The sequence below is a fragment of the Salinisphaera sp. T31B1 genome (assembly GCF_040361275.1).
Classification (GTDB): Bacteria; Pseudomonadota; Gammaproteobacteria; order Nevskiales; family Salinisphaeraceae; genus Salinisphaera.
Genome location: NZ_APNH01000002.1, coordinates 803,627 through 861,297 on the forward strand (window position 1 = coordinate 803,627; position 57,671 = coordinate 861,297).

Genomic DNA, 57,671 nt, shown 5'->3' on the forward strand with positions numbered 1-57,671 from the left:
CCATACCAGGAGCCGTTCGGCATCCTGGTCGCCGTTCTGATGTACCAGAATCGGAAACTCGGCATATACGCGGCTGGCCACGCGTGCCAGTTCCGCACTGGCACGCATCAACTGAAATCCGGTCGACGAACCGTAGGCTTTTGCAAACAACGGGCGCTTGCCGGCGACACGCAGCGAACGGAAATCCGGCATCGCCGCTACGAAATCTCGGAGATTGCCCGCGAACTCGGCCCGGCAAACCTGATCCCCCAATGCGGGTAGCGGTCGCCAGGTGTCCGGCTCGTGTCGATAGAGCACATGGGGGTGGCTGTCGAACAGCTTGCCCAGCCAGGTGGTGCCCGAACGCGGCATACCGAACAGCAGTAGAAGTTGACGGCCGTCGACAGGAGATGGGGCGTATTCAGGCATGAACGACTCTCGGCGCATTGCCAGTATCGGTGAACGTCGGGGATTGCCTGCCCATTTCCCTTTCCATGAAACGAGACAGCATAAGCAGAACCCAGAGACTCGCACCGTGGTCGCGTTGGCCCTGGGTGTGCTGTTCCCACAGTCGCGCAAGTGCCGCGGGCTTGAACAGCCCGGATTCGACCAGCGCCCCTTCGGTCAATGCGTGCCGTGCCGTCTCGCGCAGGGGGCCTCTGAACCAATTTGCCAGCGGCACGGAAAACCCCTGCTTCGAGCGATACAGAATGTCGTGCGGCAGGTCCCGCTCGAACGCCTTCTTCAAAACGTACTTGCCCTGGCCTTTGTTGAGTTTATGGCCCGGCGCCAGCGAAGCCGCCCATTCCACGAACTCGTGATCGAGCAGCGGCACGCGTACTTCCAGACCGTGGGCCATGCTCGCGCGATCAACCTTCGTGAGAATACCGCCCGGCAACCAGGTCTTGAAATCGAGATATTGCGCCACGGACAGCGGATGATCGCTGCCTGCAGCCTGCCCATGATGCACAAACAGATCGCGGACGCGGTAGCCACCGAGCTCCTGTTTGAACGCGTCCGAGTACAGCTGTTCGCGTAAATCCTGCGGAATCACCGATACGCTATGGCAGTAGGCTTCGGCGGTATCCATCGCCAGCGACTGAAACGTCGTCTTGGCACGCAGTAGGCGTGGCGCGCGGTCGAGCTTAGGGTACACGCGGCCCAACAGACCAAACAGTGGTTGGCGGATCGCGCTCGGAATCCGCGCCCGAGCGCGCGATTCGTTCAGGTGTAGTCGATAGCGGCGGTAGCCGGCAAAATTTTCGTCTCCACCATCGCCGGACAGAGCCACCTTGACCTGACGTCGTGCAAGCTCGCAGACGCGATACGTAGGCAGCGCCGAACTATCGGCAAACGGCTCGTCGTAGACATCCACGAGCGTGTCGATCAAGCCGAACTCCTGGCTTGCGATCCGGTGCTCGCGATGATCGGTCGCGAATCGGCGTGCCACGGTTCGAGCATGATCGGATTCATCGAACGCCTGATTGTCGAACCCGATCGCACAGGTCTTGACGGGATCGCTCGACGCGCCGGCCATGAGGGAGACCACGGCACTCGAGTCGACGCCTCCGGACAGGAATGCGCCGAGCGGCACGTCGGCCACCAGCCGCATGCGGACAGACTCATCGAGACGGCTGTGAAGCTCTTCGGCCAGCGTCTCCGTGCCGGCGCCCGAGTCATCCGACGGTGGGAATTGCACGTCCCAATACGCCCGCTCTGCAGGACGGCCCTGGCCGGCCTGCCAGGCCAGCGTATGGCCGGCACTGAGCTTGAACGCATTGCGAAAGATCGCATAAGGCTCGGGCACGTAGCCCAGCCCCAGAAACCCTTCAAGCGCGCGTGGCTCGATTTCACGCGTCATTCGGGGATGGGCCATCAACGTCTTGAGCTCGGAACCGAACAGCAGGTCGCCGTCCGGCGTCAGCGCGTAGTAGAGCGGCTTGATGCCCAGGCGATCGCGTGCCAGAAACAGTCGCTGCTCACGGGCATCCCATACGGCAAAGGCAAACATCCCGCGCAGATGCCCGACACAGTCGGGCCCCCAGTGCTGCCAGGCGGCGAGCAACGTGTCCGTATCACAGTGGCCGGGGAAACGGTAGCCGGCCGCTTCGAGTTCGATATTCAGCTGTCGATAATTATAGATCTCACCGTTGTAGACCAGCGTAAAGCGCCCATCGGCACTTCGCATCGGCTGTTCGCCGCTGGTCGGGTCGAGAATCGTCAGCCGGCGATGCGCCAGACCCGCGCCCTCGACCAGGACCAGATCGTGCTGGTCCGGGCCTCGATGCGCCTGAGCGGTGTTCATCGCATCCAGCACGGCGCGATCCGGAATCCGCCCGTCGCCGGTCACGATGCCGGTCAATCCACACATACTGTCTTCCTGTGGCCCTGAATGAGCCGGTCGTAGAGCGTGCAGTAACCGTCGATCATCGCCTCGACGCTGAACCGGGCACAGACATCCTCGCGCGCGGCGTCGCCGAGTTTCACCGCCAGGGTCCGATCGTCGAGCAACCGTCCGACCGCCTTCGCGAGCGCGCCGGCGTCCCGGCTCGGTACCAGCAGGCCGTTACGCTCATGATCGATGAGCTCGGGATTGCCACCGACTGCGGTCGCCACGATGGGGCGCGAGGCGGCCATGGCCTCGAGTACGGTCAACGCGACCCCCTCGGCGATCGATGAACAGACATAGACGTCGAGATCCGCAAGAAAAGCCGGCACGTCGTCGCGACTGCCGTGCAGGAAAACGCGCTCGGAAAGACCCTCGTCGACGATCTTTTGCTCAAGACTCGTACGGGCCGGCCCATCCCCAACAATATGGAGCGTGGCCAGCCGAGCGTTTCGATCGTTCAGCCGAGCGATCGCCTCGATCAGCCGGTCGAAGCCCTTGACCGGATCGAGCCGACCGACGCTACCGATCCGCAGCGCCTCCGACCGCGTGCCGGCACCGCTGGCCACGGCATAGCGCGCTGTATCGATGCCGTTGTAAATGAGTTGTATACGCGAGGCAGGCAGCTTCACATCGTTACGCAACCAGCGAGCCAGATCCTGGGAAACTGGTACGTAGACACTGATCAACGGTGCCATCACGCGGCGCAGCCAACGGTACTTGGCACTGCGGCCTTCGGGGTCCGACACGTCGCGACCGTGTTCGGCGTGCACCACACGCGGCACGCCTGCCAGACGTGCCCAGAACGCCACATCCAGCGCGCCGATATTGTATGTATGAACGACCGCCGGCCGTAATTGCCGCAGCCGTTTACAAAGACGCGCGTAAGCGCGCGGATCCTTGCCGGGCTTCTTGTCGATACTCTCGACGACCACGCCCAACGCCTCCACGCGCGGTGCGAGCTCACCCGTACCACGCAGGCACACGATGCGGTGATCATAGCGCTCGAGCGTTCGGCCGATCAGTGCCAGCGCCACCTGCTCCATGCCGCCGATGCCGAAGCGGTCGAGCACGTGAACAATACGCGGGCGGCCGTCGGCACTACTCATCCCTCGCCATGCCCGTCGAGCCCAGGCGCCGCGTTGGCCGCGACATCGACGCTGCCCAGCGTTGAACCCAATACCGCGGGCACGACCACGATCGCGGCGGCGAACAGCGCGAGCCGCATGATATCCGAGCGCCGCGCGCATCGAGCGCTCGAAGTCGCCGCAGGCGGTCTGGCCGGCGGTTGGTGAAACGGCCAGCCCGCGAAGAAAAGCAGCACCAGCACCGTGCCGAAGAACTGCCATCCGAAGATCGCGTGATCGGTGCCCGAGGCGTACTCGATACCGAAATGCTCGCCGATCAGGATCGTGAAGAACACACGCAGTCCGTTGGCAATGATCGGCACGATCATGGAACTGGCCACGAAGATCAGACGACGCGTCAGACTGGTGAAAAACAGGTGCGCGTAGAGCACACCGAAGGCGGTGGTGGCGACGAAGAACTTCACTCCGCTGCAGGCCTCGGCCACATGCCATTTAGCCGCCGGTGTATCGATGAAGTGCCCTTCCATGAGCACCGGCACATCGGTCAGATGAAGCACGGCAACCGACAGATGCGCGGTGATCGTCTGAAGCGGCACCACCATGAAATTGCCGAACGGAATCGCAAACAGCACGTACCCCATGGGAAACGCCAGTATCCGTGCGACGGGCCAACCGTAGAACACGTAGATCCATACCGGCCAGATGGTAACCGCGGCGATGTGCTGGAACAGGTTGATATCGGCCACCGCACCCACCAGCCACAGCATCGCCAGAGCCAGGGCCGCCCAGAGACCATGCGGTGCCGGCTCGGCATATACGCGAGCAAGCCAGTGCCGACGGCCCCAGACGAGTACCGCGCAGATAGGAAAGATAAGGAAGGCGAACTGAAACGTACCGGTTCGCGACCAGGTTTCCACCAGCGAGAGATAGGTGGGCAGATAGGCAATCAGCCAGAGCAAGCACGTCGCCACAAAGGCGAGATGCAACCCGCTCTGATTGCCCGCCGATTGCGCATCGGACGCCAGAGGCGCGGAAGAAGAGCCGGACCAGGGGTTCATGCACCCTCCTTCACAGACGACTGGGACGTGGACGACGCCCCTTCGACCAGCGACAACAATTCGTCGAAACGCGCCGGCCAGCCATAGTATCGGCTCACATAGCCCCGAGCCGCTGCGGCCGTCTGCGGATTCGATCCAAATCTCGACAGCACCGCATCGGCAAACGCCTGGTGCGGCTCGACCACATCGGCGAACTCGGGTCCGACCGGGCGCAGCCCTGCCGCGGCCTGGGGTGTCATCACCACGGGCAGCCCCATGGCAAAGGCCTCGAGAACCTTGTTTTGAATACCGCGCGCAATTCGCATGGGTGCAACAGCGACATCCGCCGCCGCCAGGTAGGGGCGTACGTCGGCGACCGCGCCGGTCACCTCGATACCGTCCAACTCCGCCAGCGCCCGAACGCGTGCCGCCGGCCGCAGGCCGACAATCGTGAACTGTGCATCAGCGCAGGCCGCGCGTACTCCGGGCCATACCTTCTCGGCAAACCAGCACACCGCATCGACGTTGGCGCCGTAGTCCATTGCTCCGGTGAACACGACTCTCGCCCCATGGCCGGGCGCGCTCAGCCGGTCGAACCCGGCTTCGGCTGAAAAATAGTCGGCGTCGACGCCGTTGGCGATAGCGTGTATGCGTGCCCCGGCCTGTGGAGCGCGATGGCGGAAGAAGTCCGCTTCCGCGTCCGAGACGAAGACGCTGGCATCGAATTCATCCGCCAGCCGTTCCTCGGCGGCCGCTAGCTTGCGTGCCTCCCGGCCGTGCACCCAAGCCATGGGCGCTGTGCCTGTGCGCGCGTACTGCGCCCACTTGTCCGAGTCCACGTCGACGAAATCCAGTACGCGTCGTACATCGGGAACCGACAGCGCATACGGCCCCATCGTGGAAGAAAAGGCGATCACGGCGTCGAGAGAGCGGCGCGCGGCCAGTTGTTTCACCCAGCGGCTCATCCGCGCATCCCGGTAATACGCAAAGCTCAACGCCTCCCGGCGGCGCAGCCCGTTCAGGCTACGCAGACGTGCCCGCATTGGCACGAGCGGTCTAAAGCACGTCTGGTCGCACCATTGCTGGACCGTATCCCGTCCGCTCCAATCGGCCGGGTCGTCGACGAACGTTCCCAGGTGCACGACATACCGTGAGGCCAGCGCACGCAACCAGTGATAGGCGCGGATCTTGTCGCCCTTGTTCGGCGGATAGGGGATCCGGTGACACAGGAAAAGAACTTCGCGCATGGGCCTAGCCAAGATCGCGCGCCAGCCAGGGGCCGATCATGCGTGTCAGCGGGAGCGGCAGTTTTTGCCAGGCCTTGATGAACAACGCATATTTGGGATTGTTCGGACTCAGATCCGGCATCTCGTCGATACCGGCAAGATAATATTCATAGGGCAGCGGCTCGGGTTCGAACCCCCAGTGACGCTTGAAATGATACGGCCCCGTATCGCGCTTGCTACGGCCGAAATCGAACCACTTCACGCCCCGCGCGGCGGCGTGCGACATCAGCGCCCAATACAAGTAATCATTGGCCTTGTGATCGCGCGCATTCGGCCCGGCGCCGGAATAATACGGCAGCACCTGATCGCGGAAATAAAAGCTCAACACGCTGGCCTGCGGTTCCCCGTCACCGATCACCGTCAGGATCTCGCAATCGTCACCGAACACCGATTTCAGGCAATCGAGATAATTACGCGCCACCGGCGGCGTGCCGAGGCTACGCATGTTGTACAGATACAGCGAATACAGGGTGTCCGTGGCCGTATCGAGCCGCCAGTCGAGCCCCGATTTGAGCGCCTTGCGTACCACCGCGCGCTGTTTCCGCGGTATGGCTTTCAGATTGTCCTCGTCGTTATCGGCGATTGTGCGCGCGAAGGTGTAGTACAGATCCTTGCGCGGCCAGTCCTCGTGGCGCGGGCGGCGTTCGCGCGACTCGAGATACTCCACGCCCAGGCGGTCGGCAAGCGTGCACGCATGCTGGTACAGCGCTTCGGCCGCGGCCTGTTCTTTTGCGACGGCGCCCCCGTAAACGCAGAACGGGGTGGAAATCAGCGCATTGGCAAACAGCCGGCTTTTTACATGAACGAGCGGCAGCACGGCCTGCAGCCGGCCATCGCGCCGAGCTTGCAGAAAATAGCAGCGATGGCCAAACGATTGCTCGATCACTTGCTTCCAGCCCGCGCGATGAAAAAAAGTCGCATCGGGCGCGTCGGCGACAAAGGCCTCCCATTCGGCGGTGTTCTGCTCGAGCACCTCGATGCTGTAAGGCATATCGCTCATTGTGCGGCCTCCGCGGCGTGGCCATCACGGTCGCCGACGGGGAAGACACGGTCCATGCGGTCCCAGCGAAAATCGGCCAGCAGACGATGCAGCCGTGGCTCCACGCGGCTGATATTCAGATAGTGACGAACCCGTGTCTTGGCGCTCAGCCCCGGCACGCGCGGTTGCTCCGGATCCACTTCCCAAGGGTGGAAATAGAACACCGCCGGCTGATGATCCCGAGCGTTGACCCGTCGCAAGGCCGCCCGCGTGAGCGTATAGGGATAAAGTCGGAAAAAGCCTCCGCCAGCACAGGGCAGTCGCCGCGACCCGACGGTGACGGTGGTTACCGGGATCTCGAGCAGGCCGCCTGCATGAAAACAAAAGCGCGGCGCCTCCGGCATACCGTAGGCATCATGTACGCCCGGATAGATACTCGAACTATAGGTAAACCCGGCCTCGGCGAGTTCCTCGAGCGCCCACAGATTGCTCGCGCCGATAGAAAAGCTGGCCGCGCGATAGCCTTTCACGGCCGTACCGCCTGTCTGCTCAAGCACGTCCTTCGCCTGGCGGATGTCGGCGCGGAAGGCCGCGCGATCCTGATTGATCACGCGCACGTGGTTCATGCCGTGGCTGGCGAGTTCGTGACCGGCGTCCACCAATCGCCGAACCAACTGCGGATGCCTTTCGGCAATCCAGCCGAGCGTAAAGAACGTCGCACGGATTCCCGCCAGTTCGAACAGCGCCAAAATACGATCCATGGACGCTTCGACACGGCTGGGCAGCCGATCCCACCGTTCGAAGGCCACGTGGGATTCGAACGCCGAGACCTGGAAATACTCCTCCACATCTACGCTCATCGCATTGACCGGCGGATCCGGGAGACGGCCGGTATCGGCAGCACGAAAGCTATCAGTCATAGTATCCCTTGGCCCAGCGGAAATAGCGCTTGAGCGCGGAGTCGTCGTTGCGATCATCGCGGCTCGCCGATGACCAGCTCAACTGGTTTTCGTCGACGCCGGCTGCCGCGGTGGGCGAGTCTGCCAGCGCAGGCTGTGTCGGTTCAGCGCGCTCGGCCTGCGGCGCACTCCCGCGAAGTTCGGAGAACAGACTCTCCAACTGATCCACCCGCAGCAACGCTTCAACCAACCCTCGCTGCTCGGCACCGGCAAGATGCCGCGAAAGCAGCTGTTGTGCCTGTTCGTCGCCGTAGATGTTGCGCAATGCGCGTTCCAGCCCGGCGATCCGATCGGTCAACGCATTCAGGTTCGACGCGGCCGCGCCGCCGCTCGGCGCCGCCACCGCGGTCTCGTCGAGTGCCAATTCGTCGCCCGCGAACTCTTTTTCGAATTCCGCGATGACCGATTCCAGGTCCTCGATCGATAGCGATTGCCGCTCTTCGAGAAAACCGAACAGCAGGAATCGATCCATGATCAGATTGATTCGCCTCGGGATACCGCCTGTCCACTCATGGATACGGCCATAGACGCCCGCCCCGATGGACGGCCGACCAGGCCGCCAGCCCACCTTGCCCAATCGGTGTTCGATATAACCTTCGACCTCGTCACGCTCGAGCGGCTGCAGATGATAGGAGGCCACGATACGCTGGCGTAAATGCGCCATCGACGGCCGTGCGAGCACGCCGCGCAGCTCGGTCTGTCCGATCAGCACAATCTGCACGAGCGCGCGGCCCTGAGCCTGCAGATTAGAGATCACGCGCAGTTCCTCGAGTGCTTCGACGGTACAAGCCTGCGCCTCGTCGACAATCAGCAAAGAGCCCTGGGTCGTCGCCAGGCGTGCGACCAGTGCGTCGAGCAATTCGTATTTCGAACGGCCCTTGTAGGCCACGCCGAATGCGCCGGCGACCGCCGGAAGCACAGCCTCGCCATCGATGTTGGCCATGGCCACGCGCGCCACGCTGCCCTGACGGTAGTTCTGCTGAGCCAGCATGGTCTGCAATAGCAACGTCTTGCCGGTACCGACATCGCCGCTGATCACAACGAACCCCTCGCGCCGTTCCATGCCGTAGATCAGATAGGACAGCGCCCGGGTGTGATTGCGGCTTTCGAAGACCAGCCGCGGATCGGGCATCAACTGGAACGGACGCGCGTTCAGCGCGTAGAAACGCTCGTACATTCGAATCAGAAGCTTTTCTGGAACTGAATGGCGATACGGTTCTCGTGGTATTCGGACGTTCCATCACGCCAGCTATGGGCATACCCGATCGCCGCCTGCGAGGAGCGGCTCAGCGCGCGCTCAAGCGCGACACCGGCATCGTAGCTGTCATAGCCACGAAAATCCCCGTTGCCGTCTCGTGTCTGCCAGCTCGCCTGAGGCGTCAGCGCCATCCGCGGGGTGAAGTCGTAGCGGGTCCGGATATCCACGCCCTGGTAGGTTTCGTTGTCGTCGTCGACCTGCTGATACTCACGTTTCTGGCGAAAACCGGTGATGGTTGTCGTCGTCAGCGCCGAATTGAAATCCACGGCTGCCGACCAGGACTTCTGGACGAACACGCCGCGGTCGAACAACGAGGTCGTTGGTCCACCCGCGCCGTTGAAGCCGCCCAGACCGCCCCCGCCACCGATCGCACCGGCGCCGTTGAGTGTGTTCAGACCTTGGGTGGTCGGCTCTTCGCGATATTCGATACGTGCATCCATCACGCGGCCAGTGCGGCGCGCGCTCAGTGAATAGGTCGAACCGTAAAACCGATGGCCGTATCGGGCTTCCAGCGAGTTGCGCGCCGAAGTCCATCGGATACCGGCGTTCCAGAACGGTTCGGAATAACGGTCAATGGAACCGTCCGGATTGCTGTAGTCGTTTTCGACCCCGCCTTCACCGAGCAAGCGGATGGATTGAGTTACCTGGTAGCCGAGTTCGAGCGATGCACGATCGAAATATGTCGTTCGAGACGGATCGCTGCCGTCGCTGGTGAACGTGTCGCCGCCATCGAGCTGGTTATCCCGGAAAAAGCGCGCCTGATTTCCGCCTGTCCGTTCCACCCGCTGGGTGACAACATTACCCCGCCAGCTAAGCGGCTCGGCGGTGTCGGGACTCACGACATTCAGATACACCGCGTTGACAGTGGATTCCGGCACATCGGCATCGCCATAGACAGAACGGCCATAGCGGTACCGGAGCAGCGCCTGACCGACCGGACCGAGGGACTGATTGACATAAGGGCTGATATTGCTGACCCACGCAGACGTCTTGTTGCGGTTCGGGCTCAGCGAGTTCGATTGCGCATAACCGAACCCCGGGTCAACGACGGTCTGCCCGTAACGCGTATCGGCATCGAGATAGACGCGATTTTCGATCAGCGAAAGCGTGGTCTTGCCGCTGATGTCGTTATACACATCGTTGTAGCGGCTGTTGTTGGCATAGACCAGCCCCTGCAGCTGATACGACAGCTCGCCACGTACACGCCCGGTGCTCGAGCAGGCATCGATCCGAGGGGCCACCGACGTTACAAAGTCGCTCATCGCGCGATCGCCGGGGTCACGGTTGAGGTTGTCCGTATAGGTTTCCGACGCCGCGACCGACGCCTGTACATAGCGCCCGCGCGAGCCTACCGGCGATGGGGCATAGCGTAGCGGCGTGGCAATCGACCCGCCTCCGAACGCGTTGTAGGACAGATCGGAGGTCGCACACCCCTGGCCGAAGCCGGGTTGGAACGACAGTCCGCTCATGCCGGCGAGCGAGTCGCGAATCGCGCTGGCAAGTCCCGAAGCCTCGTCCTCGCTGTCGCCGCTCGCCGTGGCCGATCCGGTACCGGTGGACATGCTGCCCGGCGAAGCGGACTCGGCAGACGCGCCGCCGGCGGCAGAACCCACCCCACCGTCGTCCTGTGACCAGGCCGCCATGGGCATGGCCAGCACGATGACCGGCCCGGCCGTGGCCAGCCAACGGGACGGCCGGATCAAGCGACGACGCTGCAGATTACGCATGAGGATTGCCTTCCGTCTGATAGACACCGTAGTACCCATCATAGTCGTCGCCGAAGCCCTTGCGGCTCTGGTTGAGTACCAGACTGATTTCTGCGTTGCTCGGTTCGATGAGCGACAACGCCGCGTCCACGGCCCGGCGCTCGGTCCGCCCGGCGCGCACGACCATTACGATCTGCCCCATGTTGAGCGCAAGCGCTTGCGATTCGGCCGTGGCGAGCAACGGCGACGAATCGAACACCACGATCCGGGACGGATCGCTCGATAATTCCTTGGCGAGTCCCTCCATCCGCCGGCTGGACAGCCGCTCAGCCGACTGGCCGTCGCGGCGCCCGGCGGGCAGCACGGACAGGTGCGGTATATCGGTGGCGACGATGAAGTCTTCCGGCACGCGTTGCTCGTCGGCCAGCAGTTCCATAAGGCCCGGGCGATCGTTGAGACCCAACGCCCGACTGATACCGGGCTTGATCACGTCGCCGTCGACCAGCAAGACGCTGTGGTCCAGTTCCGCGGCCAGGCTCAAGGCGAGGTTCATGGACGTAAACGTCTTACCGTCACCCGGATGCGCACTGGTTACCATGAGCCGGTTGAAACTCGCCTGCGACCCACGACCGGGCGCGGCCTCGCGAGTCAACGTCGCCAATATCGGGCGCTTGATACGCTGGAACTCGCGTGCGATGGCCGCCTCCATGGATCGCGGCGCCAGCAGGCCGGCGCGCCTGAGGCGCGCCATATCGATCTGTCCATCTGATTGGGCGCGCCCGTTCCCGGCCGGAGCGGCAGGCCGATCCGGCGGGCGCGCCGCCGATGCCGGCTGACCATCATCCGCAGACATCGGCCGGGTGGGCGAACCGTCGCGGCGACGTAGGCGCTCTGCAGCTTTCTCGACCAGACTCACAGGAATTGACCACTGACGAAATTCGGCACGAGATTCACTCCGATCGGCGCGAACAATACCGCGCCGACATAGCCGACAAGCAACGTGCCGAAACAGATCACGAACAACACCAGACCACTGTGCCGTTGCGCACGCTGGCCCACCGACCACGCCATACTCACCGAGCCCAGCACCGGCAAACCTGTGGCATCGGTGAGCGCCCGCCGGTTGATATACACCGGCCGGATCTGGCTGAGGAAGAACGCAAAGGCGGCACCGGCCGCGAGCGCGCCGAACAACGCCATGGTCATCAGCACGGTTCGCTGCGGGCCGGACGGCTCGGCAGGCCGTTCCGGCGGGTCGATGACGCGAAATTTCAGCGGATCATTCGCCTGACCCACATCCGTGGATAGGCGCGCCGAGTACAGCCGCGTCAACAGTTTCTGATACTGATCCTGCGTGGCCTGATAGTTACGCGACAATTCGGCTAGCTGGGCCTGCGCGTCGGTCATATCGTCGGCACCGGCCTTGAGTTCGTCGAGCTGGGATTTCTTACGCTCGATGGCCGACGACAATGTGCTGATCTGTGCACTGGCGTCGGCGATCTGAGCAGCAACTCCGCCGCCCGAACCACCGGTCGTGGTTTCGATCTGGCTCGGGTTGGCACGTAGATTCGCCAGCGTACTGGCTCGCTCCTGGCGAAGCCTTTCCAGGTCGCGTCGCGCACTGATCACATCGGGATGCTGGTCGGTGTATTTGCCCAGCAACTGCTGCACTTGCTGCTGGCGTTGGGCGATCTGCGAATCGATCGATCGAACCTGACTGCTGTTCTCGGCCGATACACGGGTCGGCCCGCCGGTACCACCCGCCTGCAGACTCGCCCTTCGCTGCTGGGCCATCGTCAGCTGGTCCTGGAGGCTTGCGATCTCGGCGTTGGCGTTGCGTACGCGAGTCGCGTAATCGCTGGCGCCGGGCATGAACTCTGCGTTGTCCTTCTTGAAATCGGCCAGCTGTCGCTCGATATCCTGTAGCCGCTGCTTGTACTTGTCGACTTCGTTGGAGAGAAACGCCGTGGCCTGAGTCGAGTCCGTCGAGTTGCGCCCTTCACCGATCGCCATGTTGGTCATCACGTTGATCACCTGCTGGACGACAGCCTGGGCGGTTTGTGGATCCCGGCTCACGTAGTTGATCGTATAAAGATCGGTCTTGCCGCCCGTCGCACGCAGGTTGATGCGCTGACGCAGGCCATCCAGCAGCGCCTGCTCCTCTTCTGGCCCGGTCGCGTTCAGGTCTAGGCCGGTGCGCCGCGCGATTTCCGACAGGTTCGGCCGACTCAGCACAGTCTGAATCAGCAGGTCGACCTGGCTGGAAGCGTTCGGCAATACCGCCATGCCGCTAAGCAACGGACCGATCGCCGACTTTGTATCGATGTGTACACGCGCCTGTGAGCGATACTCATTGGGCAGGCTGTACACGAACAGCCAGCCGACTATGGCGATCGCCCATGCCACGGCCAGCGCAACCCAGCGGAATCGCCAGACGTTGCGTATCTGATCGAGTACGAGACCTAGTAATTCCTGCATGGCGTTTGCCGTTGTGACGTGAGCCGGAAACGACCGGCGATCAGAAGTAGGTCCGCGGGATGATCACGACATCACCCGGGTGCATAGGCACGTTCTGTTTGATGTCCCCGTTCAGCAGACTCTGTAGCTCGATTCCGTAAGTATGCTCGTCCCCATCGTCCTGACGGACCAGCTTGGCCCGATTGCCGGCCGCGAACTGGGTCAGCCCGCCCACGTTGATCATGACGTCGAGCAAGGTCATACCGTTGCGATAAGGCATCGACTGGGGACGAGCCGCTTCTCCGACGACACGAATCTGGTCGGTATAGGTGCCGACGAAATTCGTCACGATCACGGTCACATAGGGGTCGCGCACATAGGTCGATAGCGCCGACTCCAGATCATCGGCGAGCTGAGGGGGCGTCTTGCCGGCCGCGACCATGCTCTCGACCAGCGGCATGGAAATCTCGCCATCAGGGCGAACCGGCACGGTAAGCGAAAGATCCGGATTGTCGCGAACGAAAATGCGCAGACCGTCCCCGGGACCAATTCGGTACGTACTGTCGGCGGGAGCAGAATCGACCGCGGAAGGCGGAGCGCTGGCGCACCCGGCAAGCAGCAGAACCAGAAGGAGAATACCGCCCAGCACGACAGACCCGAAACGATTTCGATACACGACAGAACCCCTGCAAAATTTAAAAGCTAGAACGTTAAGAAACACGGGCCCCTACGCACATTGTCCGACCGCATTTCGCGACCCGTGTTCCGCCATTTTTTCTATTATCCGATGTCAAGGACAAGCCGGCGTCCGGCTCGATGCGTAACTTACATTATATCGCCAACCCAACTGAACGGCGGCCGAATTCGATATCCGCACTAGCTCGACGGCTCGCCCGTAACCTCATTGAGACTCTCCAGGAGTTCGCTCGCTTGCTTTCGCTCGACAAACTCTTCATCGCCGGCCAGCAATTCCACCAGAATCTGGCGCGCCCGCGCGCGCTGGCTATCGTCGTCGCTTCGACTCAACGCTACGGCCAGGTGGTAGCGCGCCGTCTCGGAAGGGTTATCGGCCGAGACGGCCTTGTTCAACAGCTCGATACCCTCCGCTTCCTGGCCGGTATTCACCAAGATCCAACCGGCCGTATCCTGGATGTTTGCATTGTCGGGAGACAGCTTCAGCGCCCGACGCGCCAGATCGGTGGCGCGCGGATCATTCTGATCCTGATAGATGAGCGCTAGGTTATTCAGAGCGACCGCATTATCCGGAGCGCGCTCGAGCACCTGCCGATAGTCGTCGGCCGCTTGGCTTTGCTCATTCTCGGACTGGCGCCATTGGGCACGCAGTAGACGAACACGGGTATCGTCCGGGGCCCGTTTAAGCCAATCGGACAGCGCCTCGGCCGGCGCCTCGGCATTGGCCCGACGTCTAGCATCGAACAACGCAATGGCTAGCCCCGCATCGGGCGCGGCCGCATAAGCTTTGGCATAGCGCTCAGCCGCCTGCTGGAAGCGTTCGATCGATGCCAGCACGTCCCCGCCCAGACGATCGGCGTCGGCCTGACTCGCCGGTTCGGCCAGCCGATCGGCGGTTGCCAGTGCAGCCTCCAAATCACCCGCGCCGGCCTGCGCCATGGCCAGTAATCGTATGGCCGCACCTACGGGGGGTGTGCGGTCGACGAGCGGCTGGAGCGTTTTGACCGCATCGGCGTCGTGGCCGCTGGCCATCTGCGCCTGGGCCAGATCCAGCTGATACGACGAATCATCGCCGGCCTGCCGAGCCGCTCGCTCCAGCGTAGACAACGCCTGATCGGCCTGTCCATCAGCCAGCTGTGCCACGCCGTATAGCCTGAGCAAGGCGTGATTGTCCGGACGGTCTTCAGACAACGCGCCGGCTAGGACCGCTGCCTTGGCCGGCTCACCGAAGCTTATGTATGCACGGACCAACGTCGTGGCGATATCCAGATCGCCCGGCCGGGCCCGGTTGGTGGCTTCGAGCAGAGAAATAGCCTGCGCTGGCTGCCCGGCCTGCGCATAGGCGGCGGCAAGCAGCCGGACCACCGTATCGTCATCGGGACGATCGTCATGAATCGGGGCCAGCAGAGCCACCGCCTGATCGGCTCGGCCGGTACGAAGCTGCAACGCCGCCAGATCCTGTACCACATCCATATCTGAAGAATGACCACGCCGAAACGCTTCTAGACGTTGTTTGGCCGCGTCTACGCGGCCGTCGGCGGCATAGACGCGGGCGAGCACCCGCTGCGCGTCCGAGCTGTCCGGGTAAGCCTTCGCCAGCGCCTCGGCCGACTCGACGGCCTGGTCACGATCGCCGTTGGCCAGAGCGATCTGAACGCGCAATCGGGCCACCTTCTCCTTTTGCTCGGCATCGGCCGGCTCGATCTTGTCCAATACCGCGGCCGCAGCGCCACCGTTGCCTTGCTGAAGCAGCGCTTCGACCAGATCGATCTGCAACGCCTTGTCGTCGGCAGCCGCGGGCGCACCCGACGCGTCACCTTCCGCAGCCGGCTTCAGACGGGCCTGGACCGCGGCGATCAATGGCCGCAGGCCCGGCGCGTCTGCATTGTCCTGGTAGACGTCTTCCAACATGCTCAGTGCCTGCTGAGGCTGCTCCTGCTGGAGATACAGCCCCGTCTGCAATCGCAGCGCGTTGATATCAGCCGGCGACTGTGCCAGGACTCGACCCAGATACTGCTGCGCTGTTGCGGGATCGTTGCGCACGATATTGACCCATGCCAGCAGCGTCAGGCTTCGGACATTGTCCGGTGCAACATTGAGCACGCGCTCGAGCGACTGCGCCGCAGCGTCATAGTCGGCACGGCGGATATGGATCAGCGCCTGAAGGTAATTGACGAATGCGCTATCCGGCGTGGCCTTGGCCAGGCGGGAGACATTGTCCTGAGCGGCATCCAGACGATCCAGTCGAATCTGGCAGTCGGACAGGAACAGACGCAGACGATACTGCTCGGCAGGGCTCAACGCGCTGCTCGCGCCCAGCGCCTTTTCGAAGCCGCCCACGGCTTGGTCGCAGCCGTTCTGTTCGTAGCTCAGCCGCGCCTGCGCGGCAACGACGCGCATATCGTCAGGCGCTGTCTGCGCCGCGCGTTCGAGCAGCCTTTGGGCCTTCTCCGGCTGCTCGTGACCGGCCGCGAGAGAGGCCTGCCCGAGTAGCGCCTCGGTCGAGTTCGGATCGGCTTCCAGCGCGGCTGCATAGGCTTGGGCCGCGTCGTCGGGCCGCTCGAGTCCCGCCAACGCCTCGCCGCGGAGCACTTGTGCAGCAGCTTGATGGCTATCCGCCATTCCGGAGAGGTCGGCCAGCAGGTCGAGCGCAGGCTGGAACTGGCCGTCGCCAACCATGGCTCTCGCGAGATTCAGCTGAGTGTCTGTCGAACCGTCGCCGGCTTGACGTGCCCGCTCGAACTGATGGGACGCATCGGCGTATCGATAGGTCGCCAGCGATGTTTGGCCGAGCATGCGCCATGCCTCGGCGTTGTCGGGCTGTTCGCGAAGCACGCTCTTGAGCCGTATCTCGGCTTCCCGATAATTCCCCGATGCCAGACTCTGCTGTGCCAACGCCTGGCGGTCGGCGGGCGACTGGTCCGATCCACAGCCAGTTAACGCGACCAGAACGCCCAGCATCGTCAGCCGAACGGCCAGCGACGGCGAGACGCGCACTGCACCGATAAGTCGATCGAATAATTTGAACATGCCCATGGTTTTTCCGTGACGACTCGTCTAGGCCGTCTGTATTTCGTGTTTTTTCATCAGATCGTAGAGCGCTGGCCGCGAGATACCGAGCAGACGCGCCGCTTTTGATACGTTCCCCTCGGCGATCGACAAACTCTTCTCGATGGCCTGGCGTTCGGCGTTGTCGCGGACTTCCCTCAGGTTGAGTTTTAGCTCGCCGGTATCACTGGCCGGCTCGGCCAGCCCCAGATCGGACGCAGTAACGACCTTGTCGTCTGCCATAATGACAGCCCGATTGACTCGATGTTCGAGTTCGCGCACGTTTCCGGGCCATGGATGGGCTGCGATCGCCGCCAGAGCCTCGGGTGCGAAACCGCGAAGCGCCTTCCCGTGGTCCTTTGCCGCTCGCTCGAAAAACGCTTTCGCCATGGCGATGGCATCGCCTTCGCGCTCGGCCAGCGCCGGAATATCGATGGTGATCTCAGCGATTCGATAATAAAGATCCTCGCGAAATCCACCGTCGCCGATCATTTCGCGCAGATTGCGGTGCGTGGCACAGATGACCCGGATATCTACCGGTATCTCGCTGCGCCCACCGACGCGCTCGACGACACGCTCCTGTAGGAAGCGCAGGAGCTTGGCCTGCAACGCCCCGGTCATGTCACCGATTTCGTCAAGAAAGAGCGTGCCGCCGTCGGCCACCTCGACCTTGCCCGGCGTCTGCCGATTGGCGCCGGTGAATGCGCCTTTCTCGTAGCCGAACAGCTCGCTTTCGAGCAAGTGCTCGGGAATCGCCGCACAGTTGATCGCCACGAACCGGCGGTCGGCCCGGGGACTGAGCCTGTGCAGCGCACGCGCGAGCACCTCCTTGCCGGAACCCGTATCGCCAAGCAACAGAACGCTCGCATTCGTCGGTGCGACTTTCTCTATCTGCCGTACGACCTTGAGCATCACATCGCTGGCCGCGATCAACCCGTCCAGGGGCGCACGCCCCTTCTCGAGCGAGCGGTTGGCGGTCTCCAGGTGCCAGATATGAAATGCGCGTGAGATGATCAGATCCAGAACGTCGGTATCGACCGGCTTCTGGTAGAAGTCGTAGGCGCCCATGGAGACCGACTTGAGCGCGTTGCTTTCGTCGCCGTTGCCAGTGACCACGATTACCTTGGTCGCGGGCGCCAGTCGCAGCGTTTCGGAAAGCGTCTTCAGCCCTTCATCCACGCCGTCTGCCGCCGGCGGCAGCCCCAGATCCAGCAGCACGACCTGTGGTTCGTGTCGACGGACATGGGCAAGCGCCTCCTCACGATCGCCGGCAAATACAAGCTCGTAGCGATCGAATGCCCAACGCAGCTGCCGCACCAGGCCCGGATCGTCTTCGACGATGAGCAGACGTTCTCGTGCCGCCTTCACTGGTCAACCTCCATACCCGCCGCACGCGGCAGAATGAGAGAAAAGCGGGTGCCTTCGCCCGGCGCCGTCTGCACTTCGACATCGCCGCCCGCATCGCGGGCGAATTCACGGGCCTGGAATGCGCCGATCCCCATGCCACGGGCGGCACGCGTGCTGAAAAAAGGCTTGAACAGCGATTCCCGTACAAACACCTGCGTCATACCTTCCCCATCGTCAACGATATTGATTCGCACCCACTGCTCGTCCGCGACCAGGTCGATCGTGACCTCGCCCCCGGCCGACGTGGCGTCCTGGCCGTTCTTTATCAGATGCCTGAGGACCATCCGAAGCCGCTCGGGGTCGACGCAGACCACGGCATCGGCCGCCTGGCCAATTTTCGGCGCCGGCTCACTCACCGCGAGCTCGGTAATCAGCGCATCCAGAAGCGGCCGCACAACGACTCTCTGAGGCGGTCGCGCATCCGAGGATACGCGTTGCAGCTGATCCAGCAGCTGTCGCATCCGGTCGACGGAATTCTCGATCGTGAGAATCATGTCGTCCACGAACGCGGGATTGTGTCGGTGCCGTCCGGCATTCTGCAGCATGAGCGATTGCTGGCCGGCGATGTTTTTCAAATCGTGCATCAGAAAAGCCGTCAGCCGGTTGAACGCTTCGAACTGGCGTGCCTCGGCCAGCGCGAGATTGCTCTCCTGTTGGTCGAGAAATACACCGATCTGGCGGCCCAGCGTCTTGAGCAGGTCGATCTCCTCCCAGCCAAGCCGCATCGGTACACGCGGCGCGCTGAGCACGAGAAAACCCAGCAGACGATCCTCGGTCGGCAGTGGCATGAGCAGCTGCCCTCGATCCAGTCCCACCAACCATTCCGGCAACGTGAGCGACGGCGCGTCGAGCCGCGGCTTGCCATCTGCATCTGCCAACTCGATGATCCACTCGTGCTCGTGCAGATACGCGATCAGGTCACTATCGGCCGGGACCACGATTTCTGCAGCATCCGGCAGATTCCATGCAGCGGCACATACGTACGCCTCGTCGCGCCGGACCCATACCGCGCCTCCGGTACTTTGAAACGGCGCAGCGACTGCACGCACCGCCCGCCCGTACGCATCCACGCCCGGTTGACGCTGACTCAGCCGCCGCATCAAGGCAAGCCATTCCTCGCGGTAATCGTAGGTGTAGTGAAAAAGATGCTTGTTGATGAACACGCGCAGATACGCGCGGACCTGCCCCGAGAGCAACAGAATCATCAGCCCGAGCGTGGCAGCCGCCAGAAACAAGACCGCTGCCACATCCGCCCAATCGCCGCCGAAGTGGCGCAGGTAGTAACTGCCGGCGACCATTGCCAGGAGATAGATACCGGCGGACAGCATGACCCCAGTACTGAATACCGCGCGGTGTGACACGCCCAATCGCGCCGACCAACTCGCATTGCGCAGGGCCGACACCACGATCAACGGCGCGGCCAATGTGTTCACGGCGCCGCGTGCGTCCCAGACGCTTGCGTCGATATAACTGTTAACCAATGCGAACGAATACATCAGAAAGTCGTAGCCCAGCACCGTCGCGATGGCCAGACAAAGATACTTCATCCCCCAGCGCGCATCGGTAGACGACACCCGCCAGGTCTGTTCGAGCAACATCAGACCCCAGAGCGTGATCAGGCAGATGCATGCAGCGAATATCGTGCTGTGCGGCGTGCTGGCGTCGGCCACGCCGTAGGTCGAAACGACGCGCCAGAGTAGATACAGGCCGCTGAGCACCGGAAGCACGACCGCTACGACCTGCAGTCGCCGTCGGCTGGCCGGCACCGCGCCCGGCGGCACGAGCCAGGCAGCCAGCGCAACCCAGAACGCGGTCCGTACGGTTTCAGCGAGGTCGAGCGCCGGCGCGGTCAGCCCGATGATCGGCGCGAGCGTGAGCAACGTGAACCAGAGCGTATTCAGCCCGCAGGCGACCAGCAACAGACGCATGGCCGCGTGCTGACGCTCGATTGCCAGCACGAGTAGCGTCGCGACCGCATACGCCACTGCGGCGGCCGTGTTCGACAACAGCCACAGGTCGGTCGGCGTCAGACTCGGAAACATGGTCGGCACCTGGCGAACGCCCGAATCACGATAGCGCTACCGTCCACCCTTGCGAAACAGCACCACTTCGACGGTGTTCACCAGGATCAACATATCCAGAAAGATGCTCCGATTCTTGACGTAGTAGAGATCCAGCTGCAGTTTGCCGTTGGCATCTTCTTCCGAGGCGCCGTACGGATACCCCAACTGAGCCCAGCCCGTGATGCCCGGCTTGACGCACTCGCGTACGCGGTAATAAGGCAGGCTTTCGGCCAGCTGGGCAACGAACTCCGGTCTTTCGGGCCTCGGGCCGACCAGGCTCATGTCACCTCGCAACACGTTTAGAAACTGCGGCAATTCATCGATCCGATATTTGCGAATCTTCTCGCCCACCCGAGTGACGCGCGTATCGTTTTCACTCGCCCATTGCGGCACGCCCGACGCCTCGGCGTCTGTTCGCATGCTGCGGAACTTGAAGATGGTGTAGTCCTCGCCGTTCTGGCCCACCCTGCGCTGGCGAAAAAACACCGGACTGCCGAAACCGTCTTCGACGAAAATAGCGATGGCCGTTGCCAGCATGATCGGCGACAACAACACGAGCATGACCAAGGCGACGGTGAAATCCAGCACCCGCTTGAGTGCATCCTGGAAAAAGCTGCGTCGGAACCCATGCGAGAAGATGATCCAGCTCGGTTGCAGCAGCTCCGTCTTCACCTTGCCCGTTTGGCGCTCGTAAAAACTCAGCGTGTCGACGATGTTGATGCCCGAGATGCGACAGGTGATGAGATCGTCCGCCGGAAAATGGTTCCGGCGGTCGTCCATCGTCACCACGATTTCGTTTATGCGATGAGAACGGGCGTAATCGGCGATATTCTGCTCGGTCTTGATGAGCAGATGGTCTGCGACCTGCGGCTGCTCACCCGGCGCGAGCATGCACCCGACCAGCTGGAACAACGTGTGATCGCTGCGTCGACGCATATAAGCCAGAATCGAAGCCGCGTTGTCGCCCGCACCATAGAACAGCACGCGCCACGGCGTGGAACGCTGGTCGAACTGTATGTAAAAGGCCAGCTGCAACGCGCACAGCCCGAACAGCGCGAAGACCAGCGATAAAGACAACACGCCGCGACCCAGGTAAAGCCCGGGCATGGCGTAATAGGCCAGAATCGCTCCAAAGGTCGCCAGAAAAACGCCCGCGACGACACGTACGAGCACGGGCACGTGTCGGTTCTCGCGCTGAGGCCGGTACAGGCCCATCGCATAAAGGCAGATCATGACTGCTGCGGCAAAAAAGAACGCTTTAGGCAACAGCACCCAGTAATCGCGGGTCAGCGGCGCGTCCTGACCCATAAAGCGGACTTCCGCGGCCAGATAGACCGACGCGGTGAGCCAGGCCAGATGCACGAACCCGAGGCCAATGTACTTGACGTGTACATAGTGATTAAAGATCCGCAGCGTGTTCATCCTACCCCCACCGCCATGCGAATCACGCTGACGATCACTAACGAGTTCGAGTTCCGGCGAGACTGGCGCGAAACCACCCGGGTGGCCCGTTACATCGCCCGAAACGGTTTGTTATCGGCACGGCGCACTTCAGAACCCGTAGCGCTTTAGCGGTAACGGCCACGCTTGGTGGCGTCATTCTACACGGGCAACTCTGTCTGTTGGGCAGGATTGTAATCTTTTCCGACAAAAAAAGGCGGCGCCCGAAGGCGCCGCCTTTATCCCACACCGTTCAAGTGTGAACTACGCCGCTCTGCCGCTTGGGCAGAGCGCCGGAGTTTGTTCGGCCAATTAGCCGATCAGGTCGCTGCCACCGCTCTTGCGGCGGAAAGCCATCCCGCCGACGAGCAGCGCGATACCCAGACCGAACATGGCCAGTTCCTGCGGCTCCGGCACGTTTGTGGTCGTAGCCAGGTCGGCCGCGTCGACGTCACCATTGAAGCCGTGCGCGCCGTTGAAGGTCAGGTTACCCAGACTAAAGTTGGTGGTCAGGAACATGAACTCGGAATTCGGATCGATACCGAAATACTGAGCCAGGCCGGCGGCAACCGTGTTCGAACCACTGCCGACGAACGCGCCCGACTTGTTGCCGGCACGCGAGAACACCTGATTACCGACGAACTGCCCGGACAGCAACGAGCCGCTGGCGAGCGTCGTGCTGCCGTCGACCACACTACCCGTCAGTTCGAAAGAACCGCCGGTGCCGAATGTCCAGGAGGAGCCGGTACCGTTGCCTTCGGTGATGTTGTTGCCGGTCGTGAAGTTCAACAAGCAGCCACTGCAGGTGACGGTGCTGTTGCTCGGCGAGGACACGAAGCTAAACGTGATGTCCTTACCTACCAGAGCACCACCGTTGCCGTCATAGCTCAGACCGCCCGTGGCACCGCTGTCGCGCTGATCGAAGTTAATAGTTCCTGCCGAAGCAGACACGCTCACCGCGGCATAGAACACCGTGGCTGCGATCGCGCTGACAGTAATACGCCGAATGCTCATCAATCGTCTCCGTTATAAATTGGTACGCACATCGCCAATCGCCATGTGTCGTCTCAATTCAATGGGATGCAAGAGCGGTGCCAACATTTTTATCTTCGCAAGAGACTGTTTAACAAAAGATTATTTTGGGCAAAAAGGTCTTCACTAGCGAGTGGGATTTATTTGTCAATTAACCCGACACATTGTCGACGGATCATCAGCCCGCGCTAGCTGGCTCGCCTTTCACTTCACTCAAGGCCGACACGGTTAGAATCCCCTCGCATAAAAAAAGCCGCCGTACGCAGGAACGTACGGCGGCTTCGATCGGCTTAGCGCCGGCGACTGGCCATATCAGGCTTGGTCGCGCTCCAGCAGCTGCTGACGGCGGCGGCGATAGACCAGGAACACCAGCGAAGCGCCGGCGAACAACATGATCAGCGAAGACGGCTCCGGCACGCCGATGGTCTGTCGATACATACCGACACCGTTGTTGCCATTGCCTTGGTAACCGCTGGTCGAAGGTTGACCGTTATAAGTCAGGTAGTCGGCACCGACGGCCGGCGCGCTGTCCTGTGCCATCGCGATACCCGAGACACCGAGCGACGCGAGCGCCAGCAGAACACCGGCGGCAAAACGTTTGGTGAGGCGAGCTGAAAACATCTGTGACCTCTGCGCATTATGTGAGCGAATCATCTGCAGACAGGGTAGCAAATTTCACGCCAAATCTATGTTGGCGCAGCGGCCTCGATCACAATGACCGCCGGTATCAAGGATTTGCAGTTGGCCAGGAGCCCGCAGTCTACCGTGCGCGAAAAGCTCGATGATTCGTAGTGTCAGATTAACCGACACGCGTTGAAAACGGCGGGCCAATAAGCGCTCGCTGGCGAAGCGATTCAGGCGAGCGCGTGCTTTCTGAGACTATCGGCAATACGGCCTGCCGCCTGCCCGTCCCAGAGCTGCGGCCGCGGACGGTCGGCGTTCAGACCTTCTGCCAGAACAGCGTCTACCGCAGCCGACAGTTCGGTCGGCGACAACAGTCGATTCGTACCTTCTGTCAAGGTAATCGGACGTTCGGTGTTGCGCCGCAGTGTCAGACAGGGAATGCCGAGATAGGTCGTCTCCTCCTGGATCCCGCCGGAGTCGGTGATCGCCAACGAGGCCCCGGTGACAAGATTCATGAAATCGATGTATCCCTGCGGCTCGATAAGGTGCACGCCCGGCGTGTGCTCGAGTGTTTCAAGCAGGCCGGCGGCCTCCAGGCGGGCCCGCGTACGCGGGTGCACAGCAAACACCAATGGAAGACGCTCCGACACGTCAACCAGTTGTTCGACCAGCGAGCGCAATGTTGACGGGTCGTCGACGTTCGAGGGCCGATGCAGCGTCACGATCCCATAGCGGGACAACGACAGCCCCAGCTTGTCCTGCGTGCCGGCCCCGGCAATACGCTCGCGTACGAGCTCGAACGAATCGAGCATGATATTGCCCACGAAATCGATCTTGTCGCGCGCCACGCCTTCGGCCAGGAGATTGTCATCGGCGTCGGAAGACGGCGTCCAGAGCAGATCCACGATCGCATCGGTAGCCAGACGGTTGATCTCTTCCGGCATGGTCCGGTCGCGGCTGCGCAATCCCGCTTCGAGATGCGCCACGCGAATACCGAGTTTGACGGCGGCCATCGCACAGGCGAACGTCGAGTTCACATCGCCCACCACGATCGTCCAATCGGCCGGCTGCTCTTGCAGCACCTGCTCATAGGCGATCATCACGCGGCCGGTCTGCTCGGCGTGGCTTCCACTGCCGATCTCCAAATGAATATCCGGCGTCGGAAGACTGAAATCCCGGAAAAAGGAGTCCGACATGTTGGCGTCATAGTGCTGGCCCGTGTGCACCAGCCGGACCGTGCACCAGTCCTGCTGGGACAGCACATGGAAAAGCGGCGCGACCTTCATGAAATTGGGTCGCGCCGCAGCGATCAGATCAACACGTACAGGCATTGGAGCACAGCGAATACGAAATATTGCGCAAGAGTCTACCTGTATCCGATTTACGCGCAATCATCCGGCGCCTACCGAACGCTCCGAGGGACCACCGCAAAGTTCGGATAGTCACGATAGTTTGGCTTGACGGTCCGCGTGTCGAAGACCTTCCAGGCTTCGGCGCCCCCTTCAATCCCGGAGTCGGTCGCCATGGCCAGGCCGATCTGCAGATTCGAGGGAAACCCGGTCGGAGAGTCGGCGTACCCCTGCATTTCTCCGACCTGAAAGTTTCGCGCGCTCGTGCTCATGGCGTTGACCATTGGCTGCCCGTTGCATTTCAAGCCGCGTAGCTGCGGCAGGCTCTGCCGATACACTGTTCTCATGTCCTTGAACATGGGCGCGTTCTGGGACGCCCTGATCTGCAGCGCGTACGCCGAGGCTTGGAGCCAGCAGAAGCCCTCTTTCGGCTCGTCCTTCCAACCGAGCATGCGACCGGTCTGGAACTTGGCCAGCCAGTGCTGCAATTCGCGGGCGCCCGATACCTGTTGCTCGGCCGCATGGCCCACCGCCCACAGGAAGAAATCCGCCTGCCATGGGCCGACGCCTACGCGCGCCTGGCCGTTGAGCGGATAGATGACGACCCCGTAGTCGTCGATCACGTGCAGCGGATTGCTGGAATCGTCGTCGACATAGGTCGCCAGATAATCGGATACGATCGAATTGATCTGATCGACGAAGTACGCCTTCATCGGATCGTCGTCCGGGGTGGCAAAGGCCGCGTCCGAGATGCTGCGCAACGCCCATGCCTGACCGCGCATCTGGCCCTGAGCCCCGATCAACCGTCCGTTCTGGAAGTCTCGGTATTTGGCGTTGCCCCAGAGCTCGACGTACGACGCCACAAACTGCATCTCTTCAAGAAAGTAATAGTCGCCCGATACCAGATAAGCGACATAGCCGATCGACGGATGGTGAGCAATGTCGAAAGACAGCTTCGAATCACAGTCGCTGGTACAGGCGGGCAAGAGGTCGCGCCGATAATCGGCGTTGCTTGCGCTGGAGGCATGCCGATAACCGGCGATCGTCACATACGGATGATCCGTGATCTTGAGCGGCCGGCCGGTCGCCTCATCGCGATAGTGAATGCTGTAACTGGACGCGGCATCGTCGTTCGCAAGCATCCAGTTGTATGCCCGTCGATCACCTGAGACCACGTACGTCGAGGTCCAGCGTGGCAATGGCCCGATCGCCGGTTGCGCGCCGGTATTGCCCATGGTCTGCGTCTGATCACCGTGACTCATGGGCGAAACCTGCTGGCGTACGCCGTTGAGCAACGACTCGCTGGGCGTCAGGTTCGCGTAGTTCGAAATAGCATGGCTGGACTGCAGATATTCCATGTTCTGGGTCACGAACAGCGCAGGCGCCCCGTTCGTCCAGAGCACACGGTGCCACCGCGCCTGCCGGTAATGAACGATGCCGTCAGTCGAATATTTGCTGTCACCGACTTCGATCGTGGCCTCGTAGCGTCTGTTGGCAGGGTCGGCGGCGTAGGCGAGTGCGTTCTCGATAACCGTATCGACCCGTACGTTCTCTATCGTGCCGTTGCCGTCGCCGTAGGCACGAACATGGAAATAGACCTGCAGGCCGGCTGCGCTGCGAGACCCTGCGCTAAGCGCGGCCGGCACGATCCACTCGGACACGAGCGGACCCTGGAGCCACTGTCTGCAGTCGCGCGTTCCCCAAGCCGGACAAACGCCGGTCTGGGCGATGTTGCTCAAGGCATCACGCGCGCTCGCCTGGTAGGACTTACCCCCCATTCTGATCGTCAGGCGAGCATCGAATGCCGTGCCCAGCAAATCCGATAGAGTCACAGAAGACGAACGCGCGCTCACGTTCTCGGATTCCGACTTAGCGGCATGCAGTGTCAAGCGGGAGGCACCGTCGACGGCCACCGTCATCACGGCATGTCGTAGCGAGCCGTCCGCCCAGCGCGCCTTGACATCGACCTGCATCGGTACCCGCTCGCCGTCAGATAGCGCTACGACCGTATGGCCCTCGGGCACATCGCCTTCGGCGAAGATCTGGCCGAACGTCGCAGACGTCGGCGAGGCCGCTCGGCGAGCCTTCATGGACGCCATGGAATTCAGCGATACCGTCGTGATCGACTCGCCAACCTGGACTGGCACCGGCGCCGGGACATCGGGCCCGGTGACGCCGTCGTCGGATGGATCCGGCTCGGCCGAATCATCGCCGTTTTCGATCGAGTCGCTGGGTGCCGCGGAGGCCGTCTGGCCGCTCCCGTTGCTGCTGCTACCGCCTCCGCCGCCTCCGCCACAGCCGGCGACGACGGCGCTCAGAACGAGCACGACACACATACGTTTCAAGTCAAGCCATTTCATCATCGGAACCACGTTTGGCAGGTGTTCCGATGCAGGCCGCAAGCAGGCGCCAACCACCGGAACGGGATTGCGAATGAATCTCGCCGTGTGGCTCGCGCCAACGGCAACCCGGCTGCCATGGCGCGTGACATTGCGCTTTAGGCCCGTGGCTTTGCGTCGCAGCCTTTCGACTGCTTTGCCTTTTTCGTTAACTGATGATCAATGAACTGGAACGCTCGTCGTGCCGTCTCCCGGCCGGCTACGTCCTTGCGTTACCCAACGGATTATAGGGCGACCCGTCGAATCGATATGGTATTGCAATACGCATTAATGCGGACATATCGCTGAATTGCCCCCGTGTAGTCCGTGCTATCGGCCTTCCTGGCACGGTCTTTAGCCGGAAATTCCGACCGTACGACCGATAGCGATTGGCGAAAACGGCCGAGCCGTTACTCGGGCACGAGCGACCGGCTCGAGGACTCCGGCATTGTGAGCACGACAGCAAACAATCGAACCTTCGGCCGAATTCCGCATGCAAACGGCCGTCATTCAAGCGCCGGCATCGTTATCGTCAGCGATCGCCATACAAGCACTCTCGGTCGTGTCCGCATTGTTTTCTGCATACGGCCCCAAAGGCAGCAGGTACGGCCACAGGGCTGGCGATCAATCAGCCGGCTCTCCCTGCGCTGATGCGCGGCATCGGTCGACAACCCGCAAACACACCGCCAACGCCGCCAGCCGATCGCATACCGGATAACCGGTGCGCGCGTCTGCCTCGTGCCCGAGCGTGGCCTGGACACCGTGTAAACGAGCGGCTGGGCGGCACCGGATTCTCTACACGCCCGAGCCGTCTAAGGATTCGACGGCCAATCACTTGATCCGGCGATAGATTCATGTCGTGACAGTCGGTTGCCACTGCAATGCCGCGGGCATAGCCAGAACACTGCGAGCACGGTCACAGCGATCGACGGACCGGACGGGTTCGACACCCACCTTGCTCGCACGCTAGATTGCCTTCGAATCCCACGATCGCTCAGCCATGGATTATTCCCGCCCCAGCCAGATCGACGAAGCCGCCTACCGTGGCGTGCTCGACAATTACCGCTGCGACGAGTCTACCCAGCTCGCCCGTCTGATCGAGATCGCACGCGTCGAGCGCGCGACCAGCCGGCGTATCGAAACACGCGCCGGCAAACTGGTTCAGGCCGTACGTGACAAGAATGCGCATGGCAGCGGCATCGATGCGTTCATGCACGAGTATGAGCTGTCCAGCCAGGAAGGCGTGGTGCTCATGTGCCTGGCCGAGGCGTTGCTGCGAATACCCGACGACCGGACCGTCGACCGTCTGATCGACGACAAGATCGGCGGCTCGAACTGGGAATCGCACCTCGGCGAGTCCAAATCGTGGTTCGTCAATGCATCGACCTGGGGGCTCATGCTGACTGGCCGCATCCTGCGATATGACGACGCGCCACAGCGGAATTTCCGAACGGTGCTGCAACGCATGGTCAAGCGCAGCGGTGAACCGTTCATCCGTCAGGCGGTCAGCCAGGCCATGCGGATCATGGGCAAACAGTTCGTGATGGGCCGTACCATCGAGGAGGCGATCTCCAACGCGCGGTCGCTGGAGAAACGCGGCTATACCTATTCCTACGACATGCTCGGGGAAGCCGCGCGAACGGACAAGGACGCACAGCGATACTTCGACGATTATTACCACGCGATCGAGGAATGCGGACGCGCGAGCAAGAATCTCGGACCGGAAAAGTCACCGGGCGTATCGGTGAAGCTATCGGCCCTGCACGCGCGCTACGAACTTGCCCACCGGGAGCGTGTTCACAAAGAATTGCTCCCTAGGTTGCTGCGGCTGGCGCGCCTGGCCGCGGAAAAGAACATCAACCTGACGATCGACGCCGAAGAAGCCGGCCGGCTCGATTTATCGCTGGAGCTATTTGCCTGTGTGTCGCAGGAGGCCGATCTCGCAAACTGGCAAGGTCTGGGCCTGGCCGTGCAGGCCTACCAGAAGCGTGCGCTCGATGTGATCGAGTGGCTCGCCGACCTGGGACGCCGTCACGAGCGACGCATCATGATCCGGCTGGTCAAGGGCGCCTACTGGGATACCGAAATCAAGCGGGCTCAGGAAGCCGGCGTGGACGGCTACCCGGTGTTCACGCGCAAGACCAACACCGACGTATCGTTTTTGGCCTGTGCACGCCGAATCCTCGATCATTCGGATGTGTTCTACGGGCAGTTCGCCACGCATAACGCACATACCCTGTCGTACATCCGAGAGATGGTCGGCGAGCGTAGCGACTACGAATTTCAGCGCCTGCACGGAATGGGCGAAGCGCTCTATGAACAGATCGTCGAAAAAGGGGAGCAGCAGGCCGCCTGCCGTATCTATGCGCCGGTTGGCGCACACGAGGATCTGCTCGCCTATCTCGTACGCCGACTGCTTGAGAACGGTGCGAACAGTTCGTTCGTGAATCGTCTGGTCGACGAAAGCGAACCCGTCGAGGATATCGTCGCCGACCCGGTCGCCTTGGCCGAGCGGCAGGAGTCGGCCACGCACCCGAAAATTCCGCTGCCACACGATCTGTACGGTGAACGGCGGCCGAATGCACGCGGCGTCGAACTGACCGACATCCGCGAACTCGACGCGCTGGCCAAGGGCATGCGCGAAGCCGATGCCAAGGTCTGGCGCGCCGCGCCGCTGATCAATGGCAAGACGCCCGCATCCAAAGATCGCGACGACGACAGACGGCAGACACAGCCGGTATATTCGCCCGCCGATGGCCAACGCACCGTGGGCGACGTCAGCTGGGCCACGCCGGCCGATATCGACGCCGCGCTGGCCGCCGCCGCCGGTGCCGCCGATCGCTGGAGCGCCACGCCCGGACGCGAGCGGGCTGCCTGTCTGCGTCGTTACGCCGATCTGCTGGAAAGCCACACCGCCGAACTCGTGGCACTTTGCGCCCGCGAAGCCGGCAAGCATATTCCCGACGGAATTGCCGAGGTTCGAGAGGCCGTCGATTTCTGTCGCTACTACGCCTGCCAGGTCGAAGACGAATTCGATGGAGAGAAAGTGCTGCCCGGCCCGACCGGTGAACGCAATACGTATCGTCTGGACGGTCGCGGCGTATTCGTGTGCATCTGTCCGTGGAATTTCCCACTCGCCATCTTCACCGGCCAGGTCACCGCAGCCCTGGCCGCGGGCAATGCAGTGATCGCCAAACCGGCAGAGCAAACCTGTCTGATTGGCGCGCGCGCCGTCGAATTGATGCACGAAGCCGGCATCCCGACCGACGTGTTGCATCTGTTGCCGGGCGATGGCCCGAGCGTGGGCGCGAAGCTGGTCGCCGATGCCCGTGTTAGCGGCGTGGCGTTCACCGGGTCACTGGCCACCGCCAAGGCGATCAACAAGACGCTGGCCGAACGCGACGGCCCGCTGATTCCGCTGATCGCCGAAACCGGCGGTCAGAACGCCATGATCGTCGACTCCTCAGCGCTGATCGAGCAGGTGGTGGCCGATGTGATCAAATCGGGCTTCCAGAGTGCCGGGCAGCGCTGTTCTGCTCTGCGAGTGCTCTACGTACAGAACGATATCGCCGATACGCTGCTGACGATGCTATCCGGCGCGATGGCGGAACTGTCTATCGGCGATCCGTGGAATCTGGCCACCGATGTCACCCCGGTCATTGATGCCGAAGCACGCGATGGGTTGACCGCCTATGCCGAAAAAGCCGGCGAAACACTGGAAACCGTCTATTCGTGTCGGTTGGGCGAAGCGGCTCGTCGAGGCACATTCTTTGCCCCCCGTGCTCTGGCACTCGAGCGTATCGAACAGCTTGGCGACGAGCAGTTCGGGCCGATTGTTCACGTGATTCGCTTCGAGGCCGACGAACTCGATCAGGTCGTCGAGGATATCAACGGCCTCGGCTACGGACTGACGTTCGGCATCCACAGCCGTATCGATACCACGGTCGAACGGGTCCTGCGTCGTATCAAGGTGGGTAATGCCTACGTCAACCGCAACATGATCGGCGCCGTGGTAGGCGTACATCCGTTTGGTGGCGAAGGGCTATCCGGTACCGGCCCGAAGGCGGGCGGGCCACACTATCTCCATCGTTTTGCCACCGAGCGTGCCGTCAGCCGAGATACCACCGCTGCCGGGGGCAACGCCTCGCTGATGTCCCTGGAAGAAGACGAGCCATCCACGCATTCGCTCGTCACCCCGGAACCGCAGCGCTACGCAGGATAAGACGGCTCGCTCCGCGTCGCGCCGGTCGACTCCGATCGGCGCGCGCGGCGTCGCGGATCGAGACGAACCCGCCTTGGATCGGAAATGAGCCGGACAACCGCGAACCGCGGAAGCGCACCACGCCGCTCAGCCTAGCTACCCGACGCTACGTTGCTGACAGCCATGCCATGCCATGCCATGTGTGCGTCATCTGGCCGTGTGCTTGAAACGCCCGCCTCAGATTCGATGAGCCCCGCCTGGATATTGCGATCCGGGCAGACTTCTGTCTAGCGCGAGGCGAAAGGGACCCGATATCACCAGGAACCGCGACCGGTAGGCGCAGCCTGCGGTAAACGCCGGTACAAGCCCGTGCGCAGCGCGCACAGCCTCTTGGCAAAATACTCTTCGAAATGAGCACTTCGACAATCGATGCCCCGGCGGGATGCGAGCCCCACTACGTCGGCCCGTAGCGGGGCTCGGCGGTCTCGCCTGCGATCAGTTGGTCTCGAGCGCGCGATATTCGCCGGTCGACTGGGTCGCCAAACTCACGACATAGATCGCAAGCCAGGCCACGATAAACCCGGGAATGATCTCGTAGACCCCGGGGCCACCGAGGAAGCCGCTGTTCCAACCCAACGCGATCCAGGCGATAACGGTGACCGCTCCGGCCACCAGGCCGGCGACAGCGCCGGCACCGGACATGCGCGGCCAGACCAGCGAGAGAATGATCAACGGTCCGAACGCCGCGCCGAACCCGGCCCAGGCATTACTGACCAGGCCGAGCACCTGCGAATTCGGGTCGCTGGCGATGAACGCTGCAACGATACCCACGATGAGTACGCTGACTCGCCCGATCAGCACGCTTTCACTCTCCGAGGCGTCCTTACGCAGAAACAGACGGTAGAAATCCTCGGTCAGCGAAGAAGACGCCACCAGCAACTGGCTGGAGATCGTACTCATGACCGCTGCCAGCAGTGCCGCATAGAGAAAGCCGGTGACGAACGGATTGAACAACAGATCCGCCAGCACGATGAAGATGGTCTCGGAGTCTTCGACGTTCAGGCCGTTACGCACTGCATAGGCACGTCCGAACACACCGAGCGACACCGCCCCGATCAGAGAAATGCCCATCCAGGTCATGCCGATATTGCGTGCGGTCGATACCTGGGACACCGAACGGATGGCCATGAACCGAACGATGATATGCGGCTGCCCGAAATACCCCAGCCCCCAGGTCACCGCGGATAGAAACCCGATGATCGTCAGCCCGTTGGTCAATGAAAGGAAGTTCGGATCGACCTGAGCAAGCGTCTCGGAGGCCTGGGCGTAACCGCCGCCGCCGCTGCCGAACAAGACCACGGCCGGCATGATAATCAGCGCCAACATCATGATCACGCCCTGGCAGAAGTCAGTCAGGCTGACGGCCAGGAAACCGCCCACCACGGTGTAGGCCAGCACTACCGCGAGCGTGCCCCACACACCTACCGAGTAGTCGCTGAACGAACCGATATTGACGACCTCGCCGAACGCACTCTGAACGAGCTTGCCGCCGGCCACCAAACCGGATGCGGTATATACCGAGAAGAACACCACGATGATGATCGCCGACACGGTTCGCAGCGCCATGGCCTTGCTCGGAAAGCGATTCGACAGGAACTGGGGAATCGTGAGGCTGTTGTCATAGCGTTCGGTCTGCTCGCGCAGCCGCGGAGCCACCACGATCCAGTTAACCAACGCCCCTACGAACAGGCCGATGCCGATCCAGGCCTCCACCAGGCCGGACGCATACAGCGCACCGGGCAGGCCGAGCAGTAGCCAGCCGCTCATATCGGACGCGCCGGCCGACAACGCAGCGACCGCCGGGCTGAGCTGTCGCCCGCCCAACATGTATTCCTCGGACGATGCGGTGGACTTGCGCCAGGCATAGAAGCCAATGCCGATCATCAATCCGAAATAGATCAGCAGGCTGATCCAGACACCAATAGCCATGAATTCCCCCTAGTCAGCAGATTGCATCGACAGCCAGCGTTTCATATTCCGATAGTGCTGTGAAGACAGAACCAAATCTGTTCCGCCACTTGCAACACGTGCGGGCGGCCTAGATTTGAGACAAATCCCGGAACCGGGTCCGTGCTCGCGCGGGCCGCAAAGCCCCGCCGCATCGCGCTTGAAGCCTCACTGGAACGCTCGGTAGGGCACCACAGACTCGACATGAGTCGTACCGCTGGCCGAGAATCTCCACCGGTACGCTGCGCGACTAATTGCTGACGTATCAATCAGATCTTTTCCGGTCGGACGGCCGCTACCCGACGATCAGAGGCCGCACCAGCGCCAGCGAACGCAGCAGCCCGCCGCGATGTGTGGAGGCGATCTCGGCGGCTGCCTGCCCGGCCCGTTCACGCGAGCCGCTATCGTCGATCCAGGCTCTGAGACAGGCCGCGAGCGCAGACGGGGTGTCACACACGACCGCCGCACCGGCTTCCGCCAGTGCCTCTATGACCTCGCGCCACTCTTCGATATGCGCGCCCACGCACAGCGGGCGGCCCAGGGCCGCGGCCTCGATCACATTGTGGCCGCCGACGCCGGGTAACAGACTGCCGCCGACGAAGACCATATCCGCCGCCGCATAGAACATCGGCACCTCGCCCAGCGTGTCGGCGAACACGATATCGGTCGCCTCGTTGACAGCCTCCCCGCGGCTGCGACGGGCCACCCGATAGCCGCTGCCGCTGAGGATCTGTGCCACGGCCTCGAAACGCTGCGGATGACGCGGCGCAATCACCAGCAGCGCATCACCGTGCGTCTGCAGCAGGCGGTCGAAGGTTTCGATGAGCAACCGCTCTTCTCCGGCATGGGTGCTGGCCGCGACCCAGACCGGCCGCTCGAGCGCGCCCCACTGCTCGCGTAGCGCCTGGCCCCGCCGGGTGATCGACTCCATGTCGGATACGTCGTATTTCAGGTTGCCGGTGACGTGGACGCTATCGGGGTTGGCTCCGAGCGATAAGAACCGTTCTGCATGCACCTCGTGTGCCGCGGCGATTACGGCAATCCGGCTGAGCATGAAGCGCATGATTGCAGCGACGCCCAGGCGCTGATAGCGCGCGGCCGAACGCCGCGACAGGCTTGCATTGAGCAACCCGAGTGGCACCCGAGCGCGCTCGGAAGCGGCCACCAGATTGGGCCATAACTCGGTTTCGGCCAACAGGCCGACTCGCGGCGCGGCGCGACGGAGAAAACGCCGAGTAGCGCCCATCGTGTCCAACGGTAGATACGCATAGCGAACGCCGTCGTCCCCGAAGCGCTCGCGTGCCTGCGCACGCCCGGTCGGCGTCATGGTCGTGATCAGGATCGGCACCCGCGGATGCTGTTCGCGCAGCGCGCGCACGAACGGCGCGATCAGCAGCACCTCGCCGACCGAAGCGGCATGCACCCAGATCGGAGCCCCCGGCTGCTCCGCGATATAACCCAATCGTTCGCCCCAATCGCCTGCATAGCCGGGCTCACGCCGGCTGCGCCAGTAAAAATAGGCAAAAACGAACGGCAGAACCAGCCAGGTGGCTAGACAATAGATCGCGCGCCAGACCATATCAGCCGATACGGTCCGGGCTGTTGAGCCGGTCGATGATCGCCGTGGTGGAAAAACCCTCGACGAAATCGAGAATACGGACTTCACCGCCAGCGTCGATGACACAGGCGCCGCCGGCCACCTGGTCCGGCCGGTAGTCTCCGCCCTTGACGAGAATGTCAGGACACAGCCGGCAGATCAGACGCTCCGGCGTGTCTTCCGAAAACGGGACCACCCAGTCGACCGAACTCAAGCCGCGCAGTACCTGCATGCGGTGGTCCAGATCGTTGACCGGCCGGCTCGACCCTTTGAGTCGTTTGACCGACGCATCGTCGTTGACCGCCACGATCAGCCAGTCGCCGAGTGCGCGGGCCGCTTCCAGATAGGCGATATGGCCCGGGTGCAACAGATCGAAACAACCATTGGTCATCACCACGCGATCACCGTGCGCGCGAGCTTCGGCCACCAGGCCGGCCAGCTGCTCCTCGTCGACCACACCGTGCCGCTGCCCGCGACCGACCCGTGCGGCGCGTTCGAGCTCGGCCGGCGAGACGGTGGCCGTACCCAGCTTGGCTACCACTATGCTCGCGGCAAGATTGGCGATTGCGGCCGCCTCGCCGACGGCCACTCCGGCCCCCAGGCCGGCAGCCAGTATCGCGATCACCGTATCGCCGGCGCCGGTGACATCGAACACCTCCTGGGCCTGGGCCGGCAGGTGCAGGTGCGACTCGGCCGAAAACAGGCTCATGCCCTTCTCGCTACGGGTCACCAGCAGATGATCGATCTCCAGATGGGTGCGCAGCACTTCGGCGCGCCGCTCGAGTTCACCGTCGTCACCGATCGGCCCGGCGACGCTTTCGAATTCATGAAGATTGGGCGTAATGAGCGTGGCCCCGCGGTACCGCTGCCAGTCGCCACCCTTGGGATCAACCAGTACGGGCACGCCCGCCGCGCGGGCGGCGGCGATGAATTGCTCCACGCCGGCTAACGTGCCCTTGCCGTAGTCGGAACAAATGACGACATCGGTATCGGTCAATGCGGCCTCGAAGGCCTCAGCCAATGCCGGGCCATCGAAGGCGCCGGCGTGTGCGAACGACTCTTCGAAGTCCAGCCGGATCAGCTGCTGATTGCGGCTGAGCACCCGCAGTTTGGCGATGGTCGGATGCGCCGGACTTTCGATGAACTCGGTCGCCACACCGGCATCGGTAAGCAGACGACGCGCCGCCGCGGCCGGCTCGTCACGCCCCACTACGCCGATCAGACGCGTTCGCGCGCCCACCCGAGCCAGGTTCAGGGCCACGTTGGCCGCCCCACCCAGCCGACGCTCTTCACGACCGATCCGCACCACCGGCACCGGCGCTTCCGGCGAGATCCGGCCAGTGTCGCCATACCAGTAGCGATCGAGCATGACGTCGCCGACCACCAGCACGCGCGCGGCTTCGAAACAGGGAATGGGCAGCATTCGCGGCTTTCGCAAGGAGTGCAATTGCCGCATCATACAAATCCTGTCGGCTGCTGGGTAGCGCCGACAGGCCCCATTTGCATCAATGCCGTGCCCATGATTCCAATCCGGCCGACGCCGGCTGCGCTCCGTGTCTGATTCGTCCGCCAAACCAAGCTCGCTTACCGCTGCGCGCTTCTGGCCGAGCTGGTTGCTCATGGGCCTCGGCTGGCTATTGAGCCAGCTGCCCTATCGGCTTCAAATGGCACTGGGCAGTTGGCTCGGCGATATCGCCTATCATGTGATCGGTGAGAGACGGCGCGTGGCGCGTATCAACCTGAAGCTCGCTTATCCGGAAATGGACGAAGACGAGCGTCAGAGCCTGCTTCGAGCGCATTTCCGTTCGGTGGGCAAAGGTGCACTTGAGACCGGCATCTGCTGGTGGGGTCGCCAGTCCAAGGTCGATCGACTGACGCATATTGAGGGCTTTGAACACCTGGAAGCGGCCGCTACCCGGGGCCGGGGCATCATTCTTCTGTCGGCCCATTTCACCTCGCTGGAGCTGGGCGTGCGCATGGCCAAACCGTTTCTGCGCGAACTGGGCTATACCACCACGGCCATGTACAAAGCCCCTCACGATCCGGTCGTCGATCATGTGATGCGTACGCGCCGCGAAGCGCACATCGGCGGCGCGAGCATTCCCGATGATGACGTGGTGTCTCTGCTGGCCGCGCTCAAACGACGCGAAGCCGTCTGGTATGCGGGCGATCAGAAGGGCGATCGGCGCTTGAGCGTGCTCGTGGATTTCTTCGGCCAGCCGGCGCGCACCCACTCGGCCATAAGCCGTCTGGCACGCATCAGTCGTGCGACTGTCGTGCCTTTCTTCACGCTGCGACGAGCCGATGGCGACGGCTATCGACTGATCGTCAAGCCGCCGCTGGACCATTTCCCAAGCGGCGACGACCGGGCCGATGCCGAGCGCATCAACGGCATCATCGAGCAGGTCGTGGCCGAGGACCCGGCCCAGTACTTCTGGCTGCATCAACGCTTCAAGCGCAAGGGACACAACCCCTACAAACGCCGTTGAAAACTGGCCTCAGTCGCGTTTTTCACCCATGCGGTGACGATAACCGCGCTCGAGCGCAGCCCAGTCGGCGCCCGAGAACGCAAAGCCTCGGGTCTTGCCGGCGAACTTGTCGAGCGAGCGGCGAAGACGGGCCAGGTTGGGTGCACACCATGATCCGGGCCGGCGCTGGCGCGCCTTGTCGAAATCGATGACGTAGAACTGCCCGGTACCATCGAGCAGCACATTACGCGCGTTCAAATCCGCGTGATGAATGCCCGCCCGATGAAAACGCGCAATCACGCGACCCAACGCCTGCCAGCCGCTGTCGGCAAGGACTGCGACCATCAAGTGTTCGGCCAGCGGTCGACTATCCGCGATCCGCTCGGTGATCACGTCGCCGCGATAGACGAGACCCCGCCGATCCGCCAGCGCGGCCACCGGTGCCGGCACCGGCAGCCCCGCGGCACGCATATCGGCCAGGAGTGATAATTCGGTCAGCGAGCGCGCTCGCGCGGCCCCACTCCAGAGAAAACGGTCGTGGTTGATATGGGCAATGGCGCCACCCCGGCGGTTGTGACGCAGCACCCAGGGGCGCCCGTCCAGGCCGTCCAGAAAATAGGCGGCGCCGCGCCCGGCGGCCTCGCCGGTCAAACGCCGGCGGCTGCGCCACCACTGGGCCGAGAATATGACCAGCGATGGCGGCCCGTCGAAACGGGCCGCATCCCAGAGTACGTGGCGGCCATTCTCGTCGCCACGCGCCAGCGTGCTCGAGCGTGGCTCAGACGTAGGTCAGCCACTCCGCGTGATCGTCACGCTTTCCGGCGACCTGATCGAAATAGCGCGACTGCATGGCCTCGGTGATCGGGCCACGCGTGCCCTCGCCGATGGTTCGGTCGTCGAGTTCGCGCATGGGGGTGACTTCGGCCGCGGTGCCGGTCAGAAACGCCTCGTCGGCGATATAGACCTCGTCGCGGGTGATCGTCTTCTCCCGGCACTCGATACCCATCTCCTTGGCGTAGGTCATGATCGTGCGCCGTGTGATTCCGTCCAGTGCGCTGGTCAGATCGGGCGTGTAGAGCACGCCGTCGCGCACGATGAACAGATTCTCGCCGCTGCCTTCCGAGACGAACCCGTTAGCATCGAGCATCAACGCCTCGTCATAGCCGGCCTTGTTGGCTTCGGTGACCGCCATCATCGAATTGAAGTACGGACCGTTCGCCTTGGCCTTTGTCATCGCGGAATTCACGTGATGACGCGTGTAGGACGACGTCTTCACGCGTATGCCACGCTTGATGTTCTCCTCGCCGAGATACGCGCCCCAGGTCCAGGCTGCGATCATCAGATGCGCGCTCAGATTGTCCGCGTGCAGCCCCATCCCTTCCGAGCCGTAGAACAGCATCGGCCGGATATACGCCGAGGCGAGATTGTTCTTGGCCACTGTTGCGACCTGCGCGGCGTTGATCTGTTCCTCGGAGAACGGCATCGGCATGCCCATGATCTTGGCCGAGCGGCACAGACGCTTGGTGTGATCGGCCAAGCGGAAGATCGCGGTGCCCTGGGCGGTCTCGTAGGCGCGTACCCCCTCGAACACACCCATGCCGTAATGCAGGGTATGGGTGAGTACGTGCACCTTGGCCTCACGCCAGTCGACGAACTCGCCGTCGATCCAGATCAGGCCATCGCGATCCGCCATCGAAGTCATGGACTTTCTCCTGTCCGCTAGCACTGTCCGGCCGCCCGATGCGCCCGGAAAAGCCCGCTATTTGAGCACAGCCGGCCAGCCCGGCGCCAGCGCTTTTGTTGTATTTGGCAGCATTTTAGCGCGCGTAGGCTTCAAGCGCGCAGCGTGCTGTCGTCGAGCCAGTCCAGATAACGCCGCACGCCCTCGGCAACATCCGCGAACGGCCGGTCGTAGCCAGCGGCGCGCAGGGCGGCGGTATCGGCCTGTGTATAACTTTGATAACGGCCGACCAGCGATTCCGGGAACGGGATATATCGCTTCTCGCCGCGGCCGTGCCAGGCAATGACGGCGTCGGCGACCTCGTTGAACGTCTGGCTGGCGCCGGTGCCGCAGTTGAAGATGCCCGAGACCTCCGGATGATCCGCCAGCCACAGGTTGACCGCTACGCAATCGTCGACATAAATGAAGTCGCGCCGCTGCTCGCCGTCGGCATAGCCCTCGGCGCCGGCAAACAGGCGGCATTCGCCGTCAGCACGGATCTGCTGGGCAAAATGCCAGGCGACGCTCGCCATGCTGCCTTTGTGCTGCTCGCGCGGACCGTAGACGTTGAAATAACGCAGACCCGCGACCTGAGACGATACACGTGGCGCTTGGGCTCGCACGTACTGGTCGAAGGCGAATTTGGAAAAGGCGTACATGTTCAAGGGCCGTTCGGCCGCACGCGTTTCCACAAAATCGGGGCCCATGCCATAAACCGATGCCGACGAGGCGTAGATGAACGGCACCCCGCGCGCGACACACCAGTCGTGCAAGCTCTTGGAATAACGGTAGTTGCGCGCCATGACATAGCGGCCATCCCACTCGGTGGTATCCGAGCAGGCACCTTGATGAAAGACCGCCTCGACATCGCCCAGATCGTCGCCGCGCTCGATACGCATCAGCAGATCGTCGTATTCCAGATAATCGGCAAAATCCAGATCGGCCAGATTCAGGCATTTGCGCCCGTCGGCCAGATCGTCCACGACCAAAATATCGCGAGTACCGCGCGCATTGAGCGCGGCGACCAGATTGCTGCCGATGAAGCCGGCCGCGCCGGTAACGATGATCACTGCCCTGCCCGTGTCCTGTTGCGATGTGTGGTCGCGGCCGCGCGTTCGTCCCGTGTCCAGCCGATCTCGGTATACAGCTGACGGTAGCGCTCGGCCATTGCCGCGGCAGTATACGCGAGCGATTTTTCGTATGCCCGCTCGGCCATCGCACGGGCCCGGTCGGGTCGTGCACGCAGCCGGCGCAGGGCATCCGCCAGCATGTCCGGCGCCCGGGCCGCCACCAGCAGGCCGTGGACTTCGTGGCTGACCAGCTCCGGGATACCGTCTACGCCCGCTGCGACGATCGGCAGACCCGCATGCATCGCATCGATGAGCGTGGAGCCCAGGCCTTCGTGAACAGACGGGAACGCGAATGCATCGAATGCCGCGAGATAGTCGCCCACATTGTCGACATGGCCGGCGAAATGGATCGCCGGACAATCGCCCGCGGCCATCCGTAGCCGATCGGCATCGCGGCCGCCGCCGACCAGCACGAAGCGCCACCCGGCATCTTCTGCGTAAAGCTGACGCGCGGCAGCAATCAGGTCCATCTGCCCTTTCTGGCTATCGTCGAGCGCGCCGACATGGCCGACGACATAGTCGCCGCCGAACTCGGCCCGAATGGCCGCTGCGGCCGCACGGTCGACGGTAAAGCCGCCGGCTGCGCTCGGGATCCGCGCCGTGGCCAGTCCCGGAAGATAATCGGTCATCACGCGCTCGATCGCCTGCGACAGCACCACGACCTTGGCCGCCTGCAGATACATCCGTCGCGTACTGCCGCTGCCGCTCGGGCGGTTGTCGACCCGGCGGGTGATCACGTACTCGCAGCCACTCAGCCGATGCGCCGCATAGGCGAAATGAGCGCCCTTGCCGTCATGCGCGTGCAGCCGCTGCCCCCGAAGACCGAGCGCATGCCAGACGAATGGTCGACCGATCGGTACGCGGGTCAGGCCCGGAACATCGGCGAGCCGCTCCACCAGAGGCTCGCCGGCGCGCAGGATCACGCGTTGGCGGATATCGTCGGCAGCCAGTTCGCGGATCAAGAGCTCGGTCTGACGCTCACCGCCGCGAAACCCGCGGGCAAGGTTGATATGGGTCAGACGGCCGTTGTCTACCGGGCTCATCGGCCCGTGACCGGCCGGGCGAGCGGTGTCGAGGGCGCAGCCAACCCGCCACGCCATCCGCTATTCGGCATGAGCTGCCACCCATTCCTGCCAGATGCGTGCGACCTCGCGTCGGAATTCAGGCCAGCGATCGGCATCAATCATCGCCCGCTGACGCTGTAACGAATCGGCATGGATCTGCTGGCGGTACTGGCGATAGGCATGGGTCAGCGATCGAACCGAATCGTAATCGGCGATGCCGGCCGATTCCAGCGTCTCTAGAATACGGATCGCATCGGTGAACAACAGAAGTTCTTCGCATTCGTGACCGTATCGCAGTGCCATGAACTGGGCGATGAACTCGATATCGATCAGACCGCCGGTCATCTGCTTCACGTCCAGGCGCTCGGAGGTGCTTTCGTCCTTGACCTCGCGCATGCGGCGGCGCATGTGGCAGACCTCACCAGCCAGTTGGCTGAGCTCGCGCGGATGAGCCAGCACCTCGCGTCGAATGCGCGTGAACGACTCGCCGAGCGACGCCCGCCCGGCCACGAAGCGCGCGCGCACCAACGCCTGGTGCTCCCAGGTCCAGGCCTTGTCGTGCTGATAGCGCGCGAACGCATCGATATGAGAGACCATCAGACCGGCCTTGCCGCTCGGGCGCAGGCGCATGTCGATTTCGTAGGCGCGCCCGGCGGCTGTCTGGGTGGACAACACGTGAATGAGCCGCTGGGCAAGCCGGGTGAAGAACGCCTGATGGGTCAGCTCGCGTTCGCCGTCGGTCATCTTCTCGGTCGGCCCGTCGTAGACGAACACCAGGTCCAGATCCGACGTATAACCCAGCTCCAGGCCGCCGAGTTTGCCGTAGGCGATCACCGCGAAACCCTGACGCTCGCCGTCTTCGTCGCGCGGCGTACCGTAGCGAGCGATCATCTGTTGCCAGGCCATATCCAGTGCGGCATCGAGCACGACTTCGGCCAATTCGGTGAGGTTATCCGACACGATCATCAGCGGCATCGAACGGCTGACGTCGGCCGCGGCGATGCGCAGCGTCGCGCTCTGGGCAAAGCGGCGCAGGGCATCCATCTGGTGTTCCAGGTCGTCGGCATCGATCGCGTCGAGGTCTTCTTCCAGACTGGCCACCAGCTCGGCGCGCCGTGGCGGCTTGTACAGCTGACGCGGATCCAGAAGGCTGTCCAGCAACGCCGGCTGCTCGCGGATCCGGCTGGTGATCCATTCGCTGGCCGAGCACAGGCGCATGAGGGTCGACAACGCTGCCGGATGCTCGACCAGCAGCGCCATGTAGGTGCTGCGCCCGACGATGGCCGAGAGGACCGACAAGGTCCGGATCAGGGCGCGATCGGGATGACTGTTGCGTGCCGCGGCGGCGAACAGCAATGGCACCAGCCGTGCGATCCAGCGTCGACCGCGGTCCTCGAGCGTGCGATACAGGCTTTGATCCTGCAGCGCATCGAGCGCGGCACGCACGTCCTCGGCCTGTTCGACGCCATAGTCGGCCAGCAGCTTGGCGGCCAGATCGTCGTCGAGATCACCTTCCCAGAGTGCGATCAGCTCCTGGCTGGCACGATCCGGATCGCGATCGTCAGCCTGCGGCGAGACGAATACCTGCTCGAAGGCGTCGTGCACGCCGTATCGCACATCGCGAATGGCCTGTTCGAAGGCTTCCCAGTTGGCATAGTCCATTGATCGCGCCAGGGCGGCCCGCTCGGCCTCGGCTTCCGGCAGATCATGGGTCTGGCGATCGTCGGCCATCTGCAGCCGGTTCTCGACCCGCCTCAAGAACCGATACGACATCTCCAGTTCACGCGCGGTATGGGCCGGCAGATGACCTGCCTCGCCGAGCAGGGCGAGTGTCGGCAGCAGCCGGCTGTCCTGCAGGGTCGGCTCCTGACCGCCACGAATGAGCTGAAAGGCCTGAACGACGAACTCGATCTCCCGGATACCGCCAAGCCCGAGCTTGACGTTGTCGTGCAACTCGGCTTGCACCACCTGGCGGTCGATCAACGCTTTCATCTCGCGGATCGATTCGAACGTGCCGTAGTCCAGATAGCGACGGTAGACGAACGGCCGCAGCGCATCGATCAGCGCATGGCCTCCCTCGATATCGCCGGCCACCGGCCGTGCCTTGACCCAGGCGTAGCGTTCCCACTCCCGCCCGTGCGATTGGTAGTAACCCTCCATTGCACCGATGCTCGCGACCAGCGCGCCGGCATCGCCGAACGGCCGCAGCCGTGTATCGACGCGATAGACGAAGCCGTCCTTGGTGGTTTCGCTCAGACAACGCACTAGTTTCTGGGCGACGCGCTTGAGATAGCCATCGGCATCCAGGGTGCGATCGCCGTCGGACTCCCCGCCGCTGCGATAGGCAAAGATCAAGTCGATATCCGAGGAGAAATTCAGCTCACCCCCACCCAGCTTGCCCATGCCGATCACGATCAGCGAGAGCGCTCGGCCATCGTCATCGAGAAGCGTGCCGTAGCGCTCCGCGACGCCGGCATGCGCGTAGTCCAGCGCGGCCTGAATACATTGATCCGCCAGTTCGGACAGCGCGCCCAGCGTGTCCTCGAGCCGGTCCAGCCCGGCCAGATCGCGCCAGGCGATCAGCGCCATGTGCTCATCGCGGTAGCGGCGCAACGCCGCATCGAAGTCGTCGGTGTCGCTGTGCGTCGGCGGCGGTGCGATCGAGACGGGCTCGTCGGCGTTCAGGCGTCCGGTATCGGCCCATCGGGCGAGTGCGTCGGCGTTGGCCGCGCACCAGTCGTCCAGAAACCGGCTCAACCCGGCGATTTTTTCATGCGTGGCCGCGATATCGGCGGGCAGTTCCTTGGCCATGGCTTGTCTCTTTAGCCGCGGCGACGCGCGGCGTGTCTCCAATCTTGCGCGGCCGATTCTCACCAAACCGGCACACCGAAGCCAGCCCGGTGCTGCGCGCGTCGTTATATAGGGGCGGGCTGTGTCAGATTCTCGATGAGTGCAGCGTACCGATCAGCACTGCGATCGGTCGAGAACGCCGCCGCGCGCTCACGCAAAGCCGCAGGCGCCGGCGGCCCGTCCAGTGTCGCTACGATCGCACCGGCCAACGCGCGCACATCGCCGACGGGTACAAGCCGCCCGTGGCGGCCGCCCGCCAGAATCTCGCGCGGACCATATGGGCAGTCGGTCGCGACGACGGGACACCCGCACGCCATGGCCTCGATCAGCACGTTGCCCAGCCCTTCCCAGACCGACGACAGCACGAATGCCGCCGCCCGCGCCATGTAGGCATAGGGATTGTCCACCCAGCCGCCCAGCGATACGTCGTCGGCGATGCCAAGCTCACGTGCGCGTGCCGACAGCGCCTCGCGCTGGCCCCCCTCGCCCAGGATCATCAGCCGAACCGGCCGGTGCGCGCGGACCGCGGCCAAGGCCTCGAGCAGCGTATCGAACCCCTTCTGCGGCTCGAGACGCCCGACAGCCAGCAACACCGGCGGCTCAGCGCGCGCAAACCACGGGTGATCCACCGGCGCCGCGGCCAGCCCCGCCAGCTCGGTAGAAACCACCGGGTTGTAGATGGTGGAAATCTCGTCGCGCGCCAGCCCGGCGGTGGCCGCCAGATCGTCGCCAACTCCATCCGATACGGTCACGATCGCGTCCGCGCGTGCATACACACGCCCGATCAGCGCGCCGAGATGACGCCAGCGCGGCATCTCGCCGGCGCGCTTGCACCCTTCGGCGATGCGTCGCGACAGTGCGTTGTGCTCGGTGACCACCACACGCGTGTCGGTAGCCGCAAGCGCGCGGGCCCAGACGGCCAGCAGGTTGGTATAGAACAAGGCCGATATCAGTACGGCCGGGCGCTGTTGTTCAAGGTAGTCGGCCACGCCGCCCAGATACCGTAACGACATGATCGGCGTCTTCGCCGCAAGCACCGGCCGCCAGACCACATCCAGATCGGCCGGCTCGGCTCGCCAGACATCCAGACGCGCGCGCCATTTGTTATAGCGCGACAGTTCGACGACGTTCACCTCTGCCGGAATACGCGCCACATAGGCGCCGCGACGCCGATTCAGCAGCAGATCCACACGATAGCCGCGCTCGGCCAACGCGCCCGCCAGGCGCAGCATGGACAACTCCGCCCCACCACCGGCCAGCGTGGGGATATAGATCGCCAGTGCCGCGGGCTCGGTCTGATCGCGGTCAATCGGCGATAGCGACTTTTTAACGTGGCTGGGGCCGGTCAAAATTCGTATCCGAAACGTCGAATATCCTCAGCGTAAACAGAGGCCACGATATCGCGCGTTTTCGGCGTGAAATAATCTTCGTAGTTACCGCGTTGACTGTCGTTACGAAGCGCTAGTGTGGCTTCGACTCCGAGCCGCTCGGCAATGTAAGCGAAATCGTCTGCAAGATTCTCGAAGCGGCCGATGAAATCAAGCGCGACGCGTGGATCTTCGCTTTCGACGAAATAGCTCTGCGGATAGAAATGTACGCCGCGCCAGACACTTTCTCGGCTCAGCCACTGTGTGACGAAGGCCTCGAAGTCCGGAAGATGGCTCAATTCCGCGGCGTACCAATTTCTGTCCGCATCATCCATGCCACCGGCGCGGAGAAAGGAATAAGCCGATACGAGCCGATCCCACGGATTACGCACGATGGTGAACTTGAAATAGTCAAGCAGAATACGAGGCTCGAAGACGTGACGGTAGTGCGATAGCGTCTTGTGTCCGCCCGCCATATTGCCGAACAGCGCCTGGCTAACCGCGACACCCGCGCACTTCGGTATATGAATGAAGATTGCCTTACGTTCATCGAATGGGCGATAGGAGTAGTCCACATCCAGAAGCTGCCGGCGCTTGCGGAACTTCTTGGCTATCTTGGGGTGCAGCAATCGGAACGACCACCACTGCGTTTCCAGCGGCAGACGCCGAATGAATCGACCGTGCATAACATTTTCCAGTACGGCAAGACCGCATATACTCCGATACAGTCTCAATGCGCGACAAGGGCAGGTTCAGTTCATAACACTAGCGCACGATCCCGGCCGATCGATTCGCGCGTCAGCCTCACCCACTTGCTCAGCCGCACCACGCGCCTGAGTGGTAGATAAACGGCTCCGGCTGCGCCGTAGCCGCCAAGCCGTCCACTGAGCCCGCGAAGGGATAGCACGGCCGCCCGACCGATCCCGTAAAAATCGTCGTCGCACTCGAAACGCAAATGCAGGAAGAACCGCTATTGACCGTGCCCAGCAAACGCAAGATCGCAATCTATCACCAGCATTTGAACGGCGGGGGCGCTGTGAAGAACGTACTCAAACTCACGGAGTTGTTCTTGGGCGACGGCTACGAAGTAGATCTGGTGGTCCACGACCGGACGGGTAGTCTGAGTTCGCGAACACCCGCAGGAGTACGTGTGATCGAGTTGCAGCGATCCACCGAAATAGTCACACGTATCTACATGCTCTACGCCGCAACGGACGATATCGACCTGTTTTCACGTTCGATGTTTAGGTCAAGAAAACAGCTCGACAAGCTGCTGTATCTGCCTGCCCTGACCCGCTACCTACGAGCCAACCGGCCAGCCATTCTGTTCTCGAACCTGTGGCAACTTGCGATCACGGCCATCACCGCCCGGGCATGCGCCGCGCCGAGCATGCCGGTAGTAGGCATCTTCCGCAGTGCATTCTTTACCCAGTGCGCCCACACGATGACGGCTTCCAAGCGACCAAGGAAGTGGCGACGTTTTCTGGAGTATTGCCAGCGCGTTTACTCTAGAGCCGATGCGATCGTGACCGTTTCCAGCGGGATCGCTCAGGACCTGTCAGCTATTGTCGGCATAGACGACAGCCGTATCCGGGTCATACATAATCCGGTAATCTCCGACACGTATGCTGCTGTGATCGAGTCGGAACTTTCTATAGAGCTTTGCCGCCCTACTGAAAACTTTATCGTGGCGGTGGGGCGGCTAAGCCCAGAAAAGAACTTCTCGGCACTGATTCGGGCCTTCGCGCACTTGAACGCGCACCACTCGCTGCGACTAATAATTCTTGGTGAAGGTCAACAGCGGCCCGCCTTGGAAGCACTATGCCGAGAAATGGGGCTGATCGGGCGCGTTGAATTACCGGGCTGGGTCGAAGAGCCACTGCAGCAAATTCACCGTGCTCGCCTATTTGTATCCACCTCGCTGTGGGAAGGCTTCGGCAACGCCATTGTCGAGGCGTTAAGTTGCGGATGCCCTGTCGTAGCCTTCGATTGCCCTCACGGCCCGCGCGAGATCCTGGATCACGGGCGATACGGTAAACTCGCTGCGGTTGACGATGTGCATGGCTTAGCCCAAGCCATAAACTCCACGCTTGCGCAACCGCCCGCTGCTTCTTATCTACGGCGGCGCGCGCTAGATTTCAGCGAATCGGCGAGTGCCGAAGGCTACCGGCGTTTACTTACCGAACTGTTAGAGCAAAGGCCCCGGTAATTCGCGGTGGACCCGCAACCATGATCGATCGACTGAGCCGGCTATTGCCTCAAAGGCTCGGCGGGCCGCGCCCAATCGCTCAAACCGGGTTTTAAAACGCCCGTTCACTCTTTTCGGACGTATTATTGTGGGTCAGAGAAGTAGAAGTGAAGTACGGGATGGTTAACCAATATGGCAAGTGTAAAGCCTCGCGTCTCCGTGATACTGGCCACTTACAATCGTGCATATTGTCTTCGAAGCGCTGTCGAATCGATCTTGAACCAGACGTTCCAGGACTTCGAACTTCTGATTGTGGACGACGGCTCGACGGACGAAACGCAGGCGATAGTCGGCTCGATCGTAGACCCTAGAGTTCGCTTACTCTGCCTCAACCGAAACCGTGGACAATCGTTTGCTACTAATCACGGCGCACGAAAGGCGCGCGGCGAGTGGCTCATGCTCGCCGACAGTGACGATCGATCACTGCCTGATCGTTTGGAAAAGCAGCTGCGCGCGGTCGATCGGGATAGCGATTCCAGCGGCAGGCTCAACGGAGTATTTGGTCGAGCGGCTTTTGTCGACACGACCAATACGGTCACCCGGTATTTTCCACCCATCGAACGATCAATCGCCGGAGATCTATCGTTGGTCGACGCGTTGACTGGCAGCACGTTTGGCAGCGGCCGAATGCTCGTCAAACGCAACGCGTTTATAGCGGTCAAGGGTTTCGACATCGCGATACGAAAGTCCCTGGACCGTGATTTCATCATCAGGTTACTGCAGCAGTCTCGAATCGTCGGCATCGACGATGTCGTCGTAGAATGCCTGGACACATCTGACGGCTTGACCAGCACGCCCGACCCGGCGAGCCTACGCCGCACGCTGGAGAAGAACGCGCATGAATACAGACGAGTTGGACGCCGGAATTTGTCGTACCAATACCGAAGGGTTGGCGAAGAATATCTTCTATTGGGAGAGGAACGCGAGGCCGCCCAGATGTTCCTAAGAAGCCTGAAGCTACACCCGAACGCCGAACATCGCAGGCTATACACGCTCGCAACCAGAAGCCGTTGGTTTGGGCCCTACGGGTCCCTGGCGTATGCGCACTATCTGAAGTTAAAGCTAAGGCTACAGAACATGGGGCCGCGACGAGAGCACGATAATAGGATTTGATCCGTTTTTATCACGCTTTTCACCCTCAACGATTGTTTGAGGAAATGTGCCGTTTGGTTGGCATTCCACTCGTTCGCCCGCTCACCGTGAGGCTCTATGTCTCGAAACAAACTGTTTAGATCTAGCCATTTTTTTGGCCACGGTATCGCCGACCCGATGTCTGCCCCGGAGATTAGTTCGGATCGTGTGACCCATGTGCACCCAGATGACCTGGATATGTTCGTCGCCCGCTTCGGCCGTCGCGCCATCCTGTCATTCGACGACGGTTACGCGGACAATCTGATTTCAGCATTGCCCGTGCTCGAGCGCTATCAGCAACCGGCCACCATTTTCGTCACCACCGGCTTCGTCGAGCGACGGGCGGTTCTACTGGCCCGCGTTGCTGCGGCAGTGGCTCGTCACGGCGACTGGACTCGTACATCCCTGACACGGCTGCTCGACACGCGAGGCCTGGATGCAAGCGGCGTCTATAAGTCTTTGCGTGATCTACTCAAGCGCATGACCGTCGCCGAGCGCGCCGCGCACCATGACGCATTGATGGCTGACTACGATATCGACACGCCGACGCTGACCGCCGATTATCTGGACCGAGAGCAACTGCACCGGCTCGCCAGGCACGATCTGGTAACCATCGGCGCGCACACCTGCACACATCCGGATCTGCGTTACTGCAGCGATGATGAATTAGACGAGGAGCTTTCTGGCGCGCGGCGGACATTGGAATCATGGCTGGGCCAACCGGTCGACACGTTGGCCTATCCATTCGGCGATACCGACCAGCGGGTACGGCGCGCCGCGGCCCGTGCGGGATACAGGACGGCATATGTGACCGAAACCTCAAATTGGCGTAGCCGTATCCCTGGTTATGGGCGCCTCGATATACCACGATGCGATCTCAGCGGCGAAGTGCGGCGGATGCATCGGCGCGACCGAAAACGTGCTACCCGGTCCCAGCTCGAAGCTCAAAGCGCCGCCGCACGCCAGACCCGGCGCAGGTAGTACCGCCCTGCCGTCGATCCCAGAAATCGACGCCAGACAGACAGCTGCCCCACCGGTCGTGCGGCCTTACGACAACAATCGAACCATAGGCGCGATACCAGGCTTGAAAATGCTGGTTCCGGGTAGAAACCACTCGTGGCATTTGCACCCATCAGCCGCTCGAACCATTGCTCGGCCCAGGCAACGAATTCCCGATCCATCGGCTTGCCGATCCGCGCCTCATAGAGCCGCCGCCCCGTGTAAAGCAGATTATGATTGACGACTTCCCGATCGCTGAATTGCATACCCAGTGAGGTCAACAGGCGAGCCTGAATTTCACACCGTCGGTCTCGAGCCTCCGCGGCGCGCGCGACAGATGCCTGCAATTCATGCTGCCTATAATGGAGCAGCACTTCCGGTATCTGCGCAAAGCGATGCCCCGCCTGCTGCATGCGTGCCCAAAGATCGTAGTCTTGGGCTACAGGAAAGCTCGAGTCGTATTCGAAACCGGTCAGCGCTACGCGCCGCGCCATCACGGTCGGGTTGTGGATAATGCCACGAAACAGCAGAAGGCAATTCACCGTGTCCGCATCCAGTTTGCGCTGATTGCGTTTGAGCGGCATAAGCCGGCCACCGGCGTCCATCCCGCGCCACCAGCTACCGACCACATCGATATCGTAGTGCTGGTCAAGAAACGAAACTTGCCGAGCGAGCCGCTGAGGAAGACAGCAGTCGTCTGCATCCAGCATGGCCACGTATTCGCCGGTGGCTGTCGCGAACGCGGTGTTTCGAGCCGCTGGTCGGCCAAGATTGCGCTCATGGCTGACCACACGCAGCCGCCCGTCCACTGCATGGAATCTGCACCGCTCCAGAGTCCTGTCGACAGACCCGTCGTCCACCACAATCAGCTCGAAGTCAGTGTAGGTCTGTGTCAACACGCTTTCTAGCGCGGCATCGATCGTATCTTCTGCGTTGTAAGCGGGAATAAGCACACTCACACGAGGTTCTAAAGGCATAGCGTTAACCCAGCGTTATACGGGCGTCGGGCCGCATGAGATCGTCGATCAACGTACGATACGACGCCACGGCGGGACCGGCTGCGAAATCACTGCCTCGTTCGATCAGCGCGGCTCGGGATCGATCGCGCACCAACTCGGCTGCGATCGCCTCGGCCAGTGCGGACTCGTCGCCGACCGACACGAGTTCACCGTATCGACCGTCGTCTAGAATCTCCCGTGGGCCACTCGGGCAATCGTTGGCGACCACCTTACAGCCACACGCGAGCGCCTCGATCAGAGCCACCGGCAGCCCTTCGAAGAGAGAACTGAGCACGAACACGCGACTGTGGCTCATCAGCGCGTAAGGGTTATCGACCCAACCCGGTAGCGCGACCCGGTCTTCCAGGCTCAGATCCGCAATCTTGGATGCCAGAACGCATCGCTCTGGGCCTTCCCCGACGATAAGTAATCGAAGCGCGGGCCGGGATTCGGCCAATCTCGCAAACGCGTCGACGAGCTGGTCGAACCCTTTCTCGGGCGCTAGACGGCCAGCCGCGAGAATTACGTCCAAACCTGTATCGAGGCACCATGGATGCGACGGTTCGAGCTTTGCTTTTTCTCGAAGTTCGTCCGTTACTACAGGGTTATGGATTACATGAATCGACTCACGCGGCACGTTTGCCGTCTGCGAGAGATCGTCTGCAACACCCGACGACACCGCGAGCAGCGCATCGGCGGTGGCATAGAGACGGGCGATGAGTCCTTGCCGGTAGCGCATACGCTTATAAGCGGCCGGCGCTTCGCGAGCAGCCCGCAGCCGGGCTGTAAACGTGCTGTGCTCGGCAATCACCACTCGACATCGCGTATGAGAAAGACGCTTAGCCCACAGCGCCAGAAAAGGAATGCGTCCAGCCGAGGCAAACATTACGTCGGGAGCGTAGTGGTCCAGGTAGCGACACACCGACCCCAGCCTTGCGAGCGGCACATGCTCGGAGGGCCGCCAAAGCATGCGTGCCGCCAGCCGGAAACCTTCGGACGGCCAATGGACGATCAGCCTGAGACAAGCCTGCCACTTACTCCCCGCTTGAAGCTCCAGACAACGAACTCCCTTTGGTACCAACGCAAGGTAGCTGCCGACTCGGCGCTCAAGCAACAGATCCACCGCGTAGCCATCTGCAATGAACGCGGACATCAGTGTCAGTGTTACGCGCTCTAATCCGCCGGCCGGCAGGCTCGACAGGTAGAAAACTACCCGCGGCATGGTCGGGCGCTTTACGCGTCCGGCTCGATCACTGGCCATTAGCGTTCGCTCCGGTCATCGCATGCGCGACCGTAGATTTCGACGTGATGCAAGTTGAGACAGTACAACGATTCGATTTCCAAAGGCGTATCGATTGTTAGCACACGCCATTTACACAAGCCCGTCAGGCGCCGCAAAAAAGTTCATGATAGTTCGTCGAGGATAACCGCATATCAACCGTGGACCCCGACGGTTTGAAGCCACGTCGACGTCGGGGGCCCCGTCGCATGGGCCGCTTGGCTCGCTTAGGAGCGACCCTCGTGCTTTCAACATATGTAGGCCGAACCGAGTTACGCCAGCGTTTCTTCGAGGCGCCGCAACAACTCACTACTCACTTGCCCACCGACCTCATTGTTGAATTTGAGCCGCGCTAGCGCGTATTTCCAAGGCCAGCGATTTCAAGCAAGCCGGCGCGCCATCGCCTCGCCTCGCCGTCGCCGAGTCTCGATGCACGGGTAACACCACTCGATTTTATGTTCCGCGACCGAAATCTCACGAGCTTGCCAGAATTCGAACCGACAGAAATAGCTCGGCGGCCCGGCTACCGCCATAGCGCTCGCGCCGGCCGCACTCCTCGAGCCACCGCGGACGCGGTGTGCTCAGTGCTTCGGGCGTGAACTGAGGCCGTTGCTCCTCGCGCTCACCGACAAGGGCGTAATTGATACCCACTTCGTCGAGACAAAACAACAGGAGACCGTTGCCGACAGCATGGCGCAGATCGAAGCGTATCGTCACGCCTTGTCGCGCTTCGACCGGGAGGCCGGTCGCATATCTAAAACCCTCGTCCCCCGACCCGCCGCGAGTCTCAACCGACTCATACCCGATTGGCATACCATATGGTCTGAATCAAATCGTCGACGCAGACCCGCGCCGGCTACGGCCAATGCGCGAGGGCACGAAACTTGCGCCCAGAGTCAGCATAAAAAAGCCCCGCACGTCGCCGTACGGGGCTTTTTCGTTCACACGCGGGGATGGGTTATCCCTCGGGCGTGGACAGCGTGATTTACATCATGCCGCCCATACCGCCCATGCCACCCATGCCGCCCATGTCCGGGGCGCCGCCCTTGTCGTCGTCCTCGGGGACGTCGGCAATGGCTGCCTCGGTGGTGAGCATGAGGCTCGCGATGGAGGCCGCGTTCTGCAGCGCCGTACGGCTGACCTTGGTCGGGTCCAGGATGCCCATGGCAACCATGTCGCCGTATTCGCCGGTGGCCGCGTTGTAGCCGTAGTTGCCTTCCTTGGAAAGCACTTCGTTAACCACGACGGACGGCTCGGCACCGCTGTTGTACACGATCTGACGCAGGGGCTCTTCGACCGCGCGACGCAGGATACGGATGCCCGCTTCCTGATCCGGGTTGTCACCCTTGGCCTTCTCGACCGCCTTCAGGGTGCGCAGCAGGGCCACGCCGCCGCCGGGCACGATGCCCTCTTCGACGGCCGCACGGGTCGCGTGCAGAGCGTCTTCGACGCGCGCCTTCTTCTCTTTCATCTCGACTTCGGTGGCGGCGCCGACCTTGATCAGCGCCACACCGCCGGCGAGTTTGGCCACGCGTTCCTGCAGCTTCTCCTTGTCGTAGTCCGAGGAGGATTCCTCGATCTGCGCACGGATCTGCTTGATACGGGCTTCGATGTCCTTGTTGGACCCGGCGCCGTCGATCACGGTGGTGTTTTCCTTGGTGATCTGGACCTTCTTGGCCTCACCCAGGTCTTCCAGCGTGGCCTTCTCGAGGCTCATGCCGAGATCTTCCGAGATCACGGTACCGCCAGTGAGCACGGCCATGTCTTCCAGCATCGCCTTGCGACGATCGCCGAAGCCGGGCGCCTTGGCGGCGGCGACCTTGACGATACCGCGCATGTTGTTCACCACCAGCGTCGCCAGGGCTTCGCCCTCGACGTCTTCGGAGATGATCATCAGCGGACGGTTGGCCTTGGCCACGTTCTCCAGCAGCGGCAGCATGTCGCGGATGTTGGAGATCTTCTTGTCGTGCAGCAGGATGTACGGGTTATCCAGCTCGGCCTGCATCGTCTGATTGTCGGTGACGAAGTAGGGCGAAAGATAACCGCGATCGAACTGCATGCCTTCGACGACGTCGAGCTCGTTGGACAGGCCCGAGCCCTCCTCGACCGTGATCACGCCTTCCTTGCCGACCTTGTTCATGGCATCGGCAATGATCTTGCCGATATCCGCGTCGGAGTTGGCCGAGATCGAACCGACCTGGGCGATGGCCTTCTCGTCATCACAGGGCTTGGACAGGTTGACCAGCTCGGCGACGGCGGCGTCGACAGCCTTGTCGATGCCACGCTTGAGATCCATCGGGTTCATGCCCGCGGACACGGCCTTGACGCCCTCACGGACGATCGCCTGGGCCAGCACCGTGGCGGTGGTGGTGCCGTCACCGGCGATGTCGGAGGTCTTGGAAGCGACTTCCTTGACCATCTGCGCGCCCATGTTCTCGAACTTGTCGTCCAGTTCGATTTCCTTGGCGACCGAAACACCGTCCTTGGTGATGGTCGGCGCGCCGAAGCTCTTGTCGAGCACCACGTTGCGGCCCTTCGGACCCAGCGTGACCTTCACTGCATTCGCGAGCGTGTTGACGCCGCGGACCAGACGCGAGCGCGCGTCTTCGCCAAAACGTACTTCTTTAGCTGCCATTGCTAGCTTCCCCTAAATACTGTGTTCGTTGAAGGTTGATGCGAGACGTCGCGGGCGTATCAGCCCAGCACCGCCAGGATGTCGTCCTCGCGCATCACGACGACTTCGTCGCCGTCGACCTTGATTTCGGTACCCGAGAACTTGCCGAACATGACCTTGTCACCCACCTTGACTTCCGGCTTGCGCGTCTCGCCGTTGTCCAGCGGCTTGCCGTTGCCGACGGCGACGACTTCGCCGCGCTGGGGCTTTTCGGCCGCCGTATCGGGAATGACGATTCCCCCGGCCGTCTTCTGCTCTTCCTCGAGCCGTTTGATGACGACGCGGTCATGTAGAGGACGGATATTCATGCCACCCTTCTCCTCGAAGCTTGGTTGTTGATGAAAACGCTTGCCGGACGGCGATATGCGCGGCCGGCGTGAGACAGCCACCATTGGCTTTCTCAATCACCGCCATTGATGCGGGCAGGGGTGGCCCTTTCAAGAGCGCGACGAAAATTTTTTACATGGAACATGATGATCGGGCGCCTGATTCGACGGGATTTTGAAAGGATTTCTTGTCAGATTGCAGTGCAACATTTATCTTGACGACATCACTCATCGTGCGCCGAATCCGCTCGGCGATATTGGAGGTTCCATGAGCCAGGACATGCCGCGCCGCGTCGCAATCGTCGGCGGTGCCCGTATTCCCTTCTGTCGATCGAATACCAAGTATTCGCACCAGTCCAACCAGGATCTGCTGACCGCCGCCATCAAGGCCTTGTCGGAAAAATACAAGCTCGCGGGCCGGCGCATCGGCGAGGTCGCGGCCGGCGCCGTGCTCAAGCACTCGCGCGATTTCAACCTCACCCGAGAAGCGGTGCTCGGCACCGATCTGGACCCGCACACGCCGGCCTTCGATGTCCAGCAGGCCTGCGGTACCAGCCTGGAAACCACCCTGCTGCTAGCCAACAAGATCGCCATGGGTCAGATCGACTCGGCGATCGCCGGCGGCGTGGATACCACCTCCGATGCGCCGATCGCCATCAACGAGGAACTGCGAAAGATCCTGCTCGACGTCAACCGCGCCAAGACCGGCGGCGAGCGCGCGAAGCTGCTCGCCCGCATCCGGCCGCGCCACGTGGTACCGAATTTCCCCGGCGTGACCGAACCCCGCACGGGCATGTCGATGGGCGAGCACTGCGAGCTCATGGCCAAGGAATGGAAAATCTCGCGCAAGGCGCAGGACGAGCTTGCGGTGGCCAGCCACAAGAATGCGGCCCAGGCCTATGTCGATGGCTTCTACGACGACCTGGTCTTCCCCTATCTCGGCGTGGAGCGTGACAACAACCTGCGCCCGGATACCAGCGTGGAACAGATGGCCAAGCTCAAGCCGGCGTTCGACAAGGAAAACGGCACGCTGACCGCGGCCAATTCCACCCCGCTGACCGACGGTGCGTCGACGGTGCTCCTGGCCAGCGAGGAGTACGCCCGCGAACACGGTCTGCCGGTGCTGGCCTACTTCACGCCGTATTCGCGCACCGCCGCGGTGGATTTCGTCGACGGCGGTGAGGGTCTGCTGATGTCGCCGACCTATGCCGTGGCCGACATGCTCGATGCGGCCGGCCTGACGCTACAGGACTTCGATTTCTACGAAATCCACGAAGCGTTCGCGGCACAGGTGCTGTGCACGCTCAAGGCCTGGGAGTCGAAGAAATACTGCGCCGAGAAACTGGGCCGCGACACACCGCTGGGCTCGATCGACATGGCCAAGCTCAACGTCAAAGGCTCGTCGGTTGCGCTCGGGCATCCGTTCGCGGCCACGGGCACACGTATCGTCGCCACCCTGGCAAAGATCCTGGACGAGGCCGGCGGCGGCCGCGGGCTGATCTCCATCTGTGCGGCCGGCGGACAGGGCGTGACCGCGATCCTGGAAAAACCGTAGCGCGGCCGTAGAAAGGCGGTCAGCGTACAAGGCGGGCCGATGACGGCCCGCCTTTTTTTCCGGCCGTACGCCCATACGGCCTGCGACCGGTCACACCGGGCTCGCGCAGTCGGTCTGCGTCTACGACGAATCGCTCTTAGACGTCGGTCCGATCAGCGGTTAATCTCGGGGATTGTGACGGAGCCGCTGGTCGGGGCACGACATCTATCGACGTGCGGTAGGCCGTATTCGGCACGATACGTGCTGTGACAAGGGGGTCGTGGCGCAAAACGCGCGTCTCGGCCAGTTGAGATGCCGGGGGCATCGCCTGTGCAGGGAGCCAGCCACATGATCGATCATCCAATCGGCCAGAACACGGCCGCGGAACGCACCCGATGAGTGCGCCGCGCGAACACTGGGGCAGCCGCCTGGGCTTCATCATGGCCGCAGCCGGTTCGGCCGTCGGTCTGGGTAATATCTGGAAGTTTCCTTACATGACCGGCGAAAACGGCGGTGGCGCCTTCCTGATCATCTATCTCGGTTGTATCGCCGTGTTCGGTCTGTCGCTCGTACTCGCCGAGCTGCTGATCGGGCGTAGCGCACAACGCAACCCCGTGGCCGCATTTCGCCATGTTGCAGGCCGCGGGTGGCCGGCGGTAGGCGCCATGGGCATCGTTACGGCGTTCGTCATCCTGTCGTTCTATGTCGTGGTGGCCGGCTGGACCATTGCCTACATGCTGTTCTCGGTGAACGGGTCGTTATCCAACCCCGACGCCGATGCGCTGAACGCTGTTTTCGATCACCTGACGGCCGGTACTTGGGAGCCAATCGCCTACGCGGCCCTGTTCACTGCGCTGACGGCCGGCGTGGTCATCGGCGGCGTCGGCCAGGGTATCGAGCGCGCCTCGA

Annotated in this window: 42 protein-coding genes and 1 riboswitch (2 of these 43 running past the window's edge); of the genes, 7 read left to right on the forward strand and 35 right to left on the reverse strand. The window is 62.3% G+C overall.

Going from position 1 to position 57,671, the window contains the following annotated elements; translation table 11 throughout:
* The 20 genes from T31B1_RS10560 to T31B1_RS10655 form a co-directional block, all read right to left on the reverse strand.
* Nucleotides 1-408, reverse strand: partial view of a sulfotransferase family protein gene (locus T31B1_RS10560; RefSeq protein ID WP_353249432.1) — the 5' end (the start) only. The gene continues 618 nt to the left of window position 1, outside the view; 408 of the gene's 1,026 nt are visible here — the first part of the coding sequence; the start codon lies at nt 406-408; its stop codon lies off the left edge, out of view.
* A complete protein-coding gene (locus T31B1_RS10565; protein WP_353249433.1) occupies nt 401-2,350 on the reverse strand; it encodes an XrtA/PEP-CTERM system amidotransferase in 1,950 nt (649 codons plus the stop codon). Before T31B1_RS10565 ends, T31B1_RS10560 begins: the two co-directional genes overlap by 8 nt.
* Nucleotides 2,338-3,474, reverse strand: a complete 1,137-nt coding sequence (locus T31B1_RS10570) for a glycosyltransferase (RefSeq protein WP_353249434.1) — start codon at nt 3,472-3,474, stop codon at nt 2,338-2,340. The genes T31B1_RS10565 and T31B1_RS10570 overlap by 13 nt, the downstream gene beginning before the upstream one ends.
* Complete coding sequence (gene xrtA, locus T31B1_RS10575) at nt 3,471-4,511, reverse strand: exosortase A (protein WP_353249435.1); 1,041 nt, start codon at nt 4,509-4,511, stop codon at nt 3,471-3,473. The genes T31B1_RS10570 and xrtA overlap by 4 nt, the downstream gene beginning before the upstream one ends.
* Nucleotides 4,508-5,737, reverse strand: a complete 1,230-nt coding sequence (locus T31B1_RS10580; RefSeq protein ID WP_353249436.1) for a TIGR03087 family PEP-CTERM/XrtA system glycosyltransferase — start codon at nt 5,735-5,737, stop codon at nt 4,508-4,510. The genes xrtA and T31B1_RS10580 overlap by 4 nt, the downstream gene beginning before the upstream one ends.
* A 4-nt stretch (nt 5,738-5,741) precedes the next feature.
* Nucleotides 5,742-6,776 carry a FemAB family XrtA/PEP-CTERM system-associated protein gene (locus T31B1_RS10585; protein ID WP_353249437.1) on the reverse strand — a complete coding sequence of 345 codons (1,035 nt, stop codon included), beginning with the start codon at nt 6,774-6,776 and terminating at the stop codon, nt 5,742-5,744.
* Entirely contained in the window at nt 6,773-7,675 is a 903-nt protein-coding gene (locus T31B1_RS10590) for an XrtA system polysaccharide deacetylase (protein ID WP_353249438.1), read from the reverse strand. The genes T31B1_RS10585 and T31B1_RS10590 overlap by 4 nt, the downstream gene beginning before the upstream one ends.
* Entirely contained in the window at nt 7,668-8,891 is a 1,224-nt protein-coding gene (locus tag T31B1_RS10595) for an AAA family ATPase (protein ID WP_353249439.1), read from the reverse strand. The genes T31B1_RS10590 and T31B1_RS10595 overlap by 8 nt, the downstream gene beginning before the upstream one ends.
* A 5-nt stretch (nt 8,892-8,896) precedes the next feature.
* Nucleotides 8,897-10,699, reverse strand: coding sequence for a TIGR03016 family PEP-CTERM system-associated outer membrane protein (locus tag T31B1_RS10600; protein ID WP_353249440.1), 1,803 nt, complete (start codon nt 10,697-10,699; stop codon nt 8,897-8,899).
* Complete coding sequence (locus T31B1_RS10605; RefSeq protein WP_353249441.1) at nt 10,692-11,429, reverse strand: P-loop NTPase family protein; 738 nt, start codon at nt 11,427-11,429, stop codon at nt 10,692-10,694. The genes T31B1_RS10600 and T31B1_RS10605 overlap by 8 nt, the downstream gene beginning before the upstream one ends.
* Nucleotides 11,430-11,590: 161 nt before the next feature.
* On the reverse strand, nt 11,591-13,156 hold the full coding sequence (locus tag T31B1_RS10610) for an XrtA system polysaccharide chain length determinant (protein ID WP_353249442.1): 1,566 nt from the start codon (nt 13,154-13,156) through the stop codon (nt 11,591-11,593).
* A gap of 40 nt (nt 13,157-13,196) precedes the next feature.
* Entirely contained in the window at nt 13,197-13,784 is a 588-nt protein-coding gene (locus tag T31B1_RS10615; protein WP_353249443.1) for an XrtA/PEP-CTERM system exopolysaccharide export protein, read from the reverse strand.
* Nucleotides 13,785-14,011: 227 nt separating this feature from the next.
* A complete protein-coding gene (prsT, locus tag T31B1_RS10620) occupies nt 14,012-16,858 on the reverse strand; it encodes an XrtA/PEP-CTERM system TPR-repeat protein PrsT (RefSeq protein WP_353249444.1) in 2,847 nt (948 codons plus the stop codon).
* Nucleotides 16,859-16,885: 27 nt separating this feature from the next.
* Nucleotides 16,886-18,244 carry a PEP-CTERM-box response regulator transcription factor gene (prsR, locus tag T31B1_RS10625; RefSeq protein ID WP_353249445.1) on the reverse strand — a complete coding sequence of 453 codons (1,359 nt, stop codon included), beginning with the start codon at nt 18,242-18,244 and terminating at the stop codon, nt 16,886-16,888.
* The gene (prsK, locus tag T31B1_RS10630) at nt 18,241-20,325 is read right to left on the reverse strand and encodes an XrtA/PEP-CTERM system histidine kinase PrsK (RefSeq protein WP_353249446.1); all 2,085 of its coding nucleotides are present in this window, start codon (nt 20,323-20,325) and stop codon (nt 18,241-18,243) included. The genes prsR and prsK overlap by 4 nt, the downstream gene beginning before the upstream one ends.
* Before the next feature lie 36 nt (nt 20,326-20,361).
* Nucleotides 20,362-21,768 (reverse strand): TIGR03013 family XrtA/PEP-CTERM system glycosyltransferase, encoded by a 1,407-nt coding sequence (locus T31B1_RS10635; RefSeq protein ID WP_353249447.1) that lies wholly within the window; start codon nt 21,766-21,768, stop codon nt 20,362-20,364.
* Nucleotides 21,769-22,098: 330 nt separating this feature from the next.
* A complete protein-coding gene (locus T31B1_RS10640) occupies nt 22,099-22,758 on the reverse strand; it encodes a PEP-CTERM sorting domain-containing protein (protein ID WP_353249448.1) in 660 nt (219 codons plus the stop codon).
* 372 nt (nt 22,759-23,130) lie between these two features.
* A complete protein-coding gene (locus T31B1_RS10645) occupies nt 23,131-23,439 on the reverse strand; it encodes a PEP-CTERM sorting domain-containing protein (protein WP_353249449.1) in 309 nt (102 codons plus the stop codon).
* 233 nt (nt 23,440-23,672) lie between these two features.
* On the reverse strand, nt 23,673-24,773 hold the full coding sequence (wecB, locus tag T31B1_RS10650) for a non-hydrolyzing UDP-N-acetylglucosamine 2-epimerase (RefSeq protein ID WP_353249450.1): 1,101 nt from the start codon (nt 24,771-24,773) through the stop codon (nt 23,673-23,675).
* 71 nt (nt 24,774-24,844) lie between these two features.
* Nucleotides 24,845-27,154 (reverse strand): RIFT barrel domain-containing protein, encoded by a 2,310-nt coding sequence (locus tag T31B1_RS10655; protein WP_353249451.1) that lies wholly within the window; start codon nt 27,152-27,154, stop codon nt 24,845-24,847.
* 96 nt (nt 27,155-27,250) lie between these two features.
* Nucleotides 27,251-27,341, reverse strand: a riboswitch (cyclic di-GMP riboswitch).
* An 828-nt stretch (nt 27,342-28,169) separates the two neighbouring features.
* Between T31B1_RS10655 and putA the strand changes: the two genes are divergently transcribed.
* Nucleotides 28,170-31,391, forward strand: coding sequence for a bifunctional proline dehydrogenase/L-glutamate gamma-semialdehyde dehydrogenase PutA (gene putA, locus T31B1_RS10660; protein ID WP_353249452.1), 3,222 nt, complete (start codon nt 28,170-28,172; stop codon nt 31,389-31,391).
* 474 nt (nt 31,392-31,865) lie between these two features.
* Here putA and putP read toward each other — a convergent pair whose 3' ends face one another.
* The 3 genes from putP to hldE all read right to left on the reverse strand — a co-directional run bounded on the left by putP (nt 31,866) and on the right by hldE (nt 36,397).
* Entirely contained in the window at nt 31,866-33,359 is a 1,494-nt protein-coding gene (gene putP / locus T31B1_RS10665) for a sodium/proline symporter PutP (RefSeq protein ID WP_353249453.1), read from the reverse strand.
* Between the two features lie 313 nt (nt 33,360-33,672).
* On the reverse strand, nt 33,673-34,956 hold the full coding sequence (gene waaA / locus T31B1_RS10670) for a lipid IV(A) 3-deoxy-D-manno-octulosonic acid transferase (protein WP_353249454.1): 1,284 nt from the start codon (nt 34,954-34,956) through the stop codon (nt 33,673-33,675).
* Nucleotide 34,957: 1 nt separating this feature from the next.
* Nucleotides 34,958-36,397 carry a bifunctional D-glycero-beta-D-manno-heptose-7-phosphate kinase/D-glycero-beta-D-manno-heptose 1-phosphate adenylyltransferase HldE gene (gene hldE, locus T31B1_RS10675; protein WP_353249455.1) on the reverse strand — a complete coding sequence of 480 codons (1,440 nt, stop codon included), beginning with the start codon at nt 36,395-36,397 and terminating at the stop codon, nt 34,958-34,960.
* 130 nt (nt 36,398-36,527) lie between these two features.
* Between hldE and T31B1_RS10680 the strand changes: the two genes are divergently transcribed.
* Complete coding sequence (locus tag T31B1_RS10680; RefSeq protein ID WP_353249456.1) at nt 36,528-37,463, forward strand: lysophospholipid acyltransferase family protein; 936 nt, start codon at nt 36,528-36,530, stop codon at nt 37,461-37,463.
* 9 nt (nt 37,464-37,472) lie between these two features.
* On the opposite strand, the gene T31B1_RS10685 is transcribed toward T31B1_RS10680, so the two are convergent.
* The 7 genes from T31B1_RS10685 to T31B1_RS10715 form a co-directional block, all read right to left on the reverse strand.
* Nucleotides 37,473-38,204, reverse strand: coding sequence for a 3-deoxy-D-manno-octulosonic acid kinase (locus T31B1_RS10685; RefSeq protein WP_353249617.1), 732 nt, complete (start codon nt 38,202-38,204; stop codon nt 37,473-37,475).
* A 16-nt stretch (nt 38,205-38,220) separates the two neighbouring features.
* Nucleotides 38,221-39,144: a branched-chain amino acid transaminase gene (locus T31B1_RS10690; protein WP_353249457.1), complete on the reverse strand. Its 924-nt coding sequence runs from the start codon at nt 39,142-39,144 to the stop codon at nt 38,221-38,223.
* A gap of 131 nt (nt 39,145-39,275) precedes the next feature.
* The gene (gene rfaD / locus T31B1_RS10695) at nt 39,276-40,232 is read right to left on the reverse strand and encodes an ADP-glyceromanno-heptose 6-epimerase (RefSeq protein WP_353249458.1); all 957 of its coding nucleotides are present in this window, start codon (nt 40,230-40,232) and stop codon (nt 39,276-39,278) included.
* Nucleotides 40,229-41,335, reverse strand: coding sequence for a glycosyltransferase family 4 protein (locus T31B1_RS10700; RefSeq protein WP_353249459.1), 1,107 nt, complete (start codon nt 41,333-41,335; stop codon nt 40,229-40,231). The genes rfaD and T31B1_RS10700 overlap by 4 nt, the downstream gene beginning before the upstream one ends.
* Nucleotides 41,336-41,395: 60 nt before the next feature.
* On the reverse strand, nt 41,396-44,167 hold the full coding sequence (gene glnE, locus T31B1_RS10705) for a bifunctional [glutamate--ammonia ligase]-adenylyl-L-tyrosine phosphorylase/[glutamate--ammonia-ligase] adenylyltransferase (protein WP_353249460.1): 2,772 nt from the start codon (nt 44,165-44,167) through the stop codon (nt 41,396-41,398).
* Between the two features lie 104 nt (nt 44,168-44,271).
* On the reverse strand, nt 44,272-45,555 hold the full coding sequence (locus tag T31B1_RS10710; protein ID WP_353249461.1) for a glycosyltransferase: 1,284 nt from the start codon (nt 45,553-45,555) through the stop codon (nt 44,272-44,274).
* Entirely contained in the window at nt 45,552-46,259 is a 708-nt protein-coding gene (locus tag T31B1_RS10715; protein ID WP_353249462.1) for a sulfotransferase family 2 domain-containing protein, read from the reverse strand. The genes T31B1_RS10710 and T31B1_RS10715 overlap by 4 nt, the downstream gene beginning before the upstream one ends.
* A gap of 269 nt (nt 46,260-46,528) precedes the next feature.
* Between T31B1_RS10715 and T31B1_RS10720 the strand changes: the two genes are divergently transcribed.
* From T31B1_RS10720 to T31B1_RS10730, 3 genes are all read left to right on the forward strand, one after another.
* Entirely contained in the window at nt 46,529-47,782 is a 1,254-nt protein-coding gene (locus T31B1_RS10720; protein ID WP_353249463.1) for a glycosyltransferase, read from the forward strand.
* A gap of 171 nt (nt 47,783-47,953) precedes the next feature.
* Nucleotides 47,954-48,934, forward strand: coding sequence for a glycosyltransferase family 2 protein (locus tag T31B1_RS10725; RefSeq protein ID WP_353249464.1), 981 nt, complete (start codon nt 47,954-47,956; stop codon nt 48,932-48,934).
* Between the two features lie 195 nt (nt 48,935-49,129).
* Nucleotides 49,130-49,933, forward strand: coding sequence for a polysaccharide deacetylase family protein (locus T31B1_RS10730; RefSeq protein ID WP_353249465.1), 804 nt, complete (start codon nt 49,130-49,132; stop codon nt 49,931-49,933).
* Here the strand turns inward: T31B1_RS10730 and T31B1_RS10735 are convergent.
* From T31B1_RS10735 to groES, 5 genes are all read right to left on the reverse strand, one after another.
* Complete coding sequence (locus T31B1_RS10735) at nt 49,897-50,910, reverse strand: glycosyltransferase family 2 protein (RefSeq protein WP_353249466.1); 1,014 nt, start codon at nt 50,908-50,910, stop codon at nt 49,897-49,899. The two genes, T31B1_RS10730 and T31B1_RS10735, sit on opposite strands and share 37 nt — an antisense overlap.
* A 22-nt stretch (nt 50,911-50,932) precedes the next feature.
* Nucleotides 50,933-52,210, reverse strand: coding sequence for a glycosyltransferase (locus T31B1_RS10740; protein WP_353249467.1), 1,278 nt, complete (start codon nt 52,208-52,210; stop codon nt 50,933-50,935).
* A gap of 492 nt (nt 52,211-52,702) precedes the next feature.
* Nucleotides 52,703-52,945 (reverse strand): hypothetical protein, encoded by a 243-nt coding sequence (locus tag T31B1_RS10745; protein WP_353249468.1) that lies wholly within the window; start codon nt 52,943-52,945, stop codon nt 52,703-52,705.
* Nucleotides 52,946-53,213: 268 nt separating this feature from the next.
* Nucleotides 53,214-54,863 carry a chaperonin GroEL gene (groL, locus tag T31B1_RS10750; RefSeq protein ID WP_353249469.1) on the reverse strand — a complete coding sequence of 550 codons (1,650 nt, stop codon included), beginning with the start codon at nt 54,861-54,863 and terminating at the stop codon, nt 53,214-53,216.
* Between the two features lie 59 nt (nt 54,864-54,922).
* Nucleotides 54,923-55,210 (reverse strand): co-chaperone GroES, encoded by a 288-nt coding sequence (gene groES, locus T31B1_RS10755; RefSeq protein WP_006913560.1) that lies wholly within the window; start codon nt 55,208-55,210, stop codon nt 54,923-54,925.
* A gap of 286 nt (nt 55,211-55,496) precedes the next feature.
* Between groES and T31B1_RS10760 the strand changes: the two genes are divergently transcribed.
* Both T31B1_RS10760 and T31B1_RS10765 read left to right on the forward strand, forming a co-directional pair.
* Nucleotides 55,497-56,783, forward strand: coding sequence for an acetyl-CoA C-acetyltransferase (locus tag T31B1_RS10760; RefSeq protein ID WP_353249470.1), 1,287 nt, complete (start codon nt 55,497-55,499; stop codon nt 56,781-56,783).
* A 374-nt stretch (nt 56,784-57,157) separates the two neighbouring features.
* Nucleotides 57,158-57,671, forward strand: partial view of a sodium-dependent transporter gene (locus tag T31B1_RS10765; protein ID WP_353249471.1) — the 5' portion only. Its footprint extends 827 nt past the window's final position; the window shows 514 of its 1,341 coding nt (coding positions 1-514); it begins with the start codon at nt 57,158-57,160; its stop codon lies off the right edge, out of view.

Coding starts and splice junctions, on each gene's coding strand:
- T31B1_RS10610 (WP_353249442.1), bottom strand. CDS start 13,156: ATGCAGGAATTACTAGGTCTCGTACTCGATCAGATACGCAACGTCTGG.
- T31B1_RS10600 (WP_353249440.1), bottom strand. CDS start 10,699: ATGCGTAATCTGCAGCGTCGTCGCTTGATCCGGCCGTCCCGTTGGCTG.
- T31B1_RS10760 (WP_353249470.1), top strand. CDS start 55,497: ATGAGCCAGGACATGCCGCGCCGCGTCGCAATCGTCGGCGGTGCCCGT.
- T31B1_RS10720 (WP_353249463.1), top strand. CDS start 46,529: ATGCAGGAAGAACCGCTATTGACCGTGCCCAGCAAACGCAAGATCGCA.
- putP (WP_353249453.1), bottom strand. CDS start 33,359: ATGGCTATTGGTGTCTGGATCAGCCTGCTGATCTATTTCGGATTGATG.
- prsT (WP_353249444.1), bottom strand. CDS start 16,858: ATGTTCAAATTATTCGATCGACTTATCGGTGCAGTGCGCGTCTCGCCG.
- T31B1_RS10690 (WP_353249457.1), bottom strand. CDS start 39,144: ATGACTTCGATGGCGGATCGCGATGGCCTGATCTGGATCGACGGCGAG.
- groL (WP_353249469.1), bottom strand. CDS start 54,863: ATGGCAGCTAAAGAAGTACGTTTTGGCGAAGACGCGCGCTCGCGTCTG.
- T31B1_RS10580 (WP_353249436.1), bottom strand. CDS start 5,737: ATGCGCGAAGTTCTTTTCCTGTGTCACCGGATCCCCTATCCGCCGAAC.
- T31B1_RS10635 (WP_353249447.1), bottom strand. CDS start 21,768: ATGAACACGCTGCGGATCTTTAATCACTATGTACACGTCAAGTACATT.
- groES (WP_006913560.1), bottom strand. CDS start 55,210: ATGAATATCCGTCCTCTACATGACCGCGTCGTCATCAAACGGCTCGAG.
- T31B1_RS10605 (WP_353249441.1), bottom strand. CDS start 11,429: ATGGCGCGCCTCAGGCGCGCCGGCCTGCTGGCGCCGCGATCCATGGAG.
- T31B1_RS10565 (WP_353249433.1), bottom strand. CDS start 2,350: ATGTGTGGATTGACCGGCATCGTGACCGGCGACGGGCGGATTCCGGAT.
- T31B1_RS10700 (WP_353249459.1), bottom strand. CDS start 41,335: ATGAGCCCGGTAGACAACGGCCGTCTGACCCATATCAACCTTGCCCGC.
- T31B1_RS10585 (WP_353249437.1), bottom strand. CDS start 6,776: ATGAGCGATATGCCTTACAGCATCGAGGTGCTCGAGCAGAACACCGCC.
- T31B1_RS10725 (WP_353249464.1), top strand. CDS start 47,954: ATGGCAAGTGTAAAGCCTCGCGTCTCCGTGATACTGGCCACTTACAAT.
- T31B1_RS10740 (WP_353249467.1), bottom strand. CDS start 52,210: ATGGCCAGTGATCGAGCCGGACGCGTAAAGCGCCCGACCATGCCGCGG.
- xrtA (WP_353249435.1), bottom strand. CDS start 4,511: ATGAACCCCTGGTCCGGCTCTTCTTCCGCGCCTCTGGCGTCCGATGCG.
- T31B1_RS10655 (WP_353249451.1), bottom strand. CDS start 27,154: ATGATGAAATGGCTTGACTTGAAACGTATGTGTGTCGTGCTCGTTCTG.
- T31B1_RS10715 (WP_353249462.1), bottom strand. CDS start 46,259: ATGCACGGTCGATTCATTCGGCGTCTGCCGCTGGAAACGCAGTGGTGG.
- T31B1_RS10595 (WP_353249439.1), bottom strand. CDS start 8,891: ATGTACGAGCGTTTCTACGCGCTGAACGCGCGTCCGTTCCAGTTGATG.
- glnE (WP_353249460.1), bottom strand. CDS start 44,167: ATGGCCAAGGAACTGCCCGCCGATATCGCGGCCACGCATGAAAAAATC.
- waaA (WP_353249454.1), bottom strand. CDS start 34,956: ATGGTCTGGCGCGCGATCTATTGTCTAGCCACCTGGCTGGTTCTGCCG.
- putA (WP_353249452.1), top strand. CDS start 28,170: ATGGATTATTCCCGCCCCAGCCAGATCGACGAAGCCGCCTACCGTGGC.
- T31B1_RS10570 (WP_353249434.1), bottom strand. CDS start 3,474: ATGAGTAGTGCCGACGGCCGCCCGCGTATTGTTCACGTGCTCGACCGC.
- prsK (WP_353249446.1), bottom strand. CDS start 20,325: ATGTTTCCGAGTCTGACGCCGACCGACCTGTGGCTGTTGTCGAACACG.
- T31B1_RS10590 (WP_353249438.1), bottom strand. CDS start 7,675: ATGACTGATAGCTTTCGTGCTGCCGATACCGGCCGTCTCCCGGATCCG.
- wecB (WP_353249450.1), bottom strand. CDS start 24,773: ATGCCTGTACGTGTTGATCTGATCGCTGCGGCGCGACCCAATTTCATG.
- T31B1_RS10645 (WP_353249449.1), bottom strand. CDS start 23,439: ATGTTTTCAGCTCGCCTCACCAAACGTTTTGCCGCCGGTGTTCTGCTG.
- hldE (WP_353249455.1), bottom strand. CDS start 36,397: ATGCTGCCCATTCCCTGTTTCGAAGCCGCGCGCGTGCTGGTGGTCGGC.